Genomic DNA, 57,671 nt, shown 5'->3' with positions numbered 1-57,671 from the left:
CGTGAGCTGGATAAACTTACAGAAAGCATTGATACCACTTTCGATATCGGAATCAGAATCGCTTCTGAGGAAGAACCGAAGTTCGAATTTTATACCTCAAGATTAGGAATCGGGTACAAAGACATCATTCCTTACTACAGCCAGAAAATTGCAGAGCATCCGAATGCAAGACTGAAAATGCTTCATTTCTTCATCAATACCGGAATCAAAGACACAGCGTATTACTGGAACGAATTGTATAAATGTCTTCGTGTATACGCACGTTTGAAGAAAATTGCTCCGGAAGTCAACTCTCTGAACATCGGAGGAGGTTTCCCGATCAAAACATCCCTGCAGTTCGATTACGATTATCAGTACATGGTGGAAGAGATCGTTTCTCAGATCAAAAAATTCTGTGAAGAGGAAGGAGTGGAAGAACCGAATATTTATACAGAATTCGGAAGTTTTACCGTTGGTGAAAGCGGAGCCAATATTTATAAAATCATTTCCCAGAAACGTCAGAACGACAGAGAAAAATGGAATATGATTGATTCTTCTTTCATGACCACGCTTCCCGATACATGGGCAATTTCCAGACACTTTATCATGCTTCCGTTGAACAGATGGGAAGATACGTACGAAAGAGTTTTCTTGGGCGGTCTTACCTGTGATTCTGATGATTATTATAATTCCGAACAACATACCAATGCGATTTATCTCCCTGTTTTCAGCGATACGAAACCTCTGTACATCGGATTTTTCCACACAGGAGCGTATCAGGAAACTATCGGAGGATACGGCGGAGTTCATCACTGCTTAATGCCGCAGCCACGACATATTTTGATTCAGAAAGATGAAAACGGTGAGTTGCAGTATGAAATTTTCCGTGAAAAACAGGAACCTGAAGATGTACTGAAACTTTTGGGTTACAAATAATATTTAAACACAGACAACACAAATTTTTGCACTAAAAACACAAGTAATAATTGTGAAATTTATTCGTGGAATTAGTGTTTAATAAAACAAAAGCTCTCAGATGTTGAGAGCTTTTTCTATTTAAAAATATTTTGAAATCTTATCCAGTTCCAGTTCGGCATAATCCGAAACCACAATATTTGCCAACGTATAATCCTGATTTTTAGAATGCGGACTTCTGTACGCAGCACAGAAAATATTTGCCCGATGCGATGCTAAAATTCCATTCGTGGAATCTTCAATTACCATACAGTTTTCTACAGGTTCATTTGCCATTTCTGCGGCAAGAAGAAAAACTTCAGGATGAGGTTTGGATTCCTTCAGGTCGGCTCCACTTATCTTTCCTCCAAAATATTGTTCAAGCTCAAATTTTTCAAAAACCATATTGATGGTTGCCATCGTTGCGGAAGAAGCGAGAATCAGTCTGATCCCGTTGTCGTAATAATGCTGTATCAGTTCTCTTACGCCTGAAATCAGGTCAAACTCTTCATCATTATAAAAGTATTCCTTAAAATAATCTCTTTTGGTTTTTGCAATTTCCTCGTACGTCTGTTTTAAATTAAATTCCCGAATCAGAGTTTCGCAGACTCTTTTGGTAGAAGCTCCGGTAAATGAAGCGTATAACTCTTCCGAAACATCGATTCCAAGATCATTAAAAGTTTTAAAATAGGCTTTTCTGTGCAGAGGTTCCGTATCCACAATCACGCCATCCATATCGAACAGCACAGCTTTTAAAGGCATATCTGAATTTTTGCACTAAAATAATAAACGTTTCAGAAATGATGAAACTATTTTTCGATTACTTTTTAAGTTTTGCAATCCAGTCTGCCATTCCGGCTAAAGCTTTTGGAGAAATGGTTTGTTCAATATCTGCATATTCTGCAAATGCTCCCGTTTTCGCTTCCTGAAATAAATGATTTAACCCGGTAAGTTCCTCCGTTTTGAAATTTTTATTTCCTGCTTTGGTTAAAGATTGTTGAATAGCTTCCAGATTTTCTTTAGCCGGAACCTGAAAATCCAGACTTCCGTTCAGTGCCAGAACAGGAATTTTTATGGTTGAAAGATATTCGTCGGGATTGAATTTTATAAAATATCTGAACCAGTTTTTCTTGGTCTGGCTGATGGTTTGTGTCAGCTCTTCCTTACTCATTTTACCCTGAAAATTTTCAGTCATAAATTTTTTCAGATCTTCTTCATAGGTTGTTCCGCTGTAACTTTTAATAAAGTCATAAATCTTTTTATTCATTACATTGGCTTCAGCTAAATCTTTTTCAGTCATTCCTGCGAGTTTGCCGCCCAGATAATTCTGCTGAATCAGTAATTCTTCAATTTTAGTTCCCGGAGCAGCCATTAACACTAAAAATTTCACTTTGTTGTTCATTTTTGCTACGATCGGCGCAATCATCCCGCCTTCGGAATGTCCGATCAAGCCTATGTTCAGATATCCTTTTGCTGCAAGAAAATCAACCGCTGTAGAAATGTCTGTTGCAAAGTTAGCGGTTGTGTCATCATCTTTTCCCTGACTTGAACCACCCATTCCACGGTCGTCAATTCTTAAAGTGGCAATGCCTTTTTTGGCAAAATAATCTGCAATTACGGCAAAAGGTTTATGTCCGAAAAGTTCTTCGTCCCGGTTTTGTCTTCCGGAACCTGTAATCATGACTAAAACTTTATCCGATTTTTTAAAGTTTTGAGGTATAGAAATGGTTCCTGCCAACGTATTTTTATCTACAGGATTTAGAAAAGTTACCTCTTCCGTTTTGTAGTCGAAAGGAGGTTTTGGAGTTTGGGGACGGTTAAAACTTACTTTTTCTTCCCCGATAAGAGTTTCGAAAGTAAGAGGAAGAGACATCGATCCCTGTTGGAAAGTTCCTTCAATTTTTCCGTTTTTCAAAATTCCTTTATAAGAAACAGAAAGTGCTTTTACTTCAAAAATAAGTTCGTTGTTTGCAAAGGTTGTGTGGTCTACAGGAATATCTTTTGCTCCCTGTTTCGGGCTGTCTACTGTGGACTTTAAATTTTCACCGTCTTTGCTGATGTGCAGAACGAGAGGAAGTTTCATTCCCTGAATATCGAGGTTACCTTTCCAGTTTCCTGTTATTTCCTGGGCGTAAAAAGTCTGTGCCAATACAATCAGCACCAATAAAAGTTTGGTTTTCATAATGTTATTTTTTTAAGTTATAGGCTGAATTGAGGTAAAATAATTTGACAGATTAAAATTCCTAAAAGAGTTACAAAGGCAAAAATGACGATCTGCTGCCATTTTTTAATATTGGTTGCAGTTTTGAAACCGTTGAAAAGCAAGGTAAAACTGTAAATGATTAAAATTAAGTTGGCAAATGCAAAAACCGTTAAACTGATTAAATCCAAAATATTAATATCCGGAATCTTATCTTTTGCAGATGTTTGGGATATTTTTTCTGAAAGTCTTTCAATATCAAAAAGTTTGGTGGAAATTACGGTAAACAGTACAGGAATTTGTGAAACCAAAACGGCATTGGCAATATCAATCAGCCTTGTTCTTTTGTTGAAAATTTTTCCTAGCCCAAAAAGGAGTAAAACAGCATATACTAAACTGATTAAAACATAGAGACTGATTGAAACCAGATTTAAACCTTCGCCGGAAGAAAAATGGAGCAGACTGTCCATTTTTGTTTGGGTAAAGTAACAGGAAATAATCAAGAATACACCTGTAACAGCACCAATGGCTAAAAGAGTTTTTTCCGAAAATTTAGAAAACGGATTGAATTGAGTTTGCCAGTTCATTACTTCAGGTTTTTAATTTTTTCGATTAAATCATCCATCTTGTTTCGCATGGTAGGATAAGAATTTCCTGCCTGCTTCGCCATTTCTTTAATGCTTCCGCTGGACAGGAAAAAGCTGAGGATAAATTCCTGCTCTTCGCGCGTAAGCTGTAAGTATAACGGAAGCTCGTAATTTCCACTGACGGTGGTTTCGCAGTTGTTGCATTTCATCTGGCTTACCTGTAATGCAGATTCGCAGCTTGGGCAAACGATGGGTAGTTTCATGTTCTTAACTTTTTGTAAAAATAAAAATTATTTTAATAAAGTTAAAAATTATTTTAATAAAATTAAAATTTGAGTGATTTTTGTTGTGATTGAATTGTGTTTTATTTTAGAAAACTGGAATAATTTCTTGAATAGAACTTTAGTTGGAGAAGATTCTGGTGTTGCCGAAGATGAGAATTTTAATAAAAAGTTCAATAGAATTACTACTATTGAACTTTGTACAAATATTTTATAGAAGCGCTTGAGCGGTCATTTTGCCAAGCTGCTGTTAGCTATATTTTCTAAGTGCTTAAATCTGTTTCATCCCATTCAGTTCCATCAGAAAGCATCCACGTTAAAGAATGTCTTCTTTCGTGTATAACTCCGCCATTTCCAATAGGGTCAAAATTTTGTGGAACAGTTTGTCTTCCTAACTGGGCACTTCTTACTGCATTATGAAGACAATAGAATAAATCTTCTTTCTTATTTAAATCTTCATCTGATACAGTTTTTGCTGTTTCAGCCCAGTTTTCAATTTTTTCATCAAGCGGACAAGTATAATTAATTAAAATTTCTTGCATTTGTTCACCTGTCATCATCTGTCCTGTTATATCAGGAGCTATGTAGCCAAAGTACCAGGCTAAAGACCAGGCATTTTCAAATTTCCAACCAATCAGATTTCTTAATTCTTCATCATTTCTTGATGAATTTAGAATTTGTCTTTCATCATCTGCTAAAAATAAATCTAACCCATTATTCGAAACAAAGTTTAAAATTCTCTCATTAGATAATTCTTCCTCAGGCACCATAAGCCAAAGAACAATAGCCTTTATTGCGTTTAGTCTTTTTGCAATTTCAACTTTAGGTCTCAATTTTCTTTCAAATTCAGTGGGCAAAGAAGTAGCTGGTTTAAAACCTGAACTTAGACATATAGAAATATTATCAAGCCTTAAATCTGTCATCCAAGGGATAGCTTTATATTTTTCTAATTCATCACTCTTATTTGTTTGTTTTGGCGGGTTTTCATTTTCCGATGAACCAAATATTTTCTTAAAAAAACTCATACTTTTCTATTATTGTTTGTTTTAAAAACAGTAGCTAATGTTTTGTGGCTTAGTGAAGTGGAGGTTTTAGTATGAAAAATTCAATCAAACTAAACTATTGAACTTTGTACACATGTTTTGTAAAAATGCTTCGGTCATCATTTTGGCGAAACGATGATGGCTGAAGTGTTTATTATTTAATTTTCTAATGGAATCATTCCTTCAATCTGCCCATCAGTTACAACGAAAAGTGCGTTTAAAATTTGTGCATTTCCGTAAGATTCATCATTCCAGGTATGATTATGTAACTGTAAAAATGTATCAAAAAGTTCTTCGTCAACTTGTTTTGATGTTATCATCATACATCTTCGTCTTGGGATTGAAACATACAGTTCTTTTGCATTTAAAAGTTCATGTGCTTTAAGCATATGGCTTCTGCATAAAATTTTTTCGCTGGAAAAGTCTTGTCTGGAAGCAGTTAAAACCTGTCTGTTAAGTGTTTCGGAAATTTCAAAATTAGATTCAATTTTCTCTAAGTTGTCATATGCTTCTTTCAAAATTTCACTTGGTTTTTTTTCTTCTAAATCATGTGGCATTAGAAAAACAAAATTATCCGGGGTATCATAACCAAAAGCAACAACAAGTTCAGGTTCTTCTTGTGTACCTATTATTGTTTGTTTCAAAGCACCAGCTTTTACTCCTACCCAATCACCCGGCTTAAGTATTGGATAAATTTTATTTATTTCTCCAGATTTTATTTTCTGAATATCACTTTCAGCAATTTTATCAGATTCAACATTTCCCTTACCAAAAATTCTATTAAATAATCCCATATATTTATATTATTTGATTTTTTTTATTAGTCTTTTAAAATTACCATTAAGTTGATATTTATTTAAAATATCAATACAAATAGTAAAGATCAAATATAAAAAATTAACCGTGCAATAAAATTTTTTTATCAATCCATTTTATCAACATCTCTTTACTGATCTGAATTCATTTCCTTATTCAGAGTGATGATGATTTTATTTTTCTTGTGGCAAACAAGCACAGATTGTCCACAATGGAAACCCGTTTCCTGAAGCCATTTTCCACAAAGTCGGATTTCAGGAAATACAACATACCGATGATACGGTCTTAAAATGTACTTCTGATGCACTTTCAATTGTCTTATTCCTGATTTTTGATATTTTTTTTCTTCCTTCATGATGGTTGTTTATTGTTGTAAAAGTATAATAAATTATATTTTAGTAAAAATAAATTATCGTAAAAATATAATTTATTGCTTTTTTGAATTGATTTTCAAGTGTTTAAATTTTAACGATATTTGCAGGAGAAGTCAATAAATTATCATCGTGTCGAAAGTAAACTTAAATAGAATAAAATCTGTTCTGGTTGAAAAAAACAAAACCAGTAAAGAATTAGCCCGTCATTTGGGAAAAACCGAGTCAACAGTTTCTCGCTGGTGTACAAATGAAGTTCAGCCTTCTGTTGAAACGCTTTATGAAATCTCGAAATTTTTGAAAGTGGATATTCGGGAACTACTTGTGTCGACATTATAATCTGCGAATTACATTTATCATAATTTAAAATTTATCAGATTACTTCATGAAGTTGTTCCTTTCATCACCCGCCAACTTCTCCAAACTTCTTTGTATCTTTGCCGAAATCATTTAATTTTTACATAAAACATGAAAACATACGCAGGAATTCCTGAGGAAAATGCATCGTTAGAAAACTCGAAAGTAATGTTGATTACTGTTCCGTACGACGGAACTTCAACGTGGGGAAAAGGAGCCGATAAAGGTCCTGAATTATTCCTTGATGCTTCCGAAAACATGGAACTGTATGACATCGAAACACAGACAGAACCATATTTAGAAGGAGTATATTTAGCAGGAGAAGTTTCTGAAAACTCTTCACCGGAAGCCATGACAGAAGCCGTTTACCAGAAAACAAAAGAGCTTTTGAATAATGACGGAAAACTATTCACGCTTTTCGGGGGTGAACACTCGGTTTCTATCGGTTCGATTCGTGCGGTAGGAGAGAAGTTTGAAAATTTAACTGTTCTTCAGTTAGACGCGCATACAGATCTTCGTCCGGAATTCCACGGGTCTACTTCCAACCACGCATGTGCGGTTTTTGAAGCCAATCAGAAACATAATCTGGTACAGGTGGGAATCCGTTCTATGGATGTGGAAGAAGTGGAATATTTACCGGAAGGAAGAGTGTTTTTCGCTCACGAAATTGCCAACAACGAAAACTGGGTAAACGACGTTTTGGAAAAAGTTTCAGGAAATGTGTACATCACCATTGATCTTGATGCTTTCGATCCTTCACTTTGTCCGTCAACAGGAACTCCTGAACCGGGAGGTTTACAGTGGTATCCTACGTTGGAATTGTTAAGAAAAGTATTCGAAAAATGTAACGTTGTTGCTTTTGATATTGTAGAATTAATGGATTCTCCGATGGCAAAACCAAGCGCATTCTTGGCGGCGAAGTTATATTATAAAATGCTTGCTTACTATCATATCTATAACAACAACTAAATTCCGCAGGAAACGGATTTTTTCTGCCGTAGATTCTTTGGAAATTTGTGAGGTAAATTCAATGTTATGTCTACACAGAATCAGATAGATTACGAAAGAATTGCCAAAGCGATAGACTATATCCGGAGCAATTTTAAGCTTCAGCCAAGTCTGGAGGAAGTGGCGGAGAAAATTCATTTGAGCCCGGCTCATTTTCAGAAGATGTTTTCTGACTGGGCAGGAACGAGCCCGAAGAAATTTTTGCAGTTCATCAGTCTGGAACATGCCAAAAGTTTGCTGAAGGAAGAAAAAGCGAGTTTATTTGATACGGCTTACGAGACAGGATTATCGAGTACAAGCAGACTGCACGATCTGTTTGTGAAAATAGAAGGAATGTCTCCGGCAGAATATAAAAACGGAGGAAAAAGCCTCAACATCAATTACAGTTTTTCCGAAAGTCCTTTTGGAAAAGTAATTGCAGCTTCCACAGAGAAAGGAATCTGCTATATGGCTTTTGAAACCGATCATCATAAAGCATTGGGAGATTTACAGGCTAAATTTCCCAATGCTTCTTTTTTTGAAAGAAAAGATGATTTCCAGAACAACGCCCTTTCTATTTTCAGTAAAGACTGGACGGAACTGAACACCATAAAGCTTCATTTAAAAGGAACGGATTTTCAGTTGAAAGTCTGGGAAAGTCTGCTCACTATTCCGATGGGAAAATTATCGACCTATGGAAATCTGGCGGATAAAATTGGAAATCCTAATGCTTCAAGAGCCGTCGGAACTGCGATAGGCAGCAATCCTGTTGCATTTTTAATTCCGTGTCACAGAGTAATTCAGTCAACCGGAAAAATCGGCGGTTATATGTGGGGAAGCGAAAGAAAACAGCTAATTATCGGCTGGGAAAGTTCAAAAATGTACTCTTGATTTCAAACACAAATTGCACTAATTTTTTACGAATAGCTAATAATTTTGATTGAAATTTTAAAAAAAACTATTCCATCAATAGAAACGGGCTTTAGCCCGTTTAAAATAATCAATTGACCAAATTGGCTTTAGCCTAAAACTTATTTTAATAAAAAAATCAACGAAATATTGTCATTCTGTAGGAATCTAGGATCATTTATTAGAGTTTAAAATTTAAAAATGCTTAGCTTAGATTCCTACAGAATGACAAAGAACTTGAAACATTAATCACAAAACATTAAACTTTATGATGAGTTTATTCGAAGACGTATCAGATTATCCTTTAAATATCCTTCCCAAAGACGGAACCGTTCATTATTACGGAAAAGTGTTCTCCAAAGAAAAGGCTGATTTTTATTTCGATTATCTATTTAATGAAATTCCATGGGAAAATGATGAAGCCGTTATTTTCGGAAAACTGATTGTAACCAAAAGAAAAGTTGCCTGGTTTGGTGAAAAACCATTTGAATATACCTATTCCAAACGTACAAAATATGCTAAATTCTGGACTCCCGAATTATTGGAATTAAAGAAAAAATGTGAAGAAATTACCGGCGAAACCTACAACTCCTGTCTTCTGAATTTATACCACGACGGAAGCGAAGGAATGGCGTATCACAGTGACGCCGAAAAAGATTTAAAAAAACACGGAGCCATTGCTTCCCTGACTTTCGGAGCGGAAAGAAAGTTCTTATTTAAACATAAAACAACAAAAGAAAAAGCCGAAATATTTCTGGAAAGCGGAAGCTTGTTGGTGATGAAAGGAACAACGCAGGACAATTGGCTGCACCGGCTTCCTCCAACCACAAAAGTAAAAATACCGCGAGTGAATTTAACTTTCAGAACGATTGAAGAGTGATTTATTCACATTAATCTACGGTATGTTTGTCATGCTGAAAGCATCTAAACAAAGTTTTCAGTGTATCGTTGAGACCCTTTCAAAATGACAAATTGGATGGATAATTATTTCCCGCAGATTAAGTAAATTTAGCAGATGATTGTGTAAAAAAATCTGCACAATCTGCGAGAAAATAAAAACATAAAAAAAAGCTGTTCCAACCGAACAGCTTTTAAATTTATTTCAAGACCTCAACTTCAATTGCACTGTCATCAAAAACTTTGATAAATGCTTTCGTGTAATCCTCCTTCGTTGCAAAATTCGGGTTTTCCATAAATTTCTGCGGGTTGATCGCAAAAAGCGGGAACCACGTTGAAGAAATCTGAATCTGGATTTTATGTCCCTTTTTAAAAGTATGCACCACATCCTGCAATCTGAAATTCACCGCTGTTTTCTGGTTCGGAACCAAAGCTTCCGCTTTTTCTCTCGAATTTCTGAATCTTGCCGGCATAATTTCACTTCTTACCATCTGATGATAATTTCCATAGATCACCCCGTCTTTTTTCTCAGCAGGTTTAAAATCTTCAGGATAAACATCAATTAATTTTACCGCAAAATCTGCATCCGTAGAAGTGGAAGCAATATTTAATTTTGCCATAATTTCTCCTGCAAACGTAATGTCATCCGTCAGAACATCCGTTGTAAACGTTAAAACATCGGGTCTTCCTTCTGCAAATCTCTGGTCTTCCGACATATAATTTCTTGGCGTAAAACCGTTGAAATCTTTTAAATTATCAGAGCTTAAAACCGGATTATTCGGATCGCTGTAGTATTCTGAAGAACCTTGTCCCGCTGTGTTTTTCAAAGTTCCTTTTGATAAATAGAAATTCACTTTCTGTGCTTCTTTCGGCGGATAGGTTGCAAACTCTCTCCATTGTTTTGCACCGGTGTCGTACATCAAGGCTTCCGGTAAACCTGCATCCTGTTTTGTATTTCCTTTCAGATAATGATTAAAGAATTTTGTTTCCACATTTTTCTGATAATACGTTGCAATGCTGTCTCCGAAATAAATCTGGTTGTGGAAATGTTTTCCCTGTTCATATGCCCAGGCTCCGTGAGAAAAAGGTCCCATTACAATTGTGTTTTTCGCTTTCGGGCTTGTTTTTTCAATGGTTTTATAAATATTTAAAGGTCCTGAAAGATCTTCCGCATCAAACCATCCTCCCACAGTCATTACCGCATGATTTACGTTTTTAAGATGAGGCAATAAACTTCTTTTCTGCCAGAATTCATCGTAATTCGTGTGGTTCATTATTTCCGTCATGAAGAAATTATCCTTGTAGTACTTTTCATAACCGTCTTTTAAAGTTCCCATGTCTCTGTAAAATTTCAGACCGTCTTCAGAAGTCGCTTTAATCATAGAATCAGAATACCATGCTTTATTTTCCGGCTTTGTTTTCTGAACGCCGAAAACAGGGAAGGTTCTGAAATAGCCCATCATAAATCTTCCGTTATGAAGAAAATCGTCATTCCAGAAATCTGAAATCGGCGCCTGTGGAGAAGAAGCTACCAAAGCAGGATGTTCAGCTAAAATTCCGACTGCGGTATAAAATCCGGGATAAGAAGTTCCGTATTGTCCTACCTTTCCGTTATTGTCTTTGATGTTTTTCAATAACCAATCGATGGTGTCGTAGGTATCGGTACTTTCATCAACGTCTTTTTTCGTTTTATGATCCACCTGCGGCGTCATATTGGTGAACGTTCCTTCACTCATGTATCTTCCGCGAACATCCTGAAACACAAAGATATATTTGTCTTTCATCAGATATTGGTTCGGTCCCAGTTTGGTTCTGTACTCGTTTTCACCATAAGGAGCAACGCTGTAGCAGGTTCTCTGCATCAGAAAAGGATATTTGTTCTTGTTGGAAATATCCTTTGGAATGTACACCGAAGTAAACAGTTTTACTCCGTCGCGCATCGGGATATACATCTCCTTTTTAATAAAATTATCCTTTACAAAAGTATCGGGTTGCTGTTTAGTCTGAGAATTTCCAAAAACAAACAGAAAAACAAACAAAATCGAAAAGTGAATCTTCATTGTTTAAAATTTGCAGCTAATTTAATCATAAAATGGTTTTTAACACAAAGTTTTAACAACAGGTTATTATTCGGGCGAAGGAAGAATCTAAATTAAATATTTTTTTATGGATCTTTTATTTTAAACTTTACCACAAAAAATGCAAAAGATTTAAACACTTTGGTTTTTTAAGTTTAATACTTAAATGGAAAAAAGATCACATAAGTTAAAAAAAATCAAAGATTTTAACAAAAGAGATTCAAATAAAATTACTTTTTCTTTCCTCCAAATTTATTCAGTTTCATTACCAGAGAAAACATCACATACCTTTTCAATATCAAATCTTCTCTGTCTTCCACGCCTGAAGCGGAAATTGTTCTGGTAACACTTTGGTTTTGGTTAAGAACATCATACACTTTTACACGCGCAGTAAGCTGTTTTTTGAAAAAAGTATAACTTACACTTGAATTTAAAAAGTAAAAATCTCTCTTGAAACCCGGTGCGATATTCGAACTCGTGTTGTATTCAAAATCATTTTCGAAAACAAGATTAGTCTGGAAGAAATAATTGGTAAGTTCCAGCCTGAAATTCTGAGACGTATTTTTGATACTTTCAATGCTGTAATTTTTATATACTGAAAAATTATAATTGATACTGTAAGATGGTTTGATCGTAATTTTATCCTTCTTTTCATAGGTAAGATTAATTCCCGGACTTAAATTGTAAGAGTTTCCTGTGAATTGCTGTCCGTTGATAAAACCCCTGTTAAAACTGTAACTAAATCCTGATCTTGGTCTTACATTCAGTTTATGATCTTCCCATTTATACGTTTTTCCTAAACCTGCAATGAAATTGACGCTTTTATTTCCGCTGATGTTGGCGTAAGTCACAAACTGCTTTCCTGAATCATCGTAATATGAATAATTGGTTGTGTTGTTGTTATTGTACACAAAACTGAAATTGAAATAATAGTTTAAATTTTTCTGAATATTATAATTGTTGAAATAAACATTCGTAGAATTTGTCCATGAGTTTTTCAAATCAGGATTTCCTTTGTACGTTACCAGAGGATTGGATTCATCCACATAAGGAATCAGGTTGGCGGAAGAGGGAAGACTGAAAAACGATGAATTATTGATGCTTACATTAGAAGTCTGGCTAAAATTGTAAAGCAGTCCGAAATTATATCTCGGAAGCGCAAAATTTCGCTGAAGCTCATAATTTTGTCCGTTGAAAGTGGAATGATAGTTCAGATCTGTAAGATTTAAACCTAATGAAGTCCACATTTTCAACATTTTTTTATCTAAATTAAAACTGATTTCCGGCGAAAGCTGATTGTTTTTTTCATCCGAACGGTTGGATAAAGCAAGATTATACACCGTATATTTTCCGGTAGCGGTATCAAAATCATTAACAATTCTTTCATTCACCGAATTTCTCGAATTATACTCTATACTCATCGTCACACTTGCAGAATCCGAAACAGGTTCCGTATATTTTGTATTAAATGAATAATTGTTATTCTGATTTTTACTTTGGCTCAGCTGATTTCTTACATCTCTTTTCGCAACATTTTCCACTCCGTTTTCAAAAAATAAAGTACCGGAATTGATGAGGTTATTGTTTTTATTCTGCTGAATCGAAGTAATTAAATCGGCATAAAAACTTCTGTTTTTCTTTCTGAATTTTTTTGCGTAATGAAGATTGGGCGAGAAACTGTTGTTTTCGGAGTCCGTTACAGTAGAAGACTGACTTTTGTTTAAAAGCTCATCATTCTTAAAAGTCGCTGAATTTCCCGTTCTGAAATTATTTGATTTTGTAAAAGAAAACGACGGCGAAAAAGAAATGGTACTGATTGTATCCGGCTTTATTCGCAGCGTAGAATTCAGCGTGTATTGCTCTCTTTCGTTTTCGGCGCGGTTTTCAGAGTCTGTTTTTAAATTCGAATCGGGAAGAAAAGTGGTTTTGGAAACTTTTGAAGCTGTTTCAAGGTTGGTTGTATTGCGTTTGATTCCCAGTTCCTCAATTTCAACTTCTTTGCCAAGCTTATCATTGTAATTCACTCCGATCATCGAAGATTTCTGAATTCCCAGCTTTGAGTTTTTACCATTGTCATCATCCATAGTAACACCCTGCGAATTGATATTATTGGCATAACCCAGCAAACTGATCTTGGTTTTATCTTTAAAATAATTAATCAGTCCTTTTTCGTCATACCGTTTATCCGAACCGTAACCTGCAGAAATTTTTGAAACCCAGCCTTTGTTTTTCTTTTCATCAATATTGAAATTAATGGTTTTGTTCTGTGATTTCGGCGTTTTTCCCGTAAGTTCCTCTTCTTTGGTTTTGGTGGTGGTAATCTGAATGTTTTTAATGATATCGGCAGGAAGATTTTTTAACGCAATTTTTCCGTCTTTATCGAAAAAAGGCTTTCCGTTCACCATGATCTGGTCGACTTCTTTTCCGTTGATGGTAATTTTTCCGTTGTTGTCGATTTCCACGCCATCAATATTTTTGAGCAGTTCTTCAATATTACTGTCGGGACGAACTTTGATAGCTTTTGCGTTGTATTCAACCGTATCTTTTTTAATTTTAATCGGCGAAACGGTAATTTTTACCTCTTCAATATCCGAAATCTGGTTTTTATCCAACTGGATGTCTCCCAGATCAATAGATTTGTCGATGGTATAGAATTTTGTGGAATAAGAAATTAATTTTTCAGCATCAATCTGTAGGATTGTAGGTTCATTAAGTTCTTTGGTTTTTATTGCAAACAGACCTTCCCTGTTAGAAGCTGTATAATCGACTAATGAAGAGTCTTTCTGTTTTAAAAGATAAATGGTTGCATTCTCCACAGGTTTTTTTTCAAAATCTGTAATTTTTCCTTTAATGACGTACTTTTGTCCGCTCAGCATAAGAAAGCCAGACAAAAAGAACAGCAACCATAAGATTTTCTTCATTGAATGTTTTTGAACGCGCTAAAATATAAAAAAAACATCCCCGAAAAGGGATGTTCCTATTTTAAATATTGTTAAATCTTTACAATTAAGCTCTCAAATATCTTGAGTAAGCATAACCTTCCTGCCCGTCTTCAGTTTTTACTTTCCACCAGTCATCTGATGTCTGCTCAACCAAAGTCACAGAAGAACCTTTTGCTGCTTTACCTACAACTGCGGCATCCGTAGAAGGTTCCTGTCTGATGTTCAGATTAGATTCGTCCGTTGCAACCGTAAGAGCTGCACCTGCTGCCAAACCTGAAACCTGTACATCAATATTGATGTCTGAAGCAGAATATGTAGAATCAATTGCCCCTAAAGCGTTCCAGACCGCATCTTTCGCTGCTGTGTTGGAAGCACTCCCTGAAACGTAAAGAATTCCGTCCTGTTCCTGAACCTGAAGATTAGAAATCCCTGCAGACTGAGCTGCCGAAACTACACTTGAATATTTATCTTGTAATGTGCTCATCTCCGGATTATTTTACAGTATACTTATAATTTACTTTACCCACTTTCAAAGCATCAACAGATTCTTTTACTTTTCTTGCATCAGCAGAAGATACGCTTCCTGTAAGAGTAAGTTCTCCGTTTACTACTTCAACTTTTACCCCCGGAATATCTTTTACGGCATCCTGTACTTTTTGCTGTACCATCGGATCTACCGCGCTTTTAGTTTCCACAGGAGCTACAGCAGGTGCAGCAGGAGCTACAGTCGCCATATCCATTACTTCTTTAACACCGGTAATGGCTTTCAGTTGCTTAATCATTGCATCTTTTGCCTCCTGAGTTTCGAAAGTCCCGCTCAGGTGTGCAACTCCGTCCTTCACCTCTACAGAAGCACTAGGATTTGCTGTTACTACCGTAGTAGCCTGCGTTTGAAGATCGGCATCAGAAACTTTCTTTTTACAAGAAACAGCTCCGAAAGATACAGCTATAGCTAATGCAGCCATTGCGATCGTTTTTTTCATAGTTGTATATTTTTTTATGTTGTTAATACAAGTAAATGTAATAATAAAATTTGTACCAAAAGGATAAAATTCAAATAAATTTTTGTAAATTTTTCTACAATATTTTATTAATCAGATAATTAATTTTAAATCGTGTTTGATTTAACATAATATTATTTGTGAAGGAAATGAAATCTTCCTGCCAATTGTAAAAATATTATATTTGCGAATCTTGAAACATATATATGAAAGGACAGAATAAACTTTTTATAGCAATTATTATTGCACTCGTGATCGGTGTGGGAATCGGCGGACTTGTACACACACAATATCCGGAAAGTGCAGAATCTTTTTCTAAAAATATAAAACTTCTGGGAACGGTGTTCATCCGTCTCGTTCAGATGATTATTGCTCCGTTAGTTTTCACAACTCTTGTCGTAGGAATTGCCAAGATGAGCGATATTAAAATGATCGGAAGAGTAGGGACGAAAGCGATGCTGTGGTTTATTTCTGCCTCATTAATTTCATTATTCATTGGATTAATGCTGGTAAACTGGCTTGAACCGGGACACGTTACCAAACTTCCGATTCAGGATGCTGCTTCCGCAGAAGAATTATTGAAAACCAGCAAAGGTTTCTCTATGGAAGACTTTGTAAAACATATTATTCCTAAAAGTATTTTCGAAGCTTTTGCAACCAATGAAGTATTACAGATTGTTGTATTTTCCATCATGTTCGGAATTGCTCTTGCCAATTTAGGTGAAGAATATTCTCAGCCTGTTATCAAACTATTCGACATTATAGCACACGGAATCCTGAAAATGGTAGGATACATCATGTGGTTTGCGCCGCTTGGAGTTTTAGGTGCTATTGCTGCGGTAGTCGCGACCAATGGTTTTGAGATTTTTAAAGTCTATGCCATTTATTTAAGAGATTTTTTCTTCGCTTTAGGCGTACTTTGGCTGGTGCTTTTACTGGTTGGATATTTAATTTTAGGCAACCGTCTTTTCGAATTGTTAAAAAGAATAAAAGAACCATTGCTGATTGCTTTCTCAACGACGAGTTCAGAAGCGGTTTTCCCAAAATTGGTGGAAGAACTGGAGCGATTTGGCTGTAACAACAGAGTAGTATCGTTTATTTTACCTTTAGGATACTCTTTTAATCTGGACGGAAGCATGATGTACATGACGTTTGCATCAATTTTCATCGCTCAGATCTACGGAATTGAAATGACGGTAGGACAACAGATTACAATGCTTCTGGTATTGATGTTAACTTCAAAAGGAATCGCGGGAGTTCCAAGAGCTTCTTTAGTAATTATTGTAGCAACCTGTTCCATGTTCGGCATTCCGCCGGAAGGAATTGCTTTAATTCTGCCAATCGACCATTTCTGCGATATGGGAAGAAGTATGACCAACGTTCTCGGAAATGCTTTGGCAACCTCAGCGGTTTCTAAGTGGGAAGGACAGTTGGAAAATCATGGTGGAAATCTGTAATTAATGATTGAAAAGTCAATTTCACTTCGTTTGTGAAATGTGAATTATTAAAGAGAAAGTTTACAAGCAAAACGGATTCACCATTGACGATTCATATCTTATAAAAATCAAGCTAGGCTGTGATTGGTCAATAGTGAATTCTTAATTTTCATTATTGACCATTTATTTTTGACCACGACTTCTAATCACGTAACCATTGCTATCATTTGCCGAGTAAAACGCCATTGCGACCGAAAAATATTTTCAATCCGATTAAATAAAATCTTTGCGATCTTTGTTTTAAGAAAAAGATTCTTCCCTACGCTGCGCTTCGATCAGAATGACAGCTCCATGTTAAAGAAATTTAATTCAAAAATTAGCAATAATAAAAATTAGAATGATACTGTTATCATTTGCTGAGTGAAACGCCTTAGCGAACGAAGAATATTTTCAATCCTTTTAAATATAATCTTTGCGATCTTTGTGTTAAATAAGATTCAAAACAATCAAATGAATTTACAAAACTATAAAAACTCAATTACAGAAAACGGTTTTACAGTTATCGACAATATTTTTTCCGATGAAGAAATTGAAAAGATCGGTGAAGTCATCCAAAATATAGATACTTCTAAAGAAACTTTCAGAAAGTCGGAAGATCTTTTTGCCATCCGACAGTTTTTAAAGGAAATTCCTGAAGTAAAAGATTTGATTTTTAATGAAAATTTAAGAACAATCATCAAAGAAATTTTCGGCGAAAAATATTTTGTGGTAAAAAGTATTTATTTTGATAAACCTGAAAAATCAAACTGGTATGTTGCTTATCATCAGGATTTAACAATTTCTGTTGATAAAAAGTTGGAAATTGAAGATTTCGGACCATGGACAACGAAACAAAATCAGTTTGCGGTTCAGCCTCCTTTGAATATTTTGGAAAATATTTTCACCATAAGAATTCATCTGGATGATACCGATGAAAATAACGGAGCCTTAAAAATTGTTCCGAAATCCCACGCCAAAGGAATTTACAGACCGGAAACCATCGACTGGAACGCAGAAACTGAAACCATCTGTAATGTAGAAAAAGGCGGAATTATGATTATGAAACCTTTACTTCTTCACGGTTCCAACCGAACGACGAACGGCAGAAAAAGAAGAGTGATTCACATTGAATTTTCTGATATGGAATTGCCAGAAGAACTGAACTGGTCGGAAAGAATTTTACATTAGAGACTATTAGAAAAAAACAAATTATTTGTATTTTTCCACAACTTTACTCAGATAAACTTTGTATTTTTCGCTTATCGGAATTCTTTCGCCGCCAACCATGAGACTATTTTTCCCGATACTCTGAACGTGCCTTAATGATATGATATGAGAATTGTGGATCCGGATAAAATTTTCAGACTCAATTTTCTCCATAATTGATTTCATGGTCTGATGAACGATCAGCTTTCGGGTTTCCGTGTAGATAATGATGTAGTCTTTCAGCGCATTGATGCGGGTAATCTCGCTTAAATTCAGTCTTACATCTTCATTATTGGATCGTACAAAGATAAACGAATCCTGAAAAAGATTCTGTGTACTTTTTTCCTGTATTATTTTAGAGTTATTCAGTTTATTGTAACTTTTGTAGACCGCTTTAAGAAATCTCTCAAAAGAAAATGGTTTCAGCAGATAATCTGTAACATCCATTTCGAATCCCTGTACAGCACAGTCATCATAAGCAGTTGTAATAATAACCTCTGGAAGTCTGTTGAAACTTTTTAAAAATTCTATCCCCGTAATGTTGGGAAGATTGATGTCCAGAAAAATAAGATCCACATTTGTGGTCTGCAAAGTCTGTATGGTTTCCTGAATATCGTAGCAGTTTTTTACCAGATTCAGGAAAGGTATTCTTGAGATATATTCTTCAATTACATGATGAGCAAGACCTTCATCATCTACAATTATGCAATTCATTTATCAATTCAGTTGAAGTTTCAAATTTACTTTATATTCAGAACCGTTATTATCAATTTGTAAATCGTATTTATCAGGATAAAGCAAGTTCAGCTTCATTTTTGTATTTTCAATTCCCAGTTTACTGTCTTCGTTGCTCTCATAGCTTTTATTTTCATAAAAATTACTGATGAAAAAATTCAGCGTTCCGTTTTCCAGATGGACTTTGATTTCCAGACGTCCTTTTTTCAGATCGGCATATTTAAAAGCATTTTCTACAAAGGTAAGAAGTAGAAGGGGTTCAATCTCATAAGCATCAAAGTTACCATAAAATTCATAATTCATGTTATTGAATTTACTGAAGCGGATGGACTGTATTTCGATGTATTTTTTAATATTTGAAATCTCATCGTTCAGATTATTCTTAAGTGTACTTTTGGTGTTCAGCACATAACGCATAATATCAGACAGAATTAGGATTACTCTCGGGGTATCTTTAGACTGAATAATAGATAATGAATAAATACTGTTGAGTGCATTAAAAAAGAAATGAGGATTTATCTGCTCCCTAAGAATTTTCAGCTCACTGGATTGCCTTTCAAATTCCAGCGCTTTTATTTTTTTTCCGTTTTCGATCCATTTATCTACAAAAAAAAGCAGAGTACTGAAGATAATAGAGAAAATTCCTATTTTAAAAAAGATATCGTAAATATTCATTCCTTTACGAAGAGGAAGCATTTTTCCGGTCTTAGGAAAATCTTTCGTGTTAAATGGGGGGTGTTTCGGCATTGGAGGCAAAAAAATAATCATGAGACCAACATAAATGATGATAAATGAAATGGTGATGATGAATATTTTTTTCGGAGTCTGACGAATGAGAAAAGGTAAAAACAGATAATAATGGATGTAAAATAAAATGATAGATACCATGAAAATCTTGATATTCATCAGAAAAAGAAAGTTTCCGAAAACAGAATAATCCATAATCAGCTTAAAAAAGATGAGGATGATCCAAATGATCCAGTGGTAGATGTAAGTGCTTCGTAGTTTTTTTAAAAAAGTGGTCATAAAATGAGTCTGTTTGTCTGGTTACACAAATTCCCTCAATAAAACTATTGAAGGAATTTTCATTGTAATTAAAGCATCTAATACGCTATCTTCATAGAGTCTAGTTCATGTGTAGAAATTCTTGGGAACATCTTTTTTTCAATTTTGTTCATTACAAGATCAGCCGTTTTCTGCGCATCTTCTTTGTTTTTAAATGTTTTTTCTCCCTCTATTGCAGGAATAAACGGCTGATTGATTATAACTTTTTGTTTTTTTAAAATCTGATATCCATATCCTGAATTTTGCTTCGTAACCTTAATCTCCAGACCTGTACTTTTCTTACCGCAGCTAATAAGTAGAATTCCACAGCAAAGCAAAAGCCGGATCATTGTTTTAATCATCATCATTTTCGCTTTCATTAGGACGAAATACCCAAATATCATCAAAGTAAGAAGATCCACTGTTTCCTGTAAGAACGTAGCCATAATTTCCTATGGAAAACGCACAGGCACTTTCTCTGGAAGATCCTTCAAAGGAGGTTCTCTGTGTCCAGTCGTTCGTAGAAGGATCATATTCCCATGTGGTATTGGTAACACTTCCGGTAGATCCTGTAGCTACATAGCCCAAACCGTTTGCTGAAAATGCGGCTGTAGAAACACGGTTTTGCGAATCGTCGTCATTACTGGTATCGACTTTTCGTGTCCATGTTTCAGAGATGGGATCAAAAGCCCAGAAATCGGATACCAGACTTCCGTTGTTACTTCCGAATCCTACATATGCCACATTATTGATTACAAACGTAGCTCCGTCTCTTCTTTTTGAACCTCCTAAACTGTTGATGGAACTCCATGATGAGGTAGACTCGTCATATTTATAAAAGTCTTTCAGTTCGCTTCCGTCATATCCTGTTCCCACATATCCTTTGTTTTCGATACCGAATGCCAGCGCAGCATATCTTGCTGTTCCCGGAAAATCTGTAATCTGGCTCCATGTGTTGGATGAAGGATCATATTTATAAAAATCTTTTAACTTATTCAGTCCATCGTATCCCGTTCCTACATATCCGTAGGAAGAGGTTGCGAAACCTACTGCGGAACTTCTTTTAGCTCCCGGGAAATCGGCTTTCTGCGTCCAGGCATTTACATTGGGATCATAACTCCATAAATCATTATAATAATATTCCCCATCATATCCTCCGGTGATATATCCTTTTCCGTTTACTACAAATGCAGATGCATTAGAGCGGGGTTTGCCGTCCAGATCAGAAACTCTTACCCAGTTTCCTATCAGTTCATCATCATCGTCATCATTTCGGCAGCTTACAGCTAAAAATGTCCCTGCAAGAGTGAGTGCTAAAATTGAAAGTTTACCATTCATTATTCATTCTTTTTTTGTGCAAATGAATCTAATTCCCAAGTATTCTGAAAATTTTTTAGACGAACACGGTTTTTTTGTAGGCGAATGGGCATCTATTGAAGATAGATTCTCTGTTTTTTACAAAATTTAAAGATATCCCGATATTTTTCTCAACCGTCTACAACTCAAGGGCAACGGAAGAATAAATTTTACCTTAATATGAACTTAATGATATGTTTGCGGAAAAAAGATGTGTAAATATTTTTTATTGTGTTTTTCGCTGTTCCTTTTATTTTCCTGTGAGGACGAAAGCAACACCTATGAAGTGGGAAGCTCCTGGATGGATGCCGAATCTAAAATTGTTATGATTGATACTCTCACAATGAAGATGTCTACCGTTATGAAAGATTCTGTAGTAACATCAGGGAAAAGTGTAATGATGATCGGAGCCATCAATGACCAGACTTTCGGAAAGGTAAATTCTTCTTCTCTTTTTGAACTGACACCAGAAAGCTATACGCTGTCTTCGCCTACAACTGCGGTTTTCGATTCTATTGTGATGTATCTTACGAACACAAATTTTTATTACGGAGATACTCTTACTTCTTACAAACTGAATGTTTATCCTTTAACAGACCGTATTAAACTGAACAACGGATATCTTTACAGCAAAAGCCACTTTAATTATTCTTCTAATTCCATAGGAGAGGCAGAGTTTTTTCCGAGACCCAATACAGACAGCAGCTACGTGAAGATAAAACTGGATCAGTCTTTCGGACAATCGCTATTTAATACGCTTAAAAATAGTGATGTAACCACTCAGGAATATTTTCTTAATTTTTATAAAGGTCTTGCTTTAGTACCTTCCTCCAATAATAATGCGATTCTGCGTTTCGGAATTAATTCCTCGTATGAGGTTCAGATCAATAAAAGTACAAAAGAGAAGGTTTCCAATATTGTGAGAATGTATTACCACACCGCATCACAAAACGGTACGGAGCCTGTAAAGTATACGCTGGATCTTAATCCGAGTACAACCTATCAATATAACAAAATACAAAGTGATTTTACAGGATCCCAATTGGATGGGCTTTCTTCATCAAAACCCATTTATTCTGCAAATTTGGGGAACAGAGCCTACATGATGGCAGGGATAGGAGTGTATACAAGGATAGAAATTCCTTATCTGAAGTCTTTGAAGAATGTATATCAGAATTATAAAATTATCGATGCCACATTGTCTCTGAGTCCGGTGGTCGGATATTATTCCGATAACTTTTATAATCCTTCACCTCTTTATTATTATCTGGGAGATAAATTTAACAATATTGTAAGCACTTACACCTCAGACGGAAGTACGGAAATTGCAACGAGTCTTTCAGCCGGTAGCGAATTTCAGAATGAACATACTTACAATTTTTCCGTGAAGAGCTATGTAAACACCATACTGTCAGAATCGGCAAATTCTAATTATAATATTTTAATGTATCCATCTTCATATGCAGATGTTCTTTGCGGAAGGTTAGTTACAGGAGACCAAAAAAATAAAACAAATCCGGCGAAACTGAAGGTGTATATGCTGGGATATTAAATGCAAGATTAATTTTATGAACAAGAAAAATAAAACAACGGCAGGTATTTTATTCTCATGCATTTTTACTTCTGTAATGTATGCCCAAAACTCTTCACCATATTCCTATTTCGGAATTGGAGGTTTTAATAACGTAGATGATGCACGAAATATCGCTTTGGGAAATACAGGAATTGCTCTGGAGGCTCCGGATTATATCAACTCTAAAAATCCGGCTTCAATGACGGATCTTAGCTCCAGAAATGTTGTTTTCAATGTAAGCGGGATCTTGAAGTATAATACTATTTCAAGCAATTTGGGATCAGACAACAGGCTGAACTCTAACTTTACAAACTTCAGCGCTGCCTTAAGAATTTCCAGAAAAGCATTTATTGGGATCAGTATGCAGCCTACCACTTCTTCGGATTATAAGATTTCTTCCACTATTCCTATCGAAGGTACGGTAAGCGAATATCCTGTGACGTACGAAGGAAGCGGAGGACTATCGAAGTGGGGAATAAGTCTGGCGTATAAAATTAATGATAACTGGAGTCTGGGCGGGAAGGTAAACAATAATTTCGGAACCATTTACAGGAAAGAAACTATCTCTACGACTACAGAAGTTGAAATCAACAGAAGCGTAAGATATACAGGTTTTAGTTACAATTTGGGGACGCAGTATAAAAAAGAATTTGGTGATAATTTTAAACTTACTCTTGGAGGAATTGTGAATTTTGGGAGTAAACTCGTTTCAAAACGGGAGGTTTCTTACACGGAAGATAAGGATTATACCAATACCGTTACTTCCGGTCTTTCTTCCAGAGACTCTTCATTACCTTTTGAGATGGGAGCGGGAGTAGGAATTCTTGCGAAGGAAAAATACAGGATGACTTTCGATTTCAGACAAAGCAACTGGGATAAAGTAAAAAATACAGAAACGTCTGAACAGTACTACAGACAGAATGTTTACGGTCTGGGACTGGAGATCTTGCCTGCGAAAAAGAGATTTGAAAAATTATCGGAAGCCTTTGTGTATCGTTTCGGAGTAAATTATGATACCGGATATTACAAAATTAATAAAGTTAAAATAGATAAGCTGGAGTTTACCGCCGGTTTGGGAATTCCTCTGAATCGTGTTAATCTTAACGTAAGCTACGGTTATGGCATTCACGGATTACAGCAAAATGTTTCCATTAAAGAAAATTACCACATGTTAAGCATCAGCATGAATGTTCTTGATACCTGGTTTAAGAAGAAATATATAGATTAAATTATTTTCAGGGCAAAAATAAAAAAGGCTGTCTTTGATTCTAAGACAGCCTTTTTTTCAGAAACAGTTTAACTTTTTTATGATACTTCTGATTTTGAATCATAAAAACATAATATTCATTTCAGGATTATGCTTTCAGAGAATTTTATGAATAATTATTTCACAGAAATCTCATCCACAAAAATATAAGCATCACCGCCCGCTCCCTGATGCCACTCCGGAAGTTTCCCGAAATGGTAGGCTTTTACTTTTACGTAGCGAGCCTGTGTAGGAAGAACCTCCGTTGAAAAATCCTTTACCTGAACGGTTTCATCTTTCGGATCCAGAGTATTTTCAACTGTTTTTAGCAAAATAAAATCTTTTCCGTTGTTGGAAACATAATATTCCACTTTTTTAGGCATCAAAATCCATGCGCGGCTGTCCTGAAGATAGGTTGAAGATAACTGAGTGAATTGTTGAGGTGATTTCATGTCGATAATCGCTTCAAAAGTCTGTCCCTGATAACCCAGCCATTCTCCTTTTCTCCAGTTGGTATCACCGTTGATTCCGTCGATTAAAGATAATTTTCCGCTTGCTGTGTATTGTGGGGTAGGAGTGGAATTTACCGTAATGTCCCAGTTATTCGGTCTTCTGTTGAAATTGGCTCTTACAATTGAACTTTTTTCACCATTTCTTTCCGCGTAAGCCGCAACCTGAGTGGTTTTAGTAATGGTGAAAGGACCTTTATAGGCGGTAAACATTTTTCTTACGTTCGCATCACCTTCATCCAGTGTCATATAGTAAATTTTGTCATCAGGATTTAGCGCTGTGATCTCAACTTTTGTATTTAAATCAAAAATTCTTGCAGCAGAAATAACAGGAGATGCCGTTAATTCATCATATTTAAAATCTTTAAACGATTTTGCATTTTCAAAACCAAGTTTTTTAAGCTCTTCTCTGTTTGTATTGGGAGTAATCGTTCTTGTTGTTCCGTCTTCAAGATGAATTTTAACCTCATCAAAATAAGGCTTCGTTGTCTGCCATTCCGGTAAACCGGGAGTTACAGAGTAAATTCCCATAGCACTCAGAATATACCATGCGCTCATCTGTCCGCAGTCTTCATTTCCGATCAGACCGTCCGGTGTGTTTTTATAATAATTATCAAGGATGAATTTAATTTTTGCATCTGTTTTCTCAGGTTTTCCTACGTAATTATAAAGATATGCGATGTGGTGGCTCGGTTCATTTCCCTGTGCATATTGTCCGATTAATCCGGTAATATCCACCTGTTCTCTTCCTGTTGTTTTGTCCGGTGCAGAAAAAATACCATCAATAAATTGTTCAAATTTCTCTTTTCCGCCATGTGCCGCGATCAGTCCCGGAATATCCTGCTGAACAGAGTAGGAATAATGCCACGAATTTCCTTCGGTATAATTGTTATTAACTTCTCTCGGCTCAAAAGGTTCATGCCAGTTTCCGTTTTTTCTCGGCTGCATAAACCCATTCTTTGGATTGTACAGATTTTTCCAATTCTGAGAACGTTTCATGAAATACTGATGGTCTTCTTTCTTGCCTAAAATTTTAGCCATTTGAGCGATACACCAGTCGTCGTAAGCATATTCTACGGTTTTAGAAACACTTTCATGCTCATCATCAATGCTGATGAAATTGTTCTGTTTGTAAGCATTTAACCCAAAAATATCTAGCATAGCAGAGTTTTTAGAAGCCTGAAATGCCTTTTCATAATCAAAACCTGTAATTCCTTTTGCCATCGCATCGGCAATAACGGAAACTGCGTGGTAACCGATCATGCATTCCGTTTCGTTGGAAGCCAGTTCCCAAACCGGAAGTTTTCCGCCCTGTTCATATTGTTTAATAAAGGTATTGATGAAATCTGCCGTTCTTTTTCTGTCGGTTAAAGTCATCAAAGGATGCGCTCCGCGAAAAGTATCCCAAAGCGAAAAAACCGAATAATAATCGAATCCGTTTGCCATGTAGAATTTGTTGTCACGACCTCTGTATTTTCCGTCAACATCCATATAGATGTTCGGTTGTGTGAACACGTGATACATTGCTGTGTAGAAAACTGCAAGTTTATTTTTGTCGGAAGATTTAACCTCGATTTTAGATAATTCTTTATTCCAGTCTGCAACAGCATTTTTTTGAATGTCATCAAAATTATCAGACTTCCCTTCAGCCAGCATATTTTTTGCCGCTCCTTCGTACCCTGTAGGTGAAATCGCCACTTTTACAAGAATTTTTTCGCCTTTTTTGACCTTTGTAGAAAATGCTATTTGAATTTCATCACCTTTTGTAACTTTCTCAGGTATAGAAACCCCTCTTTCGCTAGGCTTTACAACATGATCTTTAGATCTAAACATCGGTTTTGAAAACTCAATTCTTGCATAAATGTATTGGTTCGTTGCCCAAGCTTCACTTCTGCGGAAAACTTCAATCGTTTTATCATCAATGATTTTTACTTCACCTTCCAGCAGTTTATCTCTGTGATTCAGATCTAAAATAATATTCGCATTTCCTGCATTGTTGAAGGTATATTCATGGTAACCGACTCTTTTAGTCGTGGTTAAACGAACATCAATATTGTTTTTTTCTAATTTAACGGAATAAAATCCTGCGGTTGCTTTTTCGTTTTTATGAGAAAATCTGGATGAATATTCTTTAGGTGTTAAACCGGGGTTTCCCATCGTTGGCATCAGCATAATGTCTCCGTAATCTGAAACTCCGGTTCCATTTAAGTGCGTGTGTGAAAATCCATAGATCACTGAGTCGGAATAATGATAGCCGCTGCAGCCATCCCAGCTTCCGTCGATTCTGGTGTCAGGAGAAAGCTGTACCATTCCGAACGGAACAATAGCTCCGGGAAAGGTGTGACCATGACCGCCGGTTCCTATAAACGGATTCACATACTGCGAATAGTTCTGGGCTTTGATACATAGGGAAGTGAGAAAAAAAAGTAAGATGAATTTTTTAGAGTTCATTGGTTTGGTGATGTAATTTTTACTTGATATAGATTTCAACAAATCTAACAAAATTTCATTAATAATGAGGAAATACACATTGCGCCGAATTAATAAGGACTTATGAAACCGTTTTTATGATTAAATGAAGGGAAATAATTTATTTTTAATAAGCTTGTTTCTGCTAAATCTTTTTTCCTCAAAAGAAAATATCTATCAGTCTCTTTACTTATTCTAAATAGCTAAAAATTACGTAAATTTGTAAACAATTTATTTAGTTTATGTTGACGAAAGAAAAGGTACAGGGTTTCCTTAAAGAGATAGAAGTTGATGATTTGGTGAATAATCTTCAGATAATGGGCAATGATGTCTATATTGACATGACGGCTCATTCTCCCGCAATGCACGAAAAGAAAAAGCTTGAAGCAGCAATGAAGCAGGCTTTCGCAAGCGAGTTTGGCGAAGATATTAATCTGAAATTAAAGATCGTTTCTCCGGAGCCGAGCGAAATTCAGCAAAGCCAGATCAAAGGAAAGCAAATTCCGGGAATTCAGAATATTATTGCCATTGCTTCCGGAAAAGGAGGAGTTGGTAAATCTACAGTTTCTGCAAATATGGCAGTAACTTTAGCAAAAATGGGCTTCAAAGTAGGATTGTTAGATGCAGATATTTACGGTCCTTCAGTTCCTACCATGTTTGATACGGAAGGTGAAAAACCAATTTCTGTAGAAGTGGACGGAAGAAATCTGATGAAGCCTATTGAAAATTATGGCGTAAAAATGCTTTCGATAGGATATTTTTCAGGAGCTAATCAGGCAGTAGTCTGGAGAGGTCCGATGGCTTCAAAAGCATTGAACCAGATGATCCGCGATGCAGCTTGGGGAGAACTGGATTTCCTGCTTATTGATCTTCCTCCGGGAACGGGAGATATTCATTTATCCATCATTCAGGAGGTTCCTGTGACGGGAGCAGTAATTGTAAGTACACCACAACACGTTGCTCTGGCAGATGTAAGAAAAGGTATTGCAATGTTCCAGATGGAAAGCATCAACATTCCGGTTCTTGGATTAATCGAGAATATGGCATACTTTACACCGGAAGAATTGCCGGACAACAAATATTATATCTTCGGACAGCAGGGAGCGCAATATCTTGCAGATGATCTTGGGATTCCTGTTTTAGGGGAAATTCCTTTAATCCAGAGCATCAGAGAAGCTGGAGATGTCGGAAGACCGGCAGCTTTACAGGAAGGTTCTAAAATTACTAAAATCTATACGGAAACTGCCCGAAAAATGGTAGAGAGCCTTGTGGAAAGAAACAAATATCTTCCGCCAACAGAAGCGGTAAAGATTACAACCATGGCTGGCTGCTCGCCAAAAGCAAAATAATGATTTTTTAAAATCTGAAAAAAACAGAACTGAACTGAAAAAAATATGGAAACAAATATAACGCACGAAGATACTGTAACAAGAGTTTTGGAAGCTCTGGAAAGCATCCGTCCGTTTCTGAATAAGGACGGTGGTGATATCGAGCTTATCGATGTGAAAGACAGTCTGGTTTACGTAAAACTTTTAGGAAACTGTTCCGGATGTTCTTTAAATTTTTCAACCTTAAAATTAGGCGTGGAAAATACCATTAAGCAATATGCTCCGGAAATAGAGAGAGTAATAAATGTAGAGTAGAAGAATAAAAATAAATATTTTATAAGACAGATCGTTTAAGGTCTGTCTTTTTTTATCCTTAGCTTACTGTAACAGATTTTCTATTTATTTTAAAATAGATCTTAAAGTTTCTGACGAGAATGGTGGCAGAAGCGGATAGAATTTAAATTGCTTACCAGGTCGATTGCCATTTTTTGATTAGAAGATATCCCTGAATCTGGAATTTATCAAAAAAAATATGATCAGCATGAAATAGAGAAATTATCTATATATTACTTTCAGACAGGTCTTTAAACCTGATATTGCTGTTTTTTAAGAAAAATTTAAAGAATATTATGAAATTTTTTATAGTAATAATTCTAAGTGTTCATGAATATTTTATGTGCTATTTTTGTACAGAATTGTTTACAATGCGATATGGGGATGTATGCTTGTAATATACTTTTATTCTTATGTTTTAGATGTTTCATATTTTTTTAGCAGTTGGTGTAAAAAAGTGGAAATAATATGTTCTGAAGAATTTCAGGATAATACAGTATATTGAATGTTCGTAAATCTCTTTAATCAGGTAAAATATAACAAAAAAATAATATTGGTCTGTAACTTGTATTGAAACTGTAAAAATTGAATGGAAAGCAATTTTCCGAAAAGGGAAATTATTAAAACTAACACTATGAAAAATATACTCATTGCTGACGGTCATTATGTTGTAAGAATGGGAACTTCGCTCATTTTAGAAACGAAACTTGAATATCAGTGTACTATAGATTTCGCAGGAACTTATCTTGAAGCAAAAGAAAAAGTTTCTGAAAAGATATATGATCTTTTAATTATTGATATTGATATTCCGCAGAGTATTTTCAAAGCAATGGTAAAGGAACTGAAAAAGAAACAGAAACAATTAAGGATTCTTATCTTTTCCAATTACGATGAAAATGTAGGAATTCAGTACATAGAAGAAGGAGCGGCGGGATATCTTAATAAAGGCGCCACAGAAGAAGAAATCTTAGCAAGCGTGAAGGCAATATTCGAAGAGGGATATTATTACACGGTAGATATGATGAAGAAACTCGTTATGCAGTCTACGGATATTCATTCTGTGGAGCGGCTTTCAAAAAGGGAATTTCAGATTTTTAAACTTCTCGCAGAAGGCAACGGAAATATAGAAATTTCGAATAGTCTGAATCTCAAAATGTCGACGATCAGTACCTATAAGAAGAAAATTTTTGAAAAACTACAGGTTAAAAATGTAGTAGATCTCGTAAGAATCTATGACGATATGCATTAAAAAGCAGTCGCGGCGAAAGAATTTTGCCGCGATTTTTATTTTACAGTGACTTGAATTTCGAATTCCTAAAATAGATGCAGAATACTTTCGAAGTTTGATTTCAGCAGTTTCTTACTTATTTTCTCTGTTTGCAAGCCCTTTTATAGCTTCATGCCTTATCTGATGGTCTTTAGAAAAACAATTTTTATACAAGACACTTCTGATTTCTTCATCGTCATATTCGATTTGTGTTCCAAGACCAAAAGTAGCCCAGTCTTTCACTCTAAGACTCCTGTCCTGTGCCAGTTTTATCATCATTTTAACTGCTTTATAATTCTCAACTCCCAGCAAAGAGAAAGTAAGTGCATACCTTATCTCTTTAGATTCTGAGTTTTGAAATTTTTCTAAAGTTTTAAAATGTTTTGTTTTTAAATGTTGGTTGTTGTGACCAATGGCAAAAAGGCATGTACAAATAAGATTTTCATCAGATGTTGTTCTTAAAATTTCAAAGATTTTATCAAAAAGAGGCTCAACAAAGTTTCCACGTTTATTTCCTGATTGGCATAGAATATCAATCCCGATTTGTTTAAATTTTGCATCATCAGAATCTATCATTTCAAAATATTCCGAAATCATTTCATCATTTACATATGTTCTTAATTTTGAAATATGATTCCAGTAATAACTTTTATATTTGGCTTTGAAAGCTTTTTTGATTAAAAAATTAATATCCGGATTATCCATGTTAAATTTCAGATAAATTTTCAATAATCTCTTTAATCACCTTTAAAACTTCAGTAGACTTTTCCCGGATGATCAGCTTATTTTTTTTATTTACAATCAGTTCCGTGAAATGGTTGTCTTCTGTATTGATGTCAACAATGAAGGCTCCGTATTTCAATGCGGTTTCAGCAATGGCAAGCGGAAGATTTGTTGCTCCGGAAGTTCCGATAATGAAAAGCACTCCGCTGTTTTTTGCCACTTTCAGAGAACTGAATTTCTTATTGGTTTTTTCATCATAATATTCATCAAACCACAAAATATTCGGACGCATCCAGTGTCCGCAATACGAGCAGGTAAGCAATTCAATATCTTTTGCTGTAAGATCTTCATCGATGTCTTTGCCTTTAATTTCTTCCGGAAGATTCAAAATTTCCTTACATCCGTTCGAACATTTAATTTCACGGTTATTTCCATGAATTTCATAAATTCGTTGATTTCCTGCGCGCCTGTGAAGATTGTCTATATTTTGTGTGATCAGATGAAACCGGTCCTGCAGCATTTTTTCAATTTCAGCTAAATGAAAATGGCTTTCATTGGGTTCTGCACTATCAAACATTTTTTTCCTGAAAAGAGAAAATTGAAGAACTTCTTCAGGATGTTGCTTAAAATATTTCAGCGTTCCGAATTCTTCCGGCTTATGAAACCGTGTTCCTTTTACCCAGATTCCGTCTGTTCCGCGATAGGTAGGAATTCCGCTGTCGGATGAAATTCCTGCTCCCGTTAAAAAAGTGAAAAGATTTCGTTTTTCTTTATGGTAAACCTGACGGATGATTTCTTCTAATTGCGTTTTCATGGTATTTCAAAGTTTAAAACTACTGAATTTCTTTAAAACAAAAAAGCCCCGAAATTCGAGGCTCATTTAATCAACTAAATAATATATAATCTACTTTACAATAACTCTTTTCAGATGTCCTTCGGAAGTTTTTATAAGATAAACTCCTGTGGAAAGCATCGAAGTGTCGATTGTTAAAGCATTTTTTTCTTTTCCAATCTGTTTTCCGGACATATCATACAATTCATAGTCCTGTGCTCGGTTGAAATACAGAATATTTCCTTTTGTTACCGGATTCGGGAATACATTGAAGGTTGCTTTTTCAGATTTAACCTCTCCGGTTGCCAAAGTAGGAGCATTAGCAATTTCATACATCGATAATGTACCGCTGATTTCATTGGCAACAATTACATATCCTTTTCCGGTCGTTGTATTTTCTGGGGCAATGTAGATAAGTCCTTCCGGTCCGTTATCGCCTCCGTATGCAGAAGTCATTCTTGAATGCTTGTAATCTGTAAAAGCAGGATTGTTAGGATCTGTAATATTATAAACCATTACTCCGCCGGTTCTTTCCAGTGTAATGAAGGCGTACGTTTGTCCGTTAATATTTCCTAAAGCAACTCCTTCCGGTTCAGGACCTTTTGCACGGCTTCTGCTTTTAACAGTATTGGATTCATTATCTGCATTAAAGATCAATGGATGATTGGCTGCTATATATCTCTCAAAACGGTCTCCGCTGTCGTAAACGATCTGCTTCGTATCTGCATTGAAGATCGAGAATGAACGCGCTCCCAAAGCTGCAATTTCCTCGAAATCTGTATCTCCGTCTGTATTTCCTGTCGCATTGGAAACTCTGAACCTTCCTAAATTATAAGAAGCCTTTAAAACAGAAGATTGTGGAAAAATAGCCGGATCTAAAGTATAATCATTCGCGCCTACTGTGGTTCTTTCACTGAATCCTGCAAGATCTTTTTCATCTCCTTCATTGGCAGTTACAATATAATTGGTTCCTCCAACTTTATAATTCTGTACTCCATCCGGAAGAAAATAAGCTTTCACAGGCCAGTTGGCAATTAAAATCTCTCCGTTGTTATCGGAAGCATCAAAGCCGTTTCCGGGAATGCTCATGTCTTTTTTACCCAATCCCCAAATTCCTGTAATGGTTTTTGTGGCTAAATTAACTTCAGCCACTGCATTGTTTTCCTGAAGTGTAACCCATGCTTTCTGACTGTCTGAGCTAATTGTAATGTATTCAGGTTCTAAATCCTGAGAAAGCGTATTGTTTGTTCTTACTTTTCTCAAACCGGTTGCAGCTAATGCAGAAACCTGAGCATCAAAAGCATTAAAATTAAGCGTCGTAACATTGCTTTGCGTAAGATTGGAAATTCCGCCCGAAATATCAATAATGCTGATTGTTCCTTCCGGATCTACGGTATAAGAATCGTTCGGTTCGCCTTCATTGGCGGTCATTACTTTTGTTCCGTCCGGTGAAAAAGTAATCATATCCGGTAAAGCTCCTACGGTAACCTGCTTCAGGAAATTTCCGTTGATATCAAAGAAAACTACAGAACCGTTCAGCTGCGGATTGGTGTTTGGAGAAGCCGCAGCAATAATTCCGTTTTTTACGGCAATGCTTGTAATTCCGCCGTAAGGAGCCATATTAATGGTATTAACAACGGTTGGCGAAGTAGGATTGCTGAAATTAATAATATCAAAAACATCGGTGATAGAGCTGATGGTAAATAATCTCTGTGTGGCAGGATCATGAACCACAATTTCCGTAGAACTGGTATTGGTTCCCGAAGGATCAAAACTTCCGATATAATTTAAAGAAATCTGATGAGTTGGAACCGGAGCGGGTTTGTCATTATCAACAATATAAACTGTTGCATTGCTGTCTCCGGAAATGGTTGCTCCGACCGGATTTTCAAGGCTTACTACAAAATATTCAGCCTGCTGTTCTTCCAGCGAATCATCGATGATCGGGATGTTTACGGTATAACTCGCTGTGGAAGGAGTAAGATTAATCGTCTGATTCGTTAGTGTAAAGTCGCTGCTGTTTGCCGTGCTGAAAGGAGCGGGTTTCACCACTAAATTCACAGAGGAATTTGACGGATTTGTAACATTTATTTTAAATGCCAAAGTTCCTGCATTTTCACTGACTTTAATAAAGTTTTTATCCAACGAAATTGAGGTTCCTGCGGTGGTAAAAGTGGTGGAAGTAACTGCCGTCACTGCATTATCACTGGTATCTTCTACCATGTTAGGTTTTAAAGCCAGATAATACGTTTGGTTGGGGATTAAAGCTACAGTCGGGATCACTGTAATTTTATTGCTGGAAAACGTAGTTGTAAAGGGAACCTGAGAACCTGAAGCATTTCCAAGGCGGAAATCGACAAGCATTTGTGCATTAGAATCGTTGATCGCGGAATTGTCTGTTAACCTTACACTTTCATTAAAAGAAATCGTAGGATTTACAGTCGTTAGAGCATTATTTGTGTTGTTTGAGGGAAGATAAGTTACCGTGGGTGGAGTAGTGTCGGCAGCATTAATGAGGGTTGCATCTACGGTAAAATTATCGAAACGGTTGTTACCCACAGTTCCTCCGGAACCTTGTGAGAATTCAACTTTAAGTTTAAAATTAGGATTGTTGGCTGCTCCTGAGATTGTCGAAAAATCTAAAGTAATGAGTTGAGGATTGGCATCTAAAGGAGAAACCGTCTGAAAAGTAACGAAATTTGTTCCGTCCACAGAATATTTCCACGTCTGCGTTCCTGCTCCGGAACCGGATCTTCTTGTCGTAAATTTCACGACAACATTATTGTATCCTGTTGTTGGCAAATTGAACTGAAGATTTCCGTTGATCGGGAAATTATAGCGTAAATGCGTTCCTGAAACATCTCCGTTTCTCGCATTGAAATTGTCGATATTGAAATTCTGTCCTGTTCCGTTGGCGAAATCTACATCAGTAGTTCCGTTGATTACGGCTGTCATCGAACCTCCCACCAAAGTGGAAGTCGGGGTAGTGATGGAAGCTGCCGAAGCATTGTTGTTGAAGTTCCAGTAATGGATAAGAGAGGTCTGCCCGAAAACCGCTCCCTGAAGAAAGAATGCGGCGACAACAGAACTTTTTAACAGGTAGTTGTTAATCATTTTTTACTTACATTAAATTTATGCAAAAATGAAGGTTCTACTTTGCAAAGATTTTAAGCAAATTTTAAAAAATGATTAATAAATAACAGGTAAGAATAAATTTAAGTTAATAATAAAAAATAATAGCCATGAAATACAGAAATCGATTTCAGTTGAAACGATTTTAGAACGGATAATTTCCCAAAAATATTTTTATTTTGAGACCTGACCGGAAAAACGCAGATTTTTACCCGTGAATTTATTTCCTTCCATGGGATGCTTCTGCATATAAAAAAATCCTGAAATTGCCGTCAGAACCAATAAAATAAAAGCTACCAGAAAAATTCTTTTTAACATTTCCTTCATATCGCCAGATTTTTAATGTCCTTAATTTCTAATGTTGAAGTCGGATATCCTTTTAGTACAGCATTGATCATTGCAATACCCACTTCTTGTAAAGTTAATGATTTTGATGGTAATAAGACAGGAAAAATCCAAATTAAAGGTTTAAAAAACCATTTTACATTTTCCTGACCTTCAACGGGTTTCATGAATCCCGGTCGAAAATTATATGCTGCCCGGAATCCAAGCTTTCTGAGTGCATTTTCTGTTCTGCCTTTTACTCTCGCCCACATTATTTTCCCGCTTTCCGTTTTGTCGGTATGCGCTCCGGAAACATAGTTGAACACCATATCCGGATTCTGATGAAGTACTGCTTTGGCAAAATGCAGCGTCGTATCATACGTAATTTTGGTATATTCTTCCTCGCTCATTCCTACACTGCTGATTCCTGCACAGAAAAAGACGGCATCATATCCTTTCAAGTTTTCATCATTCAGATCTATTTTGAGAAAATCTGAAACAATATATTCTTTTAATTTGGCGTGTTTTTTGCCCGATGGTTTTCGGCTTACACTGAGAATTTCAGAAATGTTCGGATTCTCTAGACATTCCATTAAAACGCCTTCACCCACCATTCCTGTTGCTCCCGTGAGAATTATTTTTATTGAATTCATTTCTTTACTGTTATTACTGTTGTTGACGTTTTCAGGAATATTTTTACTTTATGTGGTATCAAAAATTATACAATTTTTTTTAGTTTTTTGGAATTTGGGGATTATTTAACCTAATTGATAAGGGTTTGAGGGTTTCGGCGGCTGCGAAGCAGCCGCCGAAACCTCCAAATCAAGCAAAAAACTTTTGAAACCATAAATAAAAAAGCCGATCAGTTCAATCTGGTCGGCTTTTAAATTTTCTATACTATAATATATTTACTTCTTATCCTTCAATTTGCTGTAAATATTGTGGATTAAACCATCTGCAACAGAAATTTTAGGTACAAAAATCCTGTTGATTTCCGACCATGACATCACATTGTTGAAGATCTGTAACGCGTGAACCAGAACGTCGGCTCTGTCTTCGCGAAGATTATATTTTGTCATTCTTTCATCAACGGTAAGATCATCAAACTCTTTATACACTTTTTTAAGATGAGAAAGAGACATCGGTTTGCCGTCTTTCGTTTTGCTCATGGAAAAAACTTTGTTGATGTTTCCTCCTGATCCGATGGCAACAATCGGTTTTTTGCTGTTGATATTTTTTCGGATTTCTTCCTTCATATCTTTCCAGTTGTCGGGCGTTACCAGATTGTTCAGCAAACGGATGGTTCCGATATTAAAAGACTTTTCGTACTTCATTTTTCCGTTTTCGTAGAAAGTAAGCTCTGTAGAACCTCCACCGACATCAATATACAAATAGGCAAATTCTTTATCAAGTCCTTCTGCAACATGATTTTCAAAAACCAGAGTTGCTTCTTCGTCTCCGGAAATTATTTCAATATTAATTCCTGAAGTTCTTTTCACCTCTTCAATAATTTTCTTTCCGTTGGCTGCGTCACGCATGGCACTCGTAGCACAGGCTCTGTAATGTTCTACCTTATAGATTTTCATCAGATCGCTGAAAATCTTCATTGAGTCGATTACCATTTTTTCTCTTTCCTCTCCGATCTTTCCTAAGCTAAAGACATCCATTCCCAGTCTCAGAGGAATTCTCAAAAGATTCAGCTTAATAAATTCGGGCTGTTTATTGTTTATTTTTACTTCATTAATCAAAAGTCGGGCGGCATTACTTCCTATATCTATGGCTGCGATCTTCATTTCTTATTCGTTTTGGCTTTTAAATATCGATAGGTTTCAATCTGAGAACGGCACTCTTCCTTATCGTTATCAATATATTCGTTGCTCAGTTTTTTGTCTAAAATACGTGCTTTTACATTATCTTTCAACTGTATGTCGAGAATATCTTTCAGTTCTTTCTTCAGATTTTTATCCGTAATCTTTGCGGCAGCTTCAATTCTGTAATCTAAATTTCTCGTCATCCAGTCTGCGGAAGAAATATACATATCTTCGGCTCCTTTATTGTAAAAATACATTACTCTTGCATGTTCCAGATATTCGTCTACGATACTGATTGCTTTTATTTTTTCTTTAAAATCTTTCTGATTCACAGCACAGTAAATTCCTCTTACAATCATTCTGATGACAACTCCGGCTTGTGCTGCTTCATATAGCTTTTCAATCAGGGAACGGTCACTTACCGAATTGGCTTTAACGATCATTTCTGCATGCCTTCCCGCTTTGGCTTCTTCAATTTCCTTATCAATATGATGTAGAATCTTTTCACGCATGAACTGCGGGCAGACAAGTAAACTCTTACAGGTTTTAAGAATAGGCAGATAATCTTCCTTCGGCTTTTTCAAAACATTAAAAACCTTATTAATGTCTGCCATAATTCCGCGGTCTGCGGTCATTAGCAGATGATCTCCATAAATTCTGGCGGTTTTTTCATTGAAATTTCCGGTACTTACAAAACCGTACTGGATGGTTTTGTTGTGAGACCTTTTCTTTATGACGCATAATTTGGCATGAACTTTCTTATTCGGAAGACCTATCAATACCGTGATTCCTTCCGGTTCCAGCATTTCCTTCCATTCAAGGTTCGATTCTTCATCAAATCTTGCCTGAAGCTCAAGCATTACCGTTACTTCTTTACCGTTTCTTGCCGCATAAATTAAAGCATTGATGATTTTCGAACTGCTCGCTAAACGATAGGCTGTGATCTGAATCGACTTTACATCGGGATCCATTGCTGCTTCACGAAGAAGATCAATTACAGGATTGTATTTGTGATAAGGGAAGGTGAGAAGAACATCGTGTTTCAGAATAACATCCGTTACTCTTTCCGTGTTTTCAAAAGCAGGATGGGTAAAAGAAGTTCTTTCAACAGGCTTTTCATACCTCTCAAAAACATCCGGAAAATCCATGAAATGTTTAAAATTATGAATTTTTCCTCCGGGAATAATGCTGTCTTTTTTCGTCAGGTTTAATTTTCGGATCAGCATCTCAAGAAGAGCCTTGTCCATATCTTTATCGAAAACAAAACGCGTAGGTTTTCCTTTTCTTCTGTTTTTTAAACCTTTTTCAATTTTTTCGGCGAAATTGGTACGGATGTCATTATCAAGTTCCAGTTCGGCATCTTTGGTTACTTTAAAAGCATTGGCCGCAAATTCATCATATCCGAAATAGGAGAAAATATGAGGCAGGTTAAAAGTAATCACATCTTCCAGAAGCATTACATTTTTATCTTCCACATCTTCGGAAGGAAGCAGAACAAATCTTCCTACGAATCTTGAAGGGATTTCAATAATGGCATAATTGCTGGAATACTGCCAGTCTTTTTTCCGCATCGCTACACCCAGATAAAGACTTTTGTCCCGCATGTAAGGCATAGGTGTATTTTCATGAAGCAGAATAGGAATAACATTGGATTCTACCACTTCATCAAAATATTTTCTTACAAACTCTTTCTGATTGGAAGATAAATTTTTGGCTGTTTTAATATAAACATGATGTTCAGCCATTTCCGCCTGAATTTTTTTCCAGGTTTTATCAAAATTCTGCTGCTGTCGCATCACAATATCATTGATCTTCTGGAGAATTTTGGAAGGCGGCTGATAAAAAGATTCTGCAATAACTTTTTCTTTGAAATCCATGGCGCGCTTTAAACCTGCAACCCGCACACGGAAAAATTCGTCTAAATTGTTGGAGAAAATTCCTAAAAAACGGATTCTTAAATGTAAAGGGACTTTTTCGTCCATGGCTTCCTGTAAAACCCTCTCGTTGAAGGCAAGCCAGGTAATATCTCTCGGATTGAAATGTAATGACATTCTCTAGTGTATAATTTATCAAAAATAATAATTCGTGGTATCTCTGAAAACCTTTTTGCGTTAAGCTTTAATTAAATTTTTGGAGCGAAAAAGATTCTGAACCGGATGATTTTTGTAATCCATTAAAGTTATTAAAAACTATCTGGAAAATTATAATTCTGACTGATATTTTTATTTTAAAGTCGTAAAGTGACAAAATTGATACGGTTTAACAAGTATTAAAAGGTTTTGTGACAAAAATTCAAATCATATAAAAAGTAAAGTTTAGGTTTATTCTAAACTGTATTTCTAAAATTTTCAAGCTGAAAAATAAAATTATTTTTTCCTGTTTCAGATTGTTTCTGTCAATTTGTCACAAAATTTTGAATGGTATAAATATTGAGAAATACTGAATGTAAATTAAAAATTAAAATTAGAAAAAATATAAAAATATTATGAGTAAAATAATTGGAATTGACTTAGGAACAACCAACTCTTGTGTTGCTGTAATGGAGGGTAAAGACCCTGTTGTTATTCCTAACGCAGAAGGTAAAAGAACAACGCCGTCTATCGTTGCGTTTACAGAAGATGGTGAAAGAAAAGTAGGAGATCCTGCAAAAAGACAGGCGGTAACAAATCCAAAGAAAACAGTATATTCAATTAAAAGATTCATCGGAACTCATTTTAAAGAAGATGCGAAAGAAATTTCAAGAGTGCCTTATGAAGTGGTTTCCGGACCAAATGATACCGTAAAAGTAAAAATCGACGACAGAGAATATACTCCACAGGAAATTTCTGCAATGACGCTTCAGAAAATGAAGAAAACGGCTGAAGATTATCTTGGACAGGAAGTAACAAGAGCGGTAATTACGGTTCCTGCATATTTCAACGACGCGCAGAGACAGGCTACAAAAGAAGCGGGTGAAATCGCAGGTCTTAAAGTAGAAAGAATCATCAACGAGCCTACTGCTGCTGCATTAGCTTACGGTCTAGATAAAAACCACAAAGATCAGAAAATCGCAGTATACGATTTAGGAGGTGGTACTTTCGATATCTCTATCCTAGATTTAGGAGATGGTGTATTCGAAGTATTGTCTACAAACGGAGATACGCACTTAGGAGGTGATGATTTTGATGATGTAATCATCAACTGGATGGCAGATGAATTCAAATCTGAAGAAGGAGTTGACTTAAAGTCTGATGCAATCGCATTACAAAGATTGAAAGAAGCGGCTGAAAAAGCAAAAATCGAATTGTCTTCTTCTCCGCAGACTGAAATCAACCTTCCATATATCACAGCTACTGCTACTGGTCCTAAACACTTAGTGAAGACTTTAACGAAAGCTAAATTCGAGCAGTTATCTGCAGATCTGGTAAGAAGATCTATGGAGCCGGTTGCTAAAGCCTTGAAAGATGCAGGTTTATCTACTTCAGATATCGACGAGGTAATCTTGGTAGGAGGTTCTACAAGAATCCCGATTATTCAGGAAGAAGTGGAAAAATTCTTCGGTAAAAAACCGTCTAAAGGAGTTAACCCGGATGAGGTTGTAGCAATTGGTGCAGCCATTCAGGGAGGTGTATTAACCGGAGACGTAAAAGATGTATTACTTCTTGACGTTACGCCACTTTCTCTAGGTATCGAAACCATGGGTTCTGTTTTCACTAAATTAATTGAAGCGAACACTACGATCCCAACTAAAAAATCTGAGGTATTCTCTACAGCTTCTGATAATCAGCCGGCTGTAAGCATCAGAGTAGGACAGGGAGAAAGACCAATGTTCAACGATAACAAAGAAATCGGCAGATTCGATCTTACAGATATTCCACCTGCACCAAGAGGAGTTCCTCAAATTGAAGTAACATTCGATATTGATGCAAATGGTATCTTAAGTGTTTCTGCTAAAGATAAAGGAACAGGTAAAGAGCAGTCTATTAAAATTCAGGCTTCTTCAGGTCTTTCTGACGAAGAAATCGAAAGAATGAAGAAAGAAGCTCAGGAAAATGCTTCTGCCGATGCTAAGAAAAAAGAAGAAGTTGAAATCTTCAACAAAGCAGACGGATTGATCTTCCAGACTGAAAAGCAATTGAAAGAGTTTGGTGAAAAATTATCTGCTGATAAAAAAGCAGCCATTGAAGCCGCTCACGGAGAACTGAAAACGGCTTTCGAGGCTAAAAATGCAGATGACGTAAAAGCTAAAACAGAAGCTTTAGATGCAGCTTGGATGGCAGCTTCAGAAGAATTATATGCAGCAGGACAACAGCCGGGAGCTGATGCAGGAGCACAGAACACAGGAAATGCAGGAGGTGCAGAAGATGTACAGGATGCAGACTTCGAAGAAGTTAAGTAGTTATTGATTAATATTAATTAACAAAATATAGAAAATCCCCACAGGCGTATGTTTGTGGGGATTTTTGTTTTTTCAAAGATTTTTGATTTTGTGCTTTTTTAAGTGTTTTTTATTACACATTTGTACCATATTTGTACCGGCACTTAAGCAGAGAAGATGTGGCACTTAAGATTTTTTTTCTTACCTTTAGTTTTTCTATATGTATGATTAAAAGGATTAAAAGAGAATGTCTGCATTGTTCGCAGGAATTTATACCTAAGACAGTAACTTCATTTTATTGTCGTGAGCAGTGTATAAAAAATGCTTACCAGAAAAGAAAGCGTCAAGAAAAATTAGAATTAAAAAGACAAGAACTGATTGATCAGATTCCTTTAGATAAAATTCTCTTGACAGTCCCTGAAGCTGTTTTACTCTTTGACATTGCAAAAAGAACACTTTATAGACTTATCAAACAAAATGTAATACCTTCTATTAATGAAGGAACTCGTTTAATAAAAGTAAATCGTGAAGTTTTGCAAGAAATGTTTCCTCCGGCATCTAAAGAAAAGATTGAAAAGAAAAATTCTAATCCTAACTTGTATGATCTTTCTGAAGAGAATTGCTATACTATTGGTGAGATTTCCAAAAAATTTCAGTTACACGATACGAGTGTATACAAGCATATCAGAAAGTACTCAATTCCCACCCGTCAAATTGGTAATTATGTTTATGCTCCAAAAAGCGAGATTGACAAATTATATAATGGTACTATAGATTAAGCTTATGAAACAACTTTCAAAAACTCAAGTTACAGTTAGATTGCGTAAAGCTGAGGATAGAAATGAATGGTATGTCTATTTGGAGAGTTATCCTGTATTTATTGCTGGAAAAAATAAACCGCAACGTTCTAGGGAGTATCTCAATAGAATTGTTTATACGGTTGAATGGGATAAAAAAAGAACAAGCAGAACTAACCTAAAGGACGGGACAAAAGCCTTTAAACCAAAGCGTGATGATAATGGAATTATAGTTTGTAAGAGTGAGCGTGACAGGGAGACAATGTTATATGCTGATGGAATTCGTAAACTACGCCAAAAAGAATATGATAATGTCGACTTGTATAGTGATAGCGATGCTATTAAGGCCGAATTGCAAGAAAAACAAAAAGAAAAATTTATAGATTACTGTAATAGGTTGCTAAAGAAAAGACACGGCTCAAATAATAGTTCTGATTCAATTAGAACTAACTGGAGGTGTTTAATTGAATTTATTATAGAGTTTTCCGGAGATGATTTAAGATTTTCAAAAATTGATTTGAGTTTTGCTGATGATTTTAAGCTTTATCTTTTATCGGCGCCCTATCGCGGAAAAAAGAAAGGAATTCTTTCAAATAATAGTGCTGCAACGTACTTTTCTATTTTTAAGGCAATAGTTTCCCAAGCTTTTATTGATGGTTATTTTATAATTGACTTATCAGCAAAGATTAAAGGTATTGGAGAGCAAGAATCTTTCCGTGAACATCTCTCTTTGGAGGAACTTAATCTTTTAGTAAATACTCCTTGTGAAAATGATGAATTGAAAAGAGCATCTTTATTTTCTGCACTGACAGGGTTAAGACATTGTGATATTAAAAGGCTTAAGTGGAAAGAAATTGATGTTCAGTCAAATAGAATCAAAATTCAATTTAGACAAAAGAAAACAAAAGGAGTCGAGTATACACCGATTTCTGAACAAGCAATTCATTTATGCGGAACTCCGAGACTTCCCGAACAGCTAGTATTTGAAAATTTACAAGATAGCTCTTGGATTTCGAGACCTCTCGAAAAATGGGTCAAATCAGCTGGAATAACAAAGCATATAACTTTTCATTGCTTCAGACATACTTTTGCAACATTGCAGCTTTCTTTAGGAACAGACATTTATACAGTTAGTAAAATGCTTGGACACAGTAAAGTTACAACAACTCAAGTTTATGCTAAAGTAGTTGATGAACTGAAAAATAGAGCAGCTGGAGCTATTAAGCTGGATGAAAATATTTTAGAAGAAAACCAAGAAATTATACAAGCAAACTAATAAATATGAAAGTCAAAAATTTTGAATTAATATGTATGTATTTACCCATTATAGTGGTATGTATCCTTTTAGGAACTCAAGTCAGAACATATTTTATCGATAAAGGGTCCGATGAATTTACGGCAAATATCTTTTTTATAGTCGTGATTTTCGTAGGTGTTGTTATTTATTCAGGTCTAACATTGTTTTTGCATACTATCTATGAAATTATAAGCAGAATTATTACTAAAAGAAAAAATCTAGTTTTGGTTAATGAATTCTTTTCTGGACCTGTTACTATTGCTGATATTAAAGAAGATTTAAAATTTAAAGAAGTTGTAAAGTTCGATAATAAGCTTGAGATTGCATTAAGATATACAAAGGAGCAATTTGCGCTATACACATCTGTTAATGATTTAGAAAACCTATGCAGCTACATTACAAAGTATGCTAAGAAAGAAAAAATAGAAAATTTTAGCCCTGTAAGGGTTCACAAATTATCTAATATGGATTTGTATCATTTTGGCTGGAACATTTGGAAGCACTTTGATAGGCGAAATCAATATGAAGTAGCATTGTTTTTAAAAGAAGTTTTTCAACATTCACTAAAAGATGTTGAAACGGACTCAATTAAAAGTCATTTAAAAGATGATGATGAAAAAGGTATCATTAAAATAAAAAGAGATTTAAAATTTTAGTATAATAAATATCTTAACTCCTTGCATAGTCGTAGCGATTATTGAGCATTTACTAATATTTCTGAAGCTATCCATTTACGAACTTAAATGTCGGGAATATTTCAAAAAATTATAATACATTATTAATAGTTAAATTTTTTTAGAAGAAATTTTATCATAAATAGATTTTACATAAAATGAAGAATGTAGAGAATATTCCTTTTTTACTGCAACAAATTGAAGGTAAATTAAATTCGCTATCTATAGAACAGGATAAATTAGATAATCCTCTTTTTGATATAGAAGTGACCAAAAACGAAATCTTACGGATCGAAAGTGAAATTGACCCGATAAAGAAAGAACTTATATCTTATACTGATATTCAGAGGCAGAAAGAATTAATGAGGATTCGTCTAACAGAGTATATGGATGTACTCGGCAAAAATCACGATCTCCCTTTTTCAAAAAGTCAGGGGCGTATTGGAGAATTAAATTTTTATCTAAAGCCCCTTGTTGATATCAGAAGTATTTTGAACAACGATTTGACAACTGGTATCAGCGTTAATTTAGCCCTGACAAAAGATCCATCTGATGCAGTCTTTGATGCAGAATCATTTAGAGAAACTCTTTTTCAGCAAAGACATAGTATTATCCAAGCAAACAATATCTTTCAACTCTTTGAAGTGTGCAGAAATTTCCTTGAAAAGATAAAGATAAATTATAAGTAATTTTTTTATTGGATAATGTCTTCATTGTAATGGATTCGCCACTTCGGATTGTACTGAGGTGAAGTTAACTGATAGTCTAAGTAAAAATCATAATCACTATTCATTGCCAGAAATTTACTGTAAAACTCTTCTTTATAACCTGCATTATCCAAGTAGAATCCAATAGCTTGGTGATAAGGATATACAAATGATAATTTTTTATAATGATGATGTAATTTATCTGCGTCAATTAATTGCTTTACCATAGCAAATGCATTAAGGATATTTTTTGTTCCACCGGAATATAGTGGTCTTACAGTACAGTCTATAAGTGTCTTTTCAAGATTTGAAACTTTTACTCCATTAATGAAGGTTTCCATTGTAGTACTGCTTTGATTTTTAAGAAAGTAAAATGTTTTGTCTCTGAATTGCTTTATATTTTTTGTGACTCTCTGAGGTTTACTAAAAGCTAAATCTATATTTCCTTGAGTTAAGGTGTTTTTAGGACTGGAAATGCTATCGATCTCTTCTGATAAATAGATGGCGTTGTTTTCAATAGTACTTATTTGATGCATTATTAGTGCTGAATGGTGGCTAAAGTGTGTATATTTGTTATACGCATAAACCAAGTCAACAACTTCAGGATTGGAGTCATTGAAAATATATAAATCTTGTTCTAAGGTGTAATGTTTTTGAAGTATGTATTCGCTAATTTCTTTACTTAATTTTTTGAATTTGCGAAAACTCGAAATTTCCTGTACCAAATAATCAAATTCCTTTTTATTTAAAGCCTTTCTGTGAGGACTACCAGCAATATAAGCATCAACAATCTTTTCAAAATTCATTAGTACGTAGTATTATTTACTTATGTATACATAAGAAATAATACAAAGTTAGTCTTTTTTATTTGAAAAGTCAAATGGAGGAGATTTTTATTTAAAATGTCCGTTATTTCATACAAAATGTGTAATTTTGTATGAAATAACGGACATTATGAAAAAGAAACAAATAATTTTACCCAAGTATTTGGCTCTGCTGGAACAAATGGGAGAGAATATTAAACTTGCTCGAAAAAGAAGAAAATTAACTACAGAGCAGGTTTCAGAGAGAGCCGGAATTGTACGTTCAACACTACATCTTATTGAAAAAGGTGATCCAAGTGTGGCAATGGGATCATATTTTAATGTTTTGAGAGTATTGGGTCTTAGCGATGATATTTTAAAGCTTGGATCTGATGATGAATTTGGAAGAAAATTGCAAGATTTAGAATTACTGAAATAATATAATTAAATGAAATCTACTAAAGTTGACATATTTGTATATGCAGATTGGATTGACCTTCAAGGTCCTCATTTAATGGGGATTTTGTCAGCTCATCAGGGTAAAGGAAAAAAGTCCTTTAGTTTTGAATATGATAAAGAGTGGATTAAAAGTGCGGGTCAAAATTTAATAGATCCTGATCTTCAGTTGTTTGGAGGTCCACAATATCCAACCAATAAAGAAAATTTTGGTGTTTTTATGGATAGTATGCCTGATACTTGGGGAAGAACACTAATGAAAAGAAAATCTATTCAGGTAGCCAAAGAAACTGGAGAGAAAGAAAAGAAACTTTATGATCTGGATTATTTATTAGGAGTGTATGACCAAACAAGGATGGGTGCTCTGCGATTTAAGACTTCAATAGATGGAAATTTTTTAGATGATGATGAGAATAACCCTACACCACCCTGGTCATCATTAAGAGAGTTGGAGGCAGCCGTGAAAAGTTTTGAAAATGAAGATGAGCCTAAAATGAAAAGGTTATTAGCACTGCTTGTAGTTCCAGGATCTTCATTAGGGGGTGCAAGACCGAAAGCTAATGTTATGGATCAGGAAAAAAATTTATGGATTGCTAAATTTCCTTCAAAAAATGATACAATTGATAAGGCAGCGTGGGAATATCTGGCATACCGATTAGCTACTGATGCCGGAATTAATATGTCAGAAACAAAGATTCAAAAATTAAGTAACAGCTATCATACATTTTTCACCAAAAGATTTGATAGAACAAACTCCGGAAGAATTCATTTTTCGTCAGCTATGACTATGACAGGAAACAATGAAGAAAAATTAAGAGATTCAACTGCAAGTTACCTTGATATCGTTGATTTTATTACGAACTACGGTATTGATGTTAACAATAATTTGAAGGAATTATGGAGAAGAATCGTGTTTAGTATTTGTATATCAAACACAGATGATCACCTTAGAAATCACGGATTTATTTTAACCCCAAAAGGATGGATACTTTCACCAGCCTATGACATTAATCCGTCTGTGGATAAAGAAGGACTTGCTCTAAATATTGATACAGATAATAATGCTTTGGATCTTGAACTTGCTAAGGAAGTGGGCGCTCAATTTAGACTGAACGAAAATGAAATGGATGAAATCATTGAAAAAGTCATTTCGGTTGTAAGAGGATGGGAAAGTATTGCTAGCGAGATTGGAATACCCAGATCTGAACAAGAGCGTATGAGATCTGCATTTTTACCATTTGAAAATTAATCTTTTAAAATAATCTTAGTAAATAAATTTTAATTGATTAATACGTTTAGAATGAGCTATAAAAATTAAGTTTCAACAGTAGGTAAAAACTTATTGCTTAATATCGATTACAAAAACACAGTGTTTTAAGTGTTTTCGTCGTGTTTTTCAAACACAGCGAAAACACTTTTTTCATTTGCACCATAATAATTAAAATCAAGTATTATGGATTTGCAAAATATTTCATTTGAAAATTTACCACAAGCAGTCGCCTTCTTAATTCGTGAACTTGCTGAGATAAAGCATCTGGTATCAAAAGAAGATGTTGTTATACCTCTCAAAAAAATTCCAATCGGAATAGATGAAGTAGCATCCTTAATCGGTAAAGCGAAACCAACCATTTACACTCTTGTTAGAGAAAGAAAAATCCCATGCTACAAAAACGGTAAGAAACTATATTTTTTTGAAGAAGAAATACTGAACTGGATTTCTAAAGGCAAGAAAAAGACCTTGCAGGAAATTACCGAGGAATGTGAAGCGGATTTTAAGAAAAATCGCAGAAGACAACATAACTAATAAAAATGCGATCGATGTCTAACGAAATTAATAAACTAAAGCAAAAGCTTATTTGGCAAATGACCGGGGAGGAATTAGTAAGTTTATTTAAATATGAAAATATTTATATAACAAATCGTACAAAGAGATCCTTGCAGCAAAATAAAATAATTGATGAAAAGTATGTGTATGGTCTTAAAGGTATAGCCAAGTTATTTAATTGCAGTATTTCATCTGCTATGAGATTAAAAAAGAGCGGTAAAATTAAAGATGCGATCACTCAGGAGGGGCGAAAAATTGTCCTGGACGTTGAGAGAGCTTTAGTTCTAATTAACAATGAATATGAACTAATAAACTGCAATAAAGAAAAAGATGATGTCGTTACAAGATAGCAGTCAGAAAATCATTCGCAAGGAATTTAAAAATGAAAGAATTCCTGAGAGTATAAGAATAGGCAACCATTTTGTTGATGATTTTATCTTTGATGAAAATAGTCAAGCCGCCAACATTCCCATCAATGCGCTAAGGGTTATATTTAATATAATCTCTATTATAAGTAATGAACAATTCAGACCTGAAGATCGTCCGAAGCAACTCTCTTTGTTCGATGATGATTTTGAGACTGAAAATAATACTTTCGCCCTGCTTAAAATTAAGAATAGCAAAATTTCTCCCAGTGGCTCAACAAAGCAGGTAATTAATGCCTATGAGTTTTTAGCAAAATTTAAGATGGGATGGTATAAGTCCCAGAATAGAAAAGGTAAGGAAATCAAAACTTTTGCAGGACTTATATCAACACCAACCTACGATGAAAGAGGCTACACATCTTTTCTTATCAGCAGTTATTGGCTGAAGAAATTAATTGTAATACCGGAATATAATTATATGCTTTATCAGTTGGTGTATAATATTAAAAATAATAAACATATCATATTTGCAATTTGGCTGGCTAAACTTCCATCAACTGGCACTGTATTGAAACTGTCAACATTTAATTCGAAGTTTGACTTAAATTATCGAACAGCAAATGATTTTTGTTTTAAATTTTTAAAACAGGTTAAGGGCAGTCTCGATAAATACAGTACAGTGTCATTTAATTTCAAATGCAAAGGAGAAAACATTGCAATTCATCCATATTCCACTGAAAAAATTCAGGAAGCAGATTTGAATATAGATAGCGAACACTTGTTCATCACCTATCGAATTAATTATTTTAAAAAAAGGTACAGATTGCAGGAGCAGGAAATGCTGCAGTTCGCATATCATTATCGAAATATATTACAGACAAGAGAGCTGATAGAGAAATCTTACAATTACTTTATCAAAAAAAATAGAAAATTAAAACTACGATCCTCTGATTTTAGTGGTAAGGTATTTTTAAAGGAGATACAACAACTTATGATAGAACTTTACCGGGACACAAGAATGGGAAAATTTCTTCCGGATGGATATCCCGTCATTTTTTAATTAATCTAATATTTTATTTACAATGAATTGTGAGCAAATAAAACAAAACGTCAGTATCAGGACGGTTATGGAATCCTATGGTCTATTCCCTGTAAAAGAAAACAAAAGAACAGCATTTTATTTTGCATTAGATAGACAAGAGAAAACAGCCAGCCTGTCTGTAGATTTCATTAAGAATACAGCTTTTGATTTTGGAACAGGTAAAATATATGATGTTATATCAATAGTTCAAGCTATTAATAAATGTAATGTTTCAACAGCGCTTGAATATTTAAATAAGCTTGATTTTTCGCCTACAATAGATAATGTGGTTGAAACAAATGATGGCTTTACTTATAATGTTTTAAAAACAATCGATGTCGAGCATCCTGCGTTGCTAGAGTATCTTAAGTCAAGGGGAGTTTTGAATTGTAAAAGTCTTATCAAAGAGATCCATTACAAAATAGAAGATAAATATTATTTTGCGATTGCTTTTTTTAATAATTCAGGAGGTATTGAAGTCCGTAATAAATATTCTAAAATCTGCCTCGGACCAAAAGATGTGACGTTAATAAAGAAGGGAAATCAGCAAAATAATGAAATTGTTGTATTTGAGGGCTTTTTTGATTATTTGTCATATAAAACGATAGAAGATGATAAATTTTCTTCAGATGCAGATTATTTAGTCTTTAATTCAACATCGATGCTCTTAGCGGGAGATAAAATACTAAAGAAATACAAAAAAATATCTCTATTTCTTGATAATGATAAAACGGGAAAAACTGTCGTAGAGCAGATCCGCAACAGCTATAAAAATGTTGAAGATTTTTCCTGGATGTACCAACATTATAAAGATTTGAATCAGTGGCTGATAAGGTGATGATGTTTTCAGTAAAGACAAAACCGCTACTTAATAGTAGCGGTTTCATTTTGAAATTAATCTTATTGAGTAACCCATCCTGGCACTCCGTTCACACTTTTTAATATAAAGGTTCCATTTGATGGGGGAATAGGAATTACTTCAGTTGCAAAACCAAAGCTGCCATCCGCTTTGGCTACAACTTTTTTGGTGTAAGCTGGATCTCCGTCTGCATCGGGCATTTGTGAAGGTGTAACACTCAGTTTTCCATTGATATTGAGCCATCTTTCAGAAAAATCTCCAGAGATTAGCGCAAACTTATAGTCTGTATAATTGTTTGTAATGCTATCCCAAAAATTTGTTGAACTGGTGGTTACTGGTGTTGAATGAATTGCCAGCTTATTACTAATACTTCTATTTCCAGATGCGGGGCTTCCTGCACCGACACCAATAAAAACATTATTAGATCCAGTTCTATTGCCTGTACCCGACAGATATCCTATAGAAATATTATCATTGCCTGATGTGATATATGACATTGCTCCTGCACCGATTCCAATATTCCTGTTTCCGGAAATTGTTCCATTAATAATACCATTTAGTGCTGATACCCCCGCTCCATAATTTAGTTTTCCAGTAATTTCTCCTTGAGACATTGCATAGGCACTGGCCGAATTCCCTTTTCCGGAAGTTATGTTTGAGTCCGTTGCAAAAATTGAGTTGTATTCACCGGCGATAGTGCTTCTAGATTTACCGATGATATAATTTTCTTTTTGATCAAAATCAAGCTTCAGATTATTTTTTACAATAAGTTCCAGCGTGGAAGTATTACCTGTTTGAGAGACAACTTCCAATGGATCACTTTGAAGTAATGGAACCCATTTTTGACCGTCGAAATAATATAGACCTGACTTTTCAAGATGAACAGATTGCCCTGATAAATTGGTGGCAGGTGATAGAACGAAAACTATTGCTCCCTTCTGTGCTGTAGTGTAAGTTTTTGTTGCCAATTGATCTCCACTAATTCTTGGTAGAATGATCCCATCGAAATGATTGGCATCATCTGGTTTGCCTACTACTTCTAAGGTAGCTTTAGGCGTTTGAGTATTGATACCGACTTGTGAGAAAAAGTTGGCACTTATCAATAAAAAAAATAGTTTTAGAAAGTTGTTTTTCATTTTGTTATTTGATTATAGTTCACTATGTTTTTAGAATCTACTTTTGTGGTATAGCTATTTGGAGTGAGGTTTGATCCAATTTGAGTAGCCTTGCACTTCACCAGTGGCGTTTGAGTTTATCATATTTAAGTTTCCTGCAATAATATATATGGTATTATTTTGAAGCAGTACCGGAATTACATAAGTTGAATTTTCATTTTGCATAAAAACTATATCTTTAGGAAAGTATCCGATTTCGTTGCATATTCCCGAAATATCAAATAAAACATCATCTAAAACATTAGGTGCATCAGATGCTCTGCTAATTTCAAATTTTATATTCACTATCCCTTCTAATTTCCTTAAAGTTACCGAGCCTTTAAAGCCTCCATATTTTTTTGTTCCTATCGAATAATGTTTTGAGGATGTTAAGTAAACATTTTTGTCAGACGAAAGATTAAGAGGCTCAGACCACTTTGATGATTCTGTCAGAACATCATCATTGCTGTTATCAAATGACAGAATAATTCTATATTCTATTGGTTCCTTTTGATTGGATATAGATTTCCACGAATATCCGCTAAAGTAATATAGCCCTGGCTCTGTAATATCAGCTACCTGACCTGATAAGTTTGATGGTGCAGTGGTGACAAATATAACAGCACCTTTCTTTGAATAATTGTATGTTTTTTTCTGCAACTGATCTCCCGTAATGCGTGGGGGGAGAATTCCATCATAATGATTGATGTCTTCTGCTTTTCCTACAACTTCAAAAGTAGTCTCAGGAGATGAGGTGTTGATTCCTACCTGAGAAAACAGAAATGAATTAACACAGAAACAAAGCAGCATAAAAAAGTTGTTTTTCATCAGTAATTCTTTTGTTAAATTATTTTACAAAATTCATATTTAACCGTATTACTGCTATTAAACTAATTGTTATAAATGGCGGAGTGAACTTTTATGATTGTAAAAAGTCATAATTGAATATTCAAAAGTTTTATTCAAGGCGATCTATGATTAAGAATTGAACATATGTGACCATTGAGTTTATTTTGTCGCCTATGACTATGTCATTTAAAAGTATAATCGGTTTAAGCAAATTCTTCAATTCGGAAAGGCGCTCATTTTATTTCGGAAAAGCACTCTGGATATTTCGGAAAAGCGCTCCTAAACCCAACTAGTCGGACGAAAATTATCTCTTTTATACTATTAGATTCGGAAACGAACTCTTTACATTGTCGAAATTTTGATAATTGTGGATAAATACTGAATGTTGGATTGAAAAATTCGGAAACGCACTCATTCGTATTTTGATTGATGTTCGGAAAAGCACTGATCTCTTTTTCGGAAAAGCGATCATCTATCTTTCGGAAACACACTCATTCTTAAAATCCTCTCAAACAGCTGCTGCAGGATAATAGTGGAGTACAGTAAAAGTATTTCTAAAAATATATAAAAGTTCTTTTTTCTCTAAAAGGAATTTAAGCTTTTGCTTTTAAAGAAAAAATATAATCTTTTAGTACAAAAATTATGTCTTTACATCTTTACAAATAAACCGATTGTAAACAATATGTATTGCAATTAGTTTGATATTATTCACCAGTGTAAATTGATAAGTTGATTTAATAACTGTGTTTTTGTTTTTACAATTGCAAATGTAGAAAAGAGGCTTTCTCACAAAAAAATCTTTTTGGGTATCTAAAAAATTTTCTACACCAGTTCCGATAATTTGTCAGAAACTCCTAAATCCTTCGGACAAAAATATTTCAAGCCCTGAAAATAAATATAATTAGTGACTCTTTTTCCTTGGGTTTTATGCGCCTGCTCTTTTTCTATGGTCATAAGCAAAGAAAAACCGGAACCTCAGTTATACAAATCAATTCAACTTATGCTCTTTGACATCTTCGGAAATATCAAAAAAATATATAAATAATCATTTCCAATTAGGAAAAACAATAGAGAAAACCGAGTGTCCTCGATACCAAATCAATTCACTCAAGAAATTTTTAGAAAACGAAAATAATTTTAAACAATTTAAATTCAATTATTATGAACATCGTAGGCAGAATTACAAAGAATGCGGAAGTTAACGCATTAGCAAATGACAGACAAGTTGTTAATTTTTCAGTAGCTATAAATGATAGCTTTAAAAATAAACAAGGAGATAGAGTAGAACAGACCACATTTTATAACTGTTCATACTGGATTAGTTCTAATGTAGCTAAAATTCTTACCAAAGGTACTTTGGTAGAGCTGACAGGAAAACCAAGTGCAAGTGCTTGGATAGGAAAAGATGGAGAGATTCGTTCGGGTCTAAATTTTCTCACATCATTTATTAAAGTTCACGGAGGAGGAGGTAAGGCGGATGTTAATACTAATTCAACCATCGAAGCCAAACCACAAACAGCTAGTGCTTTAGTCGGAGATAAGGATGATGATTTACCATTTTAATTTAAAATTTAAACAATGAAAATATCAAAAATTCCTACAGATTATCTTTTTATCAAATCCATCGATTCAAATGAATTTAGTGATTTTGCAATCATTCATACTACTGAACAATGGAGAGAATTATGTACTGAAAGATTGGACTCTGTAAAACCTTTTGAAAATGATACTTTTTTCAAATGGCTTAATTATAAAGATGAAGCAGTTGATTTTTTTAGGTTTACGGATGAAAGCTTCTCTGAAATTAAAGATTGGTTTCAAAACAATGATATGTTTTTCGTGGAAACTAATGAAGAAGAAATCAGTCAATTGAAACCATTGGATTTTGTATTAAACTGTTATCAGATGCAGGTTTTTACTGATGGTACTGCCATTTATAATGCTTTTGAAAAGCATTTGGGTACTGAATATTGGACTCTCCAATTTTCTCTGAACGAATTAACACAGACAACTTAATTGAAAGCTATGCAGACCAATTTTTTTAGACAACTCGCCAAACTTAATTTAAAAGGTGACTTGCAGTTGATACTTCGACCAACAGAAGAAAATGGCTTTGTTCTATCCATATTGCTCAATAATGAGCAGTGTGGAGACGAAGCAAGAAAATTGATTCCACCTGTTAATTTAAAGGGAACAGCAGAAGAGCTTGATAACGGATTCTTTGAAACGGTAGGCACACCATTACAGACTGCTTCGGGTTTAATGGTAAATATGGAAAGCTTTATGAAACAGATGGAAGAAGCCAAGAAGAAATCTGCAATGGAAAAGGAGAAAAGTGATAAGGAGAAAAAAGAAAAGGAAACAAAGGATAAAAAATTTACTGAATCCTTACAAAAGGCAGTGCAATTTGAAAAGGAGGGCAAATATAAAGATGCGTGGTCTGCTCTACCTAAAATTTCAGATTATCCCGATAAGGCAGATAACATCAGGAAAAAGCAGGAACAATATGAAGTCCATCTTGCTCCAAGTCTTTTTTCCGAGCCACAAGAACCACAAGAAATTTCCAACATTTAAATATAGATTATGTTACTCGCAACACAATTAGAACGGGTTTTCATTCTGAAAGATAATGGACAGGATATTCGCCTGACAGACCCCGAACCAAAATGGAGTGTAGAAGCAGTGATGAATTTTTATGCTAATAATTATCCAATTCTTACCACTGCAAAGGTTTCCGCTCCTCTGATTAAAGATGACACTATTCAATATCAATTTGAAAGTGTAATGGGAACTAAAGGATAACAGTTTATGAATTAAATCAAAATTAAGATGAATGCAACAAAATATTATAAAAGGAAAAATAGTAATTCCGGAAGAAAAAAAACAAAAACAGGTTCATCAGCAGGTAGGCGATTTTATGAAATGGATGAAGCAGGAAAAAGACAGTTCGGAAGTACAGAAAGACCAGAGAAAGTCTGTCCCATTGGCACAAATACCAATGGTTTTCTGAAAACGGCTTTTCTGCCAAAGCTTAAAGAATGTAGCACAACATCAAATTTGTCAAAATCAAAAACAATAAAATTGGAGAGGGATTTTTATAAATCCCTTTCCCAAATGTCAGAGCATTATAATCTTTCTCAATCTGATCATAAAGATTTTGAATTTCCATATAACATCTCACTATCTCTGAATCATTGCCGAAAGCAAATGAAAACGAGTATCAAAAATTGGCAGGATATTAAATTGGAGCACAAAGGTAACTGCCTATATTTTGTGAGCGAAGAAAGAATCAGTACAGGAATGACTCTTTACTATATTCCTGTCGTTCCTCTTCATAATATGCTTCATCATAAGAAATACAGAAAAACAGCTCAAATGCTACTTTCTGTATGCACTTATCTGTATCGGATTATTGATATTCCTTATTACAGACAGGAAGCTTCATACTTATTTTGGTTATATGAAATGCTAAGCGACTGGATTGACCAAGATGAAGAATTGGATGAAAATTGTGAATATAAAAAGCAATTACAACAGGCTGAATTAATTGGTGATATTATGGAGCAGAAGATTGCATCTATCAATAATTTGTCATTTTTTCAACAGCGTGTAACTTCATTTAAAGCAAAAGATAGTTTTGATGTTGAATGTTTGAATCTTGCTAATAAAGCTTTCTCCTTATACAGCAAATTTCCCGAAGAACGCATCTATAGAAACATACATTTTAATAATAATAAGGACTTCTCTAATGATGATGAATTCGATTACGATGAAAATGATGAAGCCGTTATTTCAATGGATAAATACATTTCATTTTTTGCTGATGATAGAGGATGGGCATATCAAAGTATTATCGATAGTGTAAATAATGAATTCAATGAATATGCTGAAATTCAAGAACCTATTGTTTTCAAAGTTTTTGATGGGAAAGAAGTTTCAGATAACAGTCTGGATTTTGAAAGTGAAGTTTTTGAAATTCTTAATCAGCTTGCAGGAATACTTGGCGACTTTTCAAGTCTATAAATCTTAACTCGAATTAGTTATGAAACGAAAAAATAATAATATTGAAGCAAAAGATGTAACAGAAGATTTTGAAAATCTTTATCATCCAAAATCAGCATTAGTTTTCTACGAAAGTGATGATAAGCTTTCTGATATGTACGTTGAATATTTTGATATGGATGAAGATGGCAGTCCCATTAATGCACATCCACTTACAACCAACGAAGCTAAATATTTAGCAAAAAGACTTAAAATTCAAAATTGCAGAGAAAAAGAATTTCTTAAACCACAGGGAATTATTTCTTCTAATATTTTACTCATCGACAATTCAGAAAATGCAAAAGTGATTTGGTACACAGAATTTTCAGAACGAGAATTATATTTTTCTAAGGATTTGGAAATACCAAATGGTACAGCGAAAGTACCATCCTTAATTTGGTGTGCTGATAAACTGCATTTGAAGATATTTGCTGTTGATTACAATCAGCGACCAACAGAAGAGACTTCGCTATATCACGCACCATTTTTTAACATCTATGATAACGGGAGTGTTTGTATGGGGAACGTTGATACTAAAATTAAAAAGTCAGCTTCCTTGGAAGAATTTACGGCTACTTGGGAGCATTTTTTTTTCAATTCCTATTTCAGTCACTTAATGTACAATCATAATCCTATAAAGGGAAATTGTGTCTCGCTTTGGAAAGACCTTGTTCAGAACAGAAAGGATTTTCCAAATGATGTGCTTATAAAATCTAATCTTAAATTAAAAAACCTACTGTAATGAATATTCAAAATAATTCAATTGTAAATAATAAGCCAAGAGTTCATTTTACCTATAGTAATTTTATTCAGCCGACAAACCCAATATCTATAAATCTGATAGGGGCAGGAGGAACGGGTTCGCAGATGCTTACTGCTTTGGGCAGAATAAATTATGCGCTTAACGAAATGGATCATCCCGGACTTTCTGTAATGTTATGGGATGATGATAGGGTAGAAGAAGCAAATCTCGGCAGACAGCTTTTTGCTGAAAGCGAACTTGGACTTAATAAAGCGACAGCATTAATCAACAGGACAAACCGATTTTTCGGAACGGCTTGGAAAGCGGAGACTAGAAAATTTCAAAGAGACGCTTCGGACAGGATTACGAGTAATATGACCGCCAATATTTTTATTTCCTGTGTCGATAATGTGAAAACAAGATTTGAAATCGCTGAGGTTTTAAAAACTTTGGATGATACTTATATACATCGTAATACAGCAAAATATTGGATGGATTTTGGAAACAGTAAATGTACAGGACAGGTATTACTCTCGACAATCGGAGATATTAGACAGCCTGATTCTCAAAAATATGAAACGGTTTCCAATCTTGCTTTTATAACCGATGAATACGGTGATTTATTGAGACAGTCAGAAACAGTAGATGATACTCCAAGTTGCAGTTTGGCAGAAGCACTTGAGAAACAGGATTTATTTATTAATTCTTCTTTAGCCCAATTAGGAGGCTCACTCCTCTGGAATTTATTTCGAAATGGGATGACCGAAAACAGGGGATTTTTTCTGAATCTTCAAAATTTTAACTCACAGCCTATAAAAGTTGCCTGATGGAAATCGGGTGGCAAAAATGCAATTTCTCCTATGGTCGAAAACGCATTTTTGCCTATATGGAGCAACCAC

57 protein-coding genes (1 of these 57 only partly in view) are annotated in these 57,671 nt (G+C 35.0%); 31 read left to right on the top strand and 26 right to left on the bottom strand.

Features of this window, described 5'->3' with window-relative positions:
* On the top strand, positions 1-915 hold the 3' portion of the coding sequence (locus KKI44_RS08420) for an arginine decarboxylase (protein WP_087709214.1). 480 nt of this gene lie to the left of the window's left edge; the window shows 915 of its 1,395 coding nt (coding positions 481-1,395); its start codon lies beyond the left edge, outside the window; its stop codon occupies positions 913-915.
* A gap of 120 nt (positions 916-1,035) precedes the next feature.
* On the opposite strand, the gene KKI44_RS08415 is transcribed toward KKI44_RS08420, so the two are convergent.
* From KKI44_RS08415 to KKI44_RS08385, 7 genes are all read right to left on the bottom strand, one after another.
* Positions 1,036-1,695: an HAD family hydrolase gene (locus KKI44_RS08415; protein WP_214590604.1), complete on the bottom strand. Its 660-nt coding sequence runs from the start codon at positions 1,693-1,695 to the stop codon at positions 1,036-1,038.
* A 58-nt stretch (positions 1,696-1,753) separates the two neighbouring features.
* Positions 1,754-3,115: an alpha/beta hydrolase family protein gene (locus KKI44_RS08410; RefSeq protein ID WP_214590603.1), complete on the bottom strand. Its 1,362-nt coding sequence runs from the start codon at positions 3,113-3,115 to the stop codon at positions 1,754-1,756.
* Between the two features lie 17 nt (positions 3,116-3,132).
* A complete protein-coding gene (locus tag KKI44_RS08405) occupies positions 3,133-3,720 on the bottom strand; it encodes a YIP1 family protein (RefSeq protein WP_214590602.1) in 588 nt (195 codons plus the stop codon).
* On the bottom strand, positions 3,720-3,983 hold the full coding sequence (locus KKI44_RS08400; RefSeq protein ID WP_214590601.1) for a DUF2089 family protein: 264 nt from the start codon (positions 3,981-3,983) through the stop codon (positions 3,720-3,722). The genes KKI44_RS08405 and KKI44_RS08400 overlap by 1 nt, the downstream gene beginning before the upstream one ends.
* Before the next feature lie 281 nt (positions 3,984-4,264).
* Positions 4,265-5,026: a DUF4272 domain-containing protein gene (locus tag KKI44_RS08395; protein ID WP_214590600.1), complete on the bottom strand. Its 762-nt coding sequence runs from the start codon at positions 5,024-5,026 to the stop codon at positions 4,265-4,267.
* Positions 5,027-5,202: 176 nt separating this feature from the next.
* Positions 5,203-5,838, bottom strand: coding sequence for a hypothetical protein (locus KKI44_RS08390; RefSeq protein ID WP_250902179.1), 636 nt, complete (start codon positions 5,836-5,838; stop codon positions 5,203-5,205).
* Between the two features lie 152 nt (positions 5,839-5,990).
* On the bottom strand, positions 5,991-6,215 hold the full coding sequence (locus KKI44_RS08385) for a SymE family type I addiction module toxin (protein ID WP_214590599.1): 225 nt from the start codon (positions 6,213-6,215) through the stop codon (positions 5,991-5,993).
* A gap of 148 nt (positions 6,216-6,363) precedes the next feature.
* On the opposite strand from KKI44_RS08385, the gene KKI44_RS08380 reads away from it, so the two are divergent.
* From KKI44_RS08380 to KKI44_RS08365, 4 genes are all read left to right on the top strand, one after another.
* Positions 6,364-6,570, top strand: a complete 207-nt coding sequence (locus tag KKI44_RS08380; RefSeq protein ID WP_214590598.1) for a helix-turn-helix transcriptional regulator — start codon at positions 6,364-6,366, stop codon at positions 6,568-6,570.
* A 129-nt stretch (positions 6,571-6,699) separates the two neighbouring features.
* Positions 6,700-7,557 (top strand): agmatinase, encoded by an 858-nt coding sequence (speB, locus tag KKI44_RS08375; protein ID WP_214590597.1) that lies wholly within the window; start codon positions 6,700-6,702, stop codon positions 7,555-7,557.
* Positions 7,558-7,623: 66 nt separating this feature from the next.
* The gene (locus KKI44_RS08370) at positions 7,624-8,466 is read left to right on the top strand and encodes a bifunctional helix-turn-helix domain-containing protein/methylated-DNA--[protein]-cysteine S-methyltransferase (protein WP_214590596.1); all 843 of its coding nucleotides are present in this window, start codon (positions 7,624-7,626) and stop codon (positions 8,464-8,466) included.
* Positions 8,467-8,755: 289 nt separating this feature from the next.
* Positions 8,756-9,364 (top strand): alpha-ketoglutarate-dependent dioxygenase AlkB family protein, encoded by a 609-nt coding sequence (locus KKI44_RS08365; RefSeq protein WP_214591117.1) that lies wholly within the window; start codon positions 8,756-8,758, stop codon positions 9,362-9,364.
* Between the two features lie 217 nt (positions 9,365-9,581).
* Here KKI44_RS08365 and KKI44_RS08360 read toward each other — a convergent pair whose 3' ends face one another.
* The 4 genes from KKI44_RS08360 to KKI44_RS08345 all read right to left on the bottom strand — a co-directional run bounded on the left by KKI44_RS08360 (position 9,582) and on the right by KKI44_RS08345 (position 15,384).
* Positions 9,582-11,441, bottom strand: a complete 1,860-nt coding sequence (locus tag KKI44_RS08360) for a CocE/NonD family hydrolase (RefSeq protein ID WP_214590595.1) — start codon at positions 11,439-11,441, stop codon at positions 9,582-9,584.
* 248 nt (positions 11,442-11,689) lie between these two features.
* Positions 11,690-14,380 carry an outer membrane beta-barrel protein gene (locus tag KKI44_RS08355; protein WP_214590594.1) on the bottom strand — a complete coding sequence of 897 codons (2,691 nt, stop codon included), beginning with the start codon at positions 14,378-14,380 and terminating at the stop codon, positions 11,690-11,692.
* Between the two features lie 85 nt (positions 14,381-14,465).
* Positions 14,466-14,885, bottom strand: a complete 420-nt coding sequence (locus tag KKI44_RS08350) for an SH3 domain-containing protein (protein WP_076395538.1) — start codon at positions 14,883-14,885, stop codon at positions 14,466-14,468.
* A gap of 7 nt (positions 14,886-14,892) precedes the next feature.
* Positions 14,893-15,384: a BON domain-containing protein gene (locus KKI44_RS08345; RefSeq protein WP_087709183.1), complete on the bottom strand. Its 492-nt coding sequence runs from the start codon at positions 15,382-15,384 to the stop codon at positions 14,893-14,895.
* Positions 15,385-15,608: 224 nt separating this feature from the next.
* Between KKI44_RS08345 and KKI44_RS08340 the strand changes: the two genes are divergently transcribed.
* Positions 15,609-16,859 (top strand): dicarboxylate/amino acid:cation symporter, encoded by a 1,251-nt coding sequence (locus KKI44_RS08340; RefSeq protein WP_214590593.1) that lies wholly within the window; start codon positions 15,609-15,611, stop codon positions 16,857-16,859.
* A 489-nt stretch (positions 16,860-17,348) separates the two neighbouring features.
* Complete coding sequence (locus KKI44_RS08335; RefSeq protein ID WP_214590592.1) at positions 17,349-18,065, top strand: phytanoyl-CoA dioxygenase family protein; 717 nt, start codon at positions 17,349-17,351, stop codon at positions 18,063-18,065.
* Between the two features lie 21 nt (positions 18,066-18,086).
* Here the strand turns inward: KKI44_RS08335 and KKI44_RS08330 are convergent, their stop codons facing one another.
* From KKI44_RS08330 to KKI44_RS08315, 4 genes are all read right to left on the bottom strand, one after another.
* Entirely contained in the window at positions 18,087-18,797 is a 711-nt protein-coding gene (locus KKI44_RS08330; RefSeq protein ID WP_214590591.1) for a LytR/AlgR family response regulator transcription factor, read from the bottom strand.
* A 3-nt stretch (positions 18,798-18,800) separates the two neighbouring features.
* Positions 18,801-19,844, bottom strand: a complete 1,044-nt coding sequence (locus tag KKI44_RS08325; RefSeq protein WP_214590590.1) for a sensor histidine kinase — start codon at positions 19,842-19,844, stop codon at positions 18,801-18,803.
* A 77-nt stretch (positions 19,845-19,921) separates the two neighbouring features.
* Positions 19,922-20,227: a DUF4907 domain-containing protein gene (locus tag KKI44_RS08320; RefSeq protein WP_214590589.1), complete on the bottom strand. Its 306-nt coding sequence runs from the start codon at positions 20,225-20,227 to the stop codon at positions 19,922-19,924.
* On the bottom strand, positions 20,217-21,200 hold the full coding sequence (locus KKI44_RS08315; protein WP_214590588.1) for a Kelch repeat-containing protein: 984 nt from the start codon (positions 21,198-21,200) through the stop codon (positions 20,217-20,219). The genes KKI44_RS08320 and KKI44_RS08315 overlap by 11 nt, the downstream gene beginning before the upstream one ends.
* 229 nt (positions 21,201-21,429) lie before the next feature.
* Here KKI44_RS08315 and KKI44_RS08310 point away from each other — a divergent pair, with 229 nt between their 5' ends.
* On the top strand, positions 21,430-22,770 hold the full coding sequence (locus KKI44_RS08310; protein WP_214590587.1) for a DUF4270 family protein: 1,341 nt from the start codon (positions 21,430-21,432) through the stop codon (positions 22,768-22,770).
* A 16-nt stretch (positions 22,771-22,786) separates the two neighbouring features.
* Positions 22,787-24,019 (top strand): OmpP1/FadL family transporter, encoded by a 1,233-nt coding sequence (locus KKI44_RS08305; protein WP_214590586.1) that lies wholly within the window; start codon positions 22,787-22,789, stop codon positions 24,017-24,019.
* Between the two features lie 155 nt (positions 24,020-24,174).
* Here the strand turns inward: KKI44_RS08305 and KKI44_RS08300 are convergent, their stop codons facing one another.
* Positions 24,175-26,997: a GH92 family glycosyl hydrolase gene (locus KKI44_RS08300; protein ID WP_214590585.1), complete on the bottom strand. Its 2,823-nt coding sequence runs from the start codon at positions 26,995-26,997 to the stop codon at positions 24,175-24,177.
* 260 nt (positions 26,998-27,257) lie between these two features.
* Between KKI44_RS08300 and KKI44_RS08295 the strand changes: the two genes are divergently transcribed.
* The 3 genes from KKI44_RS08295 (at position 27,258) to KKI44_RS08285 (ending at position 29,925) form a co-directional block, all read left to right on the top strand.
* Positions 27,258-28,364, top strand: coding sequence for an Mrp/NBP35 family ATP-binding protein (locus KKI44_RS08295; protein ID WP_214590584.1), 1,107 nt, complete (start codon positions 27,258-27,260; stop codon positions 28,362-28,364).
* Between the two features lie 45 nt (positions 28,365-28,409).
* A complete protein-coding gene (locus KKI44_RS08290; RefSeq protein WP_214590583.1) occupies positions 28,410-28,658 on the top strand; it encodes a NifU family protein in 249 nt (82 codons plus the stop codon).
* A gap of 652 nt (positions 28,659-29,310) precedes the next feature.
* The gene (locus tag KKI44_RS08285; protein WP_214590582.1) at positions 29,311-29,925 is read left to right on the top strand and encodes a response regulator transcription factor; all 615 of its coding nucleotides are present in this window, start codon (positions 29,311-29,313) and stop codon (positions 29,923-29,925) included.
* Between the two features lie 111 nt (positions 29,926-30,036).
* Here KKI44_RS08285 and KKI44_RS08280 read toward each other — a convergent pair whose 3' ends face one another.
* From KKI44_RS08280 to ppk1, 7 genes are all read right to left on the bottom strand, one after another.
* Positions 30,037-30,519 carry a hypothetical protein gene (locus KKI44_RS08280; protein WP_214590581.1) on the bottom strand — a complete coding sequence of 161 codons (483 nt, stop codon included), beginning with the start codon at positions 30,517-30,519 and terminating at the stop codon, positions 30,037-30,039.
* A gap of 130 nt (positions 30,520-30,649) precedes the next feature.
* Positions 30,650-31,480: an SIR2 family NAD-dependent protein deacylase gene (locus KKI44_RS08275; RefSeq protein ID WP_214590580.1), complete on the bottom strand. Its 831-nt coding sequence runs from the start codon at positions 31,478-31,480 to the stop codon at positions 30,650-30,652.
* A gap of 90 nt (positions 31,481-31,570) precedes the next feature.
* On the bottom strand, positions 31,571-34,612 hold the full coding sequence (locus KKI44_RS08270) for a choice-of-anchor I family protein (protein ID WP_214590579.1): 3,042 nt from the start codon (positions 34,610-34,612) through the stop codon (positions 31,571-31,573).
* Positions 34,613-34,804: 192 nt separating this feature from the next.
* A complete protein-coding gene (locus KKI44_RS08265; RefSeq protein ID WP_157967229.1) occupies positions 34,805-34,957 on the bottom strand; it encodes a hypothetical protein in 153 nt (50 codons plus the stop codon).
* Positions 34,954-35,607 (bottom strand): NAD-dependent epimerase/dehydratase family protein, encoded by a 654-nt coding sequence (locus KKI44_RS08260; protein WP_214590578.1) that lies wholly within the window; start codon positions 35,605-35,607, stop codon positions 34,954-34,956. Before KKI44_RS08260 ends, KKI44_RS08265 begins: the two co-directional genes overlap by 4 nt.
* 255 nt (positions 35,608-35,862) lie before the next feature.
* On the bottom strand, positions 35,863-36,747 hold the full coding sequence (locus KKI44_RS08255) for an exopolyphosphatase (RefSeq protein WP_214590577.1): 885 nt from the start codon (positions 36,745-36,747) through the stop codon (positions 35,863-35,865).
* Positions 36,744-38,816, bottom strand: a complete 2,073-nt coding sequence (gene ppk1, locus KKI44_RS08250; RefSeq protein WP_214590576.1) for a polyphosphate kinase 1 — start codon at positions 38,814-38,816, stop codon at positions 36,744-36,746. Before ppk1 ends, KKI44_RS08255 begins: the two co-directional genes overlap by 4 nt.
* Positions 38,817-39,250: 434 nt before the next feature.
* Here ppk1 and dnaK point away from each other — a divergent pair, with 434 nt between their 5' ends.
* The 5 genes from dnaK to KKI44_RS08225 all read left to right on the top strand — a co-directional run bounded on the left by dnaK (position 39,251) and on the right by KKI44_RS08225 (position 44,579).
* Complete coding sequence (gene dnaK, locus KKI44_RS08245) at positions 39,251-41,143, top strand: molecular chaperone DnaK (RefSeq protein ID WP_214590575.1); 1,893 nt, start codon at positions 39,251-39,253, stop codon at positions 41,141-41,143.
* A 203-nt stretch (positions 41,144-41,346) separates the two neighbouring features.
* The gene (locus KKI44_RS08240; protein WP_002977234.1) at positions 41,347-41,901 is read left to right on the top strand and encodes a helix-turn-helix domain-containing protein; all 555 of its coding nucleotides are present in this window, start codon (positions 41,347-41,349) and stop codon (positions 41,899-41,901) included.
* A gap of 4 nt (positions 41,902-41,905) precedes the next feature.
* Positions 41,906-43,195, top strand: a complete 1,290-nt coding sequence (locus KKI44_RS08235) for a site-specific integrase (RefSeq protein WP_002977236.1) — start codon at positions 41,906-41,908, stop codon at positions 43,193-43,195.
* Between the two features lie 5 nt (positions 43,196-43,200).
* Complete coding sequence (locus KKI44_RS08230) at positions 43,201-43,872, top strand: hypothetical protein (RefSeq protein ID WP_002977238.1); 672 nt, start codon at positions 43,201-43,203, stop codon at positions 43,870-43,872.
* A gap of 176 nt (positions 43,873-44,048) precedes the next feature.
* Positions 44,049-44,579: a hypothetical protein gene (locus KKI44_RS08225; RefSeq protein WP_002977239.1), complete on the top strand. Its 531-nt coding sequence runs from the start codon at positions 44,049-44,051 to the stop codon at positions 44,577-44,579.
* 5 nt (positions 44,580-44,584) lie between these two features.
* Here the strand turns inward: KKI44_RS08225 and KKI44_RS08220 are convergent, their stop codons facing one another.
* On the bottom strand, positions 44,585-45,403 hold the full coding sequence (locus KKI44_RS08220; protein WP_002977242.1) for a hypothetical protein: 819 nt from the start codon (positions 45,401-45,403) through the stop codon (positions 44,585-44,587).
* Between the two features lie 148 nt (positions 45,404-45,551).
* Between KKI44_RS08220 and KKI44_RS08215 the strand changes: the two genes are divergently transcribed.
* The 6 genes from KKI44_RS08215 (at position 45,552) to KKI44_RS08190 (ending at position 49,965) form a co-directional block, all read left to right on the top strand.
* Positions 45,552-45,839 carry a helix-turn-helix domain-containing protein gene (locus KKI44_RS08215; protein ID WP_002977244.1) on the top strand — a complete coding sequence of 96 codons (288 nt, stop codon included), beginning with the start codon at positions 45,552-45,554 and terminating at the stop codon, positions 45,837-45,839.
* A 9-nt stretch (positions 45,840-45,848) separates the two neighbouring features.
* Positions 45,849-47,105 carry a type II toxin-antitoxin system HipA family toxin gene (locus tag KKI44_RS08210; RefSeq protein WP_002977248.1) on the top strand — a complete coding sequence of 419 codons (1,257 nt, stop codon included), beginning with the start codon at positions 45,849-45,851 and terminating at the stop codon, positions 47,103-47,105.
* Positions 47,106-47,309: 204 nt separating this feature from the next.
* Entirely contained in the window at positions 47,310-47,660 is a 351-nt protein-coding gene (locus tag KKI44_RS08205; RefSeq protein WP_002977250.1) for a helix-turn-helix domain-containing protein, read from the top strand.
* 14 nt (positions 47,661-47,674) lie between these two features.
* On the top strand, positions 47,675-48,031 hold the full coding sequence (locus KKI44_RS08200; protein WP_002977252.1) for a DUF3853 family protein: 357 nt from the start codon (positions 47,675-47,677) through the stop codon (positions 48,029-48,031).
* Positions 48,015-49,106 (top strand): hypothetical protein, encoded by a 1,092-nt coding sequence (locus KKI44_RS08195; protein ID WP_027383751.1) that lies wholly within the window; start codon positions 48,015-48,017, stop codon positions 49,104-49,106. The genes KKI44_RS08200 and KKI44_RS08195 overlap by 17 nt, the downstream gene beginning before the upstream one ends.
* Before the next feature lie 67 nt (positions 49,107-49,173).
* Positions 49,174-49,965: a toprim domain-containing protein gene (locus tag KKI44_RS08190; RefSeq protein ID WP_228457750.1), complete on the top strand. Its 792-nt coding sequence runs from the start codon at positions 49,174-49,176 to the stop codon at positions 49,963-49,965.
* A gap of 62 nt (positions 49,966-50,027) precedes the next feature.
* On the opposite strand, the gene KKI44_RS08185 is transcribed toward KKI44_RS08190, so the two are convergent.
* Both KKI44_RS08185 and KKI44_RS08180 read right to left on the bottom strand, forming a co-directional pair.
* Complete coding sequence (locus tag KKI44_RS08185) at positions 50,028-51,122, bottom strand: hypothetical protein (protein WP_002977257.1); 1,095 nt, start codon at positions 51,120-51,122, stop codon at positions 50,028-50,030.
* 54 nt (positions 51,123-51,176) lie between these two features.
* A complete protein-coding gene (locus KKI44_RS08180) occupies positions 51,177-51,968 on the bottom strand; it encodes a hypothetical protein (RefSeq protein ID WP_002977259.1) in 792 nt (263 codons plus the stop codon).
* A 1,182-nt stretch (positions 51,969-53,150) separates the two neighbouring features.
* On the opposite strand from KKI44_RS08180, the gene KKI44_RS08175 reads away from it, so the two are divergent.
* The 8 genes from KKI44_RS08175 to KKI44_RS08140 all read left to right on the top strand — a co-directional run bounded on the left by KKI44_RS08175 (position 53,151) and on the right by KKI44_RS08140 (position 57,599).
* On the top strand, positions 53,151-53,552 hold the full coding sequence (locus KKI44_RS08175) for a single-stranded DNA-binding protein (RefSeq protein WP_002977263.1): 402 nt from the start codon (positions 53,151-53,153) through the stop codon (positions 53,550-53,552).
* Between the two features lie 15 nt (positions 53,553-53,567).
* Positions 53,568-54,005 carry a hypothetical protein gene (locus KKI44_RS08170; RefSeq protein ID WP_002977264.1) on the top strand — a complete coding sequence of 146 codons (438 nt, stop codon included), beginning with the start codon at positions 53,568-53,570 and terminating at the stop codon, positions 54,003-54,005.
* A 9-nt stretch (positions 54,006-54,014) separates the two neighbouring features.
* On the top strand, positions 54,015-54,563 hold the full coding sequence (locus KKI44_RS08165) for a PRTRC system protein E (protein WP_027383749.1): 549 nt from the start codon (positions 54,015-54,017) through the stop codon (positions 54,561-54,563).
* A gap of 9 nt (positions 54,564-54,572) precedes the next feature.
* A complete protein-coding gene (locus KKI44_RS08160; RefSeq protein WP_002977268.1) occupies positions 54,573-54,791 on the top strand; it encodes a PRTRC system protein C in 219 nt (72 codons plus the stop codon).
* Positions 54,792-54,822: 31 nt separating this feature from the next.
* Complete coding sequence (locus KKI44_RS08155) at positions 54,823-54,999, top strand: hypothetical protein (protein ID WP_002977271.1); 177 nt, start codon at positions 54,823-54,825, stop codon at positions 54,997-54,999.
* A gap of 71 nt (positions 55,000-55,070) precedes the next feature.
* A complete protein-coding gene (locus tag KKI44_RS08150) occupies positions 55,071-56,012 on the top strand; it encodes a hypothetical protein (RefSeq protein ID WP_002977274.1) in 942 nt (313 codons plus the stop codon).
* 19 nt (positions 56,013-56,031) lie between these two features.
* Positions 56,032-56,772, top strand: a complete 741-nt coding sequence (locus tag KKI44_RS08145) for a PRTRC system protein B (RefSeq protein WP_002977276.1) — start codon at positions 56,032-56,034, stop codon at positions 56,770-56,772.
* Entirely contained in the window at positions 56,772-57,599 is an 828-nt protein-coding gene (locus KKI44_RS08140) for a PRTRC system ThiF family protein (protein ID WP_002977279.1), read from the top strand. The genes KKI44_RS08145 and KKI44_RS08140 overlap by 1 nt, the downstream gene beginning before the upstream one ends.
* Positions 57,600-57,671: the final 72 nt, after the last annotated feature.

This window comes from Chryseobacterium sp. ZHDP1 (assembly GCF_018603435.1).
Lineage (GTDB): Bacteria > Bacteroidota > Bacteroidia > Flavobacteriales > Weeksellaceae > Chryseobacterium > Chryseobacterium indicum.
Note: the sequence above shows the minus strand (reverse complement) of the source record. Positions and strands in the feature narration are given on the sequence as shown.

Excerpts from the sequence above, each read along its gene's own strand:
- KKI44_RS08415 (WP_214590604.1), bottom strand. The coding sequence starts at position 1,695 with ATGCCTTTAAAAGCTGTGCTGTTCGATATGGATGGCGTGATTGTGGAT.
- KKI44_RS08410 (WP_214590603.1), bottom strand. The coding sequence starts at position 3,115 with ATGAAAACCAAACTTTTATTGGTGCTGATTGTATTGGCACAGACTTTT.
- KKI44_RS08405 (WP_214590602.1), bottom strand. The coding sequence starts at position 3,720 with ATGAACTGGCAAACTCAATTCAATCCGTTTTCTAAATTTTCGGAAAAA.
- KKI44_RS08400 (WP_214590601.1), bottom strand. The coding sequence starts at position 3,983 with ATGAAACTACCCATCGTTTGCCCAAGCTGCGAATCTGCATTACAGGTA.
- KKI44_RS08395 (WP_214590600.1), bottom strand. The coding sequence starts at position 5,026 with ATGAGTTTTTTTAAGAAAATATTTGGTTCATCGGAAAATGAAAACCCG.
- KKI44_RS08390 (WP_250902179.1), bottom strand. The coding sequence starts at position 5,838 with ATGGGATTATTTAATAGAATTTTTGGTAAGGGAAATGTTGAATCTGAT.
- KKI44_RS08385 (WP_214590599.1), bottom strand. The coding sequence starts at position 6,215 with ATGAAGGAAGAAAAAAAATATCAAAAATCAGGAATAAGACAATTGAAA.
- speB (WP_214590597.1), top strand. The coding sequence starts at position 6,700 with ATGAAAACATACGCAGGAATTCCTGAGGAAAATGCATCGTTAGAAAAC.
- KKI44_RS08370 (WP_214590596.1), top strand. The coding sequence starts at position 7,624 with ATGTCTACACAGAATCAGATAGATTACGAAAGAATTGCCAAAGCGATA.
- KKI44_RS08365 (WP_214591117.1), top strand. The coding sequence starts at position 8,756 with ATGAGTTTATTCGAAGACGTATCAGATTATCCTTTAAATATCCTTCCC.
- KKI44_RS08360 (WP_214590595.1), bottom strand. The coding sequence starts at position 11,441 with ATGAAGATTCACTTTTCGATTTTGTTTGTTTTTCTGTTTGTTTTTGGA.
- KKI44_RS08355 (WP_214590594.1), bottom strand. The coding sequence starts at position 14,380 with ATGAAGAAAATCTTATGGTTGCTGTTCTTTTTGTCTGGCTTTCTTATG.
- KKI44_RS08350 (WP_076395538.1), bottom strand. The coding sequence starts at position 14,885 with ATGAGCACATTACAAGATAAATATTCAAGTGTAGTTTCGGCAGCTCAG.
- KKI44_RS08345 (WP_087709183.1), bottom strand. The coding sequence starts at position 15,384 with ATGAAAAAAACGATCGCAATGGCTGCATTAGCTATAGCTGTATCTTTC.
- KKI44_RS08340 (WP_214590593.1), top strand. The coding sequence starts at position 15,609 with ATGAAAGGACAGAATAAACTTTTTATAGCAATTATTATTGCACTCGTG.
- KKI44_RS08335 (WP_214590592.1), top strand. The coding sequence starts at position 17,349 with ATGAATTTACAAAACTATAAAAACTCAATTACAGAAAACGGTTTTACA.
- KKI44_RS08330 (WP_214590591.1), bottom strand. The coding sequence starts at position 18,797 with ATGAATTGCATAATTGTAGATGATGAAGGTCTTGCTCATCATGTAATT.
- KKI44_RS08325 (WP_214590590.1), bottom strand. The coding sequence starts at position 19,844 with ATGACCACTTTTTTAAAAAAACTACGAAGCACTTACATCTACCACTGG.
- KKI44_RS08320 (WP_214590589.1), bottom strand. The coding sequence starts at position 20,227 with ATGATGATTAAAACAATGATCCGGCTTTTGCTTTGCTGTGGAATTCTA.
- KKI44_RS08315 (WP_214590588.1), bottom strand. The coding sequence starts at position 21,200 with ATGAATGGTAAACTTTCAATTTTAGCACTCACTCTTGCAGGGACATTT.
- KKI44_RS08310 (WP_214590587.1), top strand. The coding sequence starts at position 21,430 with ATGTGTAAATATTTTTTATTGTGTTTTTCGCTGTTCCTTTTATTTTCC.
- KKI44_RS08305 (WP_214590586.1), top strand. The coding sequence starts at position 22,787 with ATGAACAAGAAAAATAAAACAACGGCAGGTATTTTATTCTCATGCATT.
- KKI44_RS08300 (WP_214590585.1), bottom strand. The coding sequence starts at position 26,997 with ATGAACTCTAAAAAATTCATCTTACTTTTTTTTCTCACTTCCCTATGT.
- KKI44_RS08295 (WP_214590584.1), top strand. The coding sequence starts at position 27,258 with ATGTTGACGAAAGAAAAGGTACAGGGTTTCCTTAAAGAGATAGAAGTT.
- KKI44_RS08290 (WP_214590583.1), top strand. The coding sequence starts at position 28,410 with ATGGAAACAAATATAACGCACGAAGATACTGTAACAAGAGTTTTGGAA.
- KKI44_RS08285 (WP_214590582.1), top strand. The coding sequence starts at position 29,311 with ATGAAAAATATACTCATTGCTGACGGTCATTATGTTGTAAGAATGGGA.
- KKI44_RS08280 (WP_214590581.1), bottom strand. The coding sequence starts at position 30,519 with ATGATAGATTCTGATGATGCAAAATTTAAACAAATCGGGATTGATATT.
- KKI44_RS08275 (WP_214590580.1), bottom strand. The coding sequence starts at position 31,480 with ATGAAAACGCAATTAGAAGAAATCATCCGTCAGGTTTACCATAAAGAA.
- KKI44_RS08270 (WP_214590579.1), bottom strand. The coding sequence starts at position 34,612 with ATGATTAACAACTACCTGTTAAAAAGTTCTGTTGTCGCCGCATTCTTT.
- KKI44_RS08265 (WP_157967229.1), bottom strand. The coding sequence starts at position 34,957 with ATGAAGGAAATGTTAAAAAGAATTTTTCTGGTAGCTTTTATTTTATTG.
- KKI44_RS08260 (WP_214590578.1), bottom strand. The coding sequence starts at position 35,607 with ATGAATTCAATAAAAATAATTCTCACGGGAGCAACAGGAATGGTGGGT.
- KKI44_RS08255 (WP_214590577.1), bottom strand. The coding sequence starts at position 36,747 with ATGAAGATCGCAGCCATAGATATAGGAAGTAATGCCGCCCGACTTTTG.
- ppk1 (WP_214590576.1), bottom strand. The coding sequence starts at position 38,816 with ATGTCATTACATTTCAATCCGAGAGATATTACCTGGCTTGCCTTCAAC.
- dnaK (WP_214590575.1), top strand. The coding sequence starts at position 39,251 with ATGAGTAAAATAATTGGAATTGACTTAGGAACAACCAACTCTTGTGTT.
- KKI44_RS08240 (WP_002977234.1), top strand. The coding sequence starts at position 41,347 with ATGATTAAAAGGATTAAAAGAGAATGTCTGCATTGTTCGCAGGAATTT.
- KKI44_RS08235 (WP_002977236.1), top strand. The coding sequence starts at position 41,906 with ATGAAACAACTTTCAAAAACTCAAGTTACAGTTAGATTGCGTAAAGCT.
- KKI44_RS08230 (WP_002977238.1), top strand. The coding sequence starts at position 43,201 with ATGAAAGTCAAAAATTTTGAATTAATATGTATGTATTTACCCATTATA.
- KKI44_RS08225 (WP_002977239.1), top strand. The coding sequence starts at position 44,049 with ATGAAGAATGTAGAGAATATTCCTTTTTTACTGCAACAAATTGAAGGT.
- KKI44_RS08220 (WP_002977242.1), bottom strand. The coding sequence starts at position 45,403 with ATGAATTTTGAAAAGATTGTTGATGCTTATATTGCTGGTAGTCCTCAC.
- KKI44_RS08215 (WP_002977244.1), top strand. The coding sequence starts at position 45,552 with ATGAAAAAGAAACAAATAATTTTACCCAAGTATTTGGCTCTGCTGGAA.
- KKI44_RS08210 (WP_002977248.1), top strand. The coding sequence starts at position 45,849 with ATGAAATCTACTAAAGTTGACATATTTGTATATGCAGATTGGATTGAC.
- KKI44_RS08205 (WP_002977250.1), top strand. The coding sequence starts at position 47,310 with ATGGATTTGCAAAATATTTCATTTGAAAATTTACCACAAGCAGTCGCC.
- KKI44_RS08200 (WP_002977252.1), top strand. The coding sequence starts at position 47,675 with ATGTCTAACGAAATTAATAAACTAAAGCAAAAGCTTATTTGGCAAATG.
- KKI44_RS08195 (WP_027383751.1), top strand. The coding sequence starts at position 48,015 with ATGTCGTTACAAGATAGCAGTCAGAAAATCATTCGCAAGGAATTTAAA.
- KKI44_RS08190 (WP_228457750.1), top strand. The coding sequence starts at position 49,174 with ATGGAATCCTATGGTCTATTCCCTGTAAAAGAAAACAAAAGAACAGCA.
- KKI44_RS08185 (WP_002977257.1), bottom strand. The coding sequence starts at position 51,122 with ATGAAAAACAACTTTCTAAAACTATTTTTTTTATTGATAAGTGCCAAC.
- KKI44_RS08180 (WP_002977259.1), bottom strand. The coding sequence starts at position 51,968 with ATGAAAAACAACTTTTTTATGCTGCTTTGTTTCTGTGTTAATTCATTT.
- KKI44_RS08175 (WP_002977263.1), top strand. The coding sequence starts at position 53,151 with ATGAACATCGTAGGCAGAATTACAAAGAATGCGGAAGTTAACGCATTA.
- KKI44_RS08170 (WP_002977264.1), top strand. The coding sequence starts at position 53,568 with ATGAAAATATCAAAAATTCCTACAGATTATCTTTTTATCAAATCCATC.
- KKI44_RS08165 (WP_027383749.1), top strand. The coding sequence starts at position 54,015 with ATGCAGACCAATTTTTTTAGACAACTCGCCAAACTTAATTTAAAAGGT.
- KKI44_RS08160 (WP_002977268.1), top strand. The coding sequence starts at position 54,573 with ATGTTACTCGCAACACAATTAGAACGGGTTTTCATTCTGAAAGATAAT.
- KKI44_RS08155 (WP_002977271.1), top strand. The coding sequence starts at position 54,823 with ATGCAACAAAATATTATAAAAGGAAAAATAGTAATTCCGGAAGAAAAA.
- KKI44_RS08145 (WP_002977276.1), top strand. The coding sequence starts at position 56,032 with ATGAAACGAAAAAATAATAATATTGAAGCAAAAGATGTAACAGAAGAT.
- KKI44_RS08140 (WP_002977279.1), top strand. The coding sequence starts at position 56,772 with ATGAATATTCAAAATAATTCAATTGTAAATAATAAGCCAAGAGTTCAT.